At 56.7% G+C, this 57,671-nt stretch carries 48 protein-coding genes and 2 pseudogenes (2 of these 50 running past the window's edge); 39 read left to right on the forward strand and 11 right to left on the reverse strand.

Annotated elements, in window-relative coordinates; genetic code table 11:
- From qseG to glnB, 3 genes are all read left to right on the forward strand, one after another.
- Nucleotides 1-47 carry the end of a two-component system QseEF-associated lipoprotein QseG gene (gene qseG / locus B8P98_RS07010; protein ID WP_025711673.1) on the forward strand. It extends 640 nt beyond the left edge of the window, so the window shows 47 of its 687 coding nt (coding positions 641-687); the start codon falls outside the window, past its left edge; it ends in the stop codon at nt 45-47.
- The gene (glrR, locus tag B8P98_RS07015; protein WP_025711674.1) at nt 34-1,371 is read left to right on the forward strand and encodes a two-component system response regulator GlrR; all 1,338 of its coding nucleotides are present in this window, start codon (nt 34-36) and stop codon (nt 1,369-1,371) included. Before qseG ends, glrR begins: the two co-directional genes overlap by 14 nt.
- A gap of 65 nt (nt 1,372-1,436) precedes the next feature.
- Nucleotides 1,437-1,775, forward strand: a complete 339-nt coding sequence (gene glnB, locus B8P98_RS07020) for a nitrogen regulatory protein P-II (RefSeq protein ID WP_002914032.1) — start codon at nt 1,437-1,439, stop codon at nt 1,773-1,775.
- 74 nt (nt 1,776-1,849) lie between these two features.
- Here the strand turns inward: glnB and hmpA are convergent, their stop codons facing one another.
- Nucleotides 1,850-3,040 carry an NO-inducible flavohemoprotein gene (gene hmpA, locus B8P98_RS07025; RefSeq protein WP_025711676.1) on the reverse strand — a complete coding sequence of 397 codons (1,191 nt, stop codon included), beginning with the start codon at nt 3,038-3,040 and terminating at the stop codon, nt 1,850-1,852.
- Between the two features lie 325 nt (nt 3,041-3,365).
- Between hmpA and glyA the strand changes: the two genes are divergently transcribed.
- Nucleotides 3,366-4,619 (forward strand): serine hydroxymethyltransferase, encoded by a 1,254-nt coding sequence (glyA, locus tag B8P98_RS07040; RefSeq protein WP_002914027.1) that lies wholly within the window; start codon nt 3,366-3,368, stop codon nt 4,617-4,619.
- A 55-nt stretch (nt 4,620-4,674) separates the two neighbouring features.
- On the opposite strand, the gene B8P98_RS07045 is transcribed toward glyA, so the two are convergent.
- Both B8P98_RS07045 and B8P98_RS07050 read right to left on the reverse strand, forming a co-directional pair.
- Entirely contained in the window at nt 4,675-5,097 is a 423-nt protein-coding gene (locus B8P98_RS07045) for a DoxX family protein (protein WP_012540860.1), read from the reverse strand.
- 73 nt (nt 5,098-5,170) lie between these two features.
- Nucleotides 5,171-6,367 carry an ROK family transcriptional regulator gene (locus B8P98_RS07050; protein ID WP_025711677.1) on the reverse strand — a complete coding sequence of 399 codons (1,197 nt, stop codon included), beginning with the start codon at nt 6,365-6,367 and terminating at the stop codon, nt 5,171-5,173.
- Nucleotides 6,368-6,479: 112 nt separating this feature from the next.
- Here B8P98_RS07050 and B8P98_RS07055 point away from each other — a divergent pair, with 112 nt between their 5' ends.
- The 4 genes from B8P98_RS07055 to B8P98_RS07070 all read left to right on the forward strand — a co-directional run bounded on the left by B8P98_RS07055 (nt 6,480) and on the right by B8P98_RS07070 (nt 13,314).
- Nucleotides 6,480-9,755 (forward strand): DUF5107 domain-containing protein, encoded by a 3,276-nt coding sequence (locus B8P98_RS07055; RefSeq protein WP_025711678.1) that lies wholly within the window; start codon nt 6,480-6,482, stop codon nt 9,753-9,755.
- 70 nt (nt 9,756-9,825) lie between these two features.
- The gene (locus B8P98_RS07060) at nt 9,826-11,262 is read left to right on the forward strand and encodes a sugar porter family MFS transporter (protein WP_025711679.1); all 1,437 of its coding nucleotides are present in this window, start codon (nt 9,826-9,828) and stop codon (nt 11,260-11,262) included.
- Entirely contained in the window at nt 11,262-12,095 is an 834-nt protein-coding gene (locus tag B8P98_RS07065) for an aldose 1-epimerase (protein ID WP_080896821.1), read from the forward strand. Before B8P98_RS07060 ends, B8P98_RS07065 begins: the two co-directional genes overlap by 1 nt.
- An 82-nt stretch (nt 12,096-12,177) precedes the next feature.
- Nucleotides 12,178-13,314, forward strand: coding sequence for a 3-phenylpropionate MFS transporter (locus tag B8P98_RS07070; RefSeq protein WP_025711681.1), 1,137 nt, complete (start codon nt 12,178-12,180; stop codon nt 13,312-13,314).
- Here B8P98_RS07070 and csiE read toward each other — a convergent pair.
- The gene (gene csiE / locus B8P98_RS07075) at nt 13,311-14,588 is read right to left on the reverse strand and encodes a stationary phase inducible protein CsiE (protein WP_080896822.1); all 1,278 of its coding nucleotides are present in this window, start codon (nt 14,586-14,588) and stop codon (nt 13,311-13,313) included. The genes B8P98_RS07070 and csiE overlap by 4 nt on opposite strands.
- A gap of 124 nt (nt 14,589-14,712) precedes the next feature.
- On the opposite strand from csiE, the gene B8P98_RS07080 reads away from it, so the two are divergent.
- The 3 genes from B8P98_RS07080 (at nt 14,713) to B8P98_RS07090 (ending at nt 17,258) form a co-directional block, all read left to right on the forward strand.
- Complete coding sequence (locus B8P98_RS07080) at nt 14,713-15,351, forward strand: DUF1007 family protein (RefSeq protein ID WP_025711683.1); 639 nt, start codon at nt 14,713-14,715, stop codon at nt 15,349-15,351.
- Nucleotides 15,342-16,322 (forward strand): nickel/cobalt transporter, encoded by a 981-nt coding sequence (locus B8P98_RS07085; protein WP_025711684.1) that lies wholly within the window; start codon nt 15,342-15,344, stop codon nt 16,320-16,322. The genes B8P98_RS07080 and B8P98_RS07085 overlap by 10 nt, the downstream gene beginning before the upstream one ends.
- Nucleotides 16,323-16,421: 99 nt before the next feature.
- Nucleotides 16,422-17,258, forward strand: a complete 837-nt coding sequence (locus B8P98_RS07090; protein ID WP_025711685.1) for a hypothetical protein — start codon at nt 16,422-16,424, stop codon at nt 17,256-17,258.
- A gap of 46 nt (nt 17,259-17,304) precedes the next feature.
- Here the strand turns inward: B8P98_RS07090 and suhB are convergent, their stop codons facing one another.
- Nucleotides 17,305-18,108 carry an inositol-1-monophosphatase gene (suhB, locus tag B8P98_RS07095; protein ID WP_025711686.1) on the reverse strand — a complete coding sequence of 268 codons (804 nt, stop codon included), beginning with the start codon at nt 18,106-18,108 and terminating at the stop codon, nt 17,305-17,307.
- Nucleotides 18,109-18,228: 120 nt separating this feature from the next.
- On the opposite strand from suhB, the gene trmJ reads away from it, so the two are divergent.
- The 11 genes from trmJ to sseB all read left to right on the forward strand — a co-directional run bounded on the left by trmJ (nt 18,229) and on the right by sseB (nt 27,156).
- Nucleotides 18,229-18,963, forward strand: a complete 735-nt coding sequence (gene trmJ, locus B8P98_RS07100) for a tRNA (cytosine(32)/uridine(32)-2'-O)-methyltransferase TrmJ (protein WP_025711687.1) — start codon at nt 18,229-18,231, stop codon at nt 18,961-18,963.
- A gap of 252 nt (nt 18,964-19,215) precedes the next feature.
- Nucleotides 19,216-19,707 (forward strand): Fe-S cluster assembly transcriptional regulator IscR, encoded by a 492-nt coding sequence (gene iscR / locus B8P98_RS07105; RefSeq protein ID WP_012540866.1) that lies wholly within the window; start codon nt 19,216-19,218, stop codon nt 19,705-19,707.
- A 178-nt stretch (nt 19,708-19,885) separates the two neighbouring features.
- The gene (gene iscS / locus B8P98_RS07110; RefSeq protein WP_002913992.1) at nt 19,886-21,100 is read left to right on the forward strand and encodes a cysteine desulfurase; all 1,215 of its coding nucleotides are present in this window, start codon (nt 19,886-19,888) and stop codon (nt 21,098-21,100) included.
- A 26-nt stretch (nt 21,101-21,126) separates the two neighbouring features.
- A complete protein-coding gene (gene iscU / locus B8P98_RS07115; protein ID WP_002913991.1) occupies nt 21,127-21,513 on the forward strand; it encodes a Fe-S cluster assembly scaffold IscU in 387 nt (128 codons plus the stop codon).
- 17 nt (nt 21,514-21,530) lie between these two features.
- Nucleotides 21,531-21,854, forward strand: coding sequence for an iron-sulfur cluster assembly protein IscA (gene iscA / locus B8P98_RS07120; RefSeq protein ID WP_004104506.1), 324 nt, complete (start codon nt 21,531-21,533; stop codon nt 21,852-21,854).
- 74 nt (nt 21,855-21,928) lie between these two features.
- Nucleotides 21,929-22,444: a co-chaperone HscB gene (hscB, locus tag B8P98_RS07125; protein ID WP_025711688.1), complete on the forward strand. Its 516-nt coding sequence runs from the start codon at nt 21,929-21,931 to the stop codon at nt 22,442-22,444.
- Nucleotides 22,445-22,459: 15 nt separating this feature from the next.
- Entirely contained in the window at nt 22,460-24,310 is a 1,851-nt protein-coding gene (hscA, locus tag B8P98_RS07130; protein ID WP_025711689.1) for a Fe-S protein assembly chaperone HscA, read from the forward strand.
- A gap of 1 nt (nt 24,311) precedes the next feature.
- Entirely contained in the window at nt 24,312-24,647 is a 336-nt protein-coding gene (gene fdx / locus B8P98_RS07135) for an ISC system 2Fe-2S type ferredoxin (RefSeq protein WP_002913956.1), read from the forward strand.
- A gap of 1 nt (nt 24,648) precedes the next feature.
- Complete coding sequence (gene iscX / locus B8P98_RS07140; protein ID WP_002913954.1) at nt 24,649-24,849, forward strand: Fe-S cluster assembly protein IscX; 201 nt, start codon at nt 24,649-24,651, stop codon at nt 24,847-24,849.
- A gap of 107 nt (nt 24,850-24,956) precedes the next feature.
- Nucleotides 24,957-26,243 carry an aminopeptidase PepB gene (pepB, locus tag B8P98_RS07145; protein WP_025711690.1) on the forward strand — a complete coding sequence of 429 codons (1,287 nt, stop codon included), beginning with the start codon at nt 24,957-24,959 and terminating at the stop codon, nt 26,241-26,243.
- A gap of 136 nt (nt 26,244-26,379) precedes the next feature.
- The gene (gene sseB / locus B8P98_RS07150) at nt 26,380-27,156 is read left to right on the forward strand and encodes an enhanced serine sensitivity protein SseB (protein WP_025711691.1); all 777 of its coding nucleotides are present in this window, start codon (nt 26,380-26,382) and stop codon (nt 27,154-27,156) included.
- 70 nt (nt 27,157-27,226) lie between these two features.
- Here sseB and B8P98_RS07155 read toward each other — a convergent pair whose 3' ends face one another.
- From B8P98_RS07155 to sseA, 3 genes are all read right to left on the reverse strand, one after another.
- Nucleotides 27,227-28,069, reverse strand: a complete 843-nt coding sequence (locus tag B8P98_RS07155; RefSeq protein WP_025711692.1) for a hypothetical protein — start codon at nt 28,067-28,069, stop codon at nt 27,227-27,229.
- A gap of 102 nt (nt 28,070-28,171) precedes the next feature.
- Nucleotides 28,172-28,822, reverse strand: a complete 651-nt coding sequence (locus B8P98_RS07160; RefSeq protein WP_008803797.1) for a DUF5066 family protein — start codon at nt 28,820-28,822, stop codon at nt 28,172-28,174.
- A 164-nt stretch (nt 28,823-28,986) separates the two neighbouring features.
- On the reverse strand, nt 28,987-29,844 hold the full coding sequence (sseA, locus tag B8P98_RS07165) for a 3-mercaptopyruvate sulfurtransferase (protein WP_012967442.1): 858 nt from the start codon (nt 29,842-29,844) through the stop codon (nt 28,987-28,989).
- A 205-nt stretch (nt 29,845-30,049) separates the two neighbouring features.
- Here sseA and B8P98_RS07170 point away from each other — a divergent pair, with 205 nt between their 5' ends.
- The 14 genes from B8P98_RS07170 to B8P98_RS07245 all read left to right on the forward strand — a co-directional run bounded on the left by B8P98_RS07170 (nt 30,050) and on the right by B8P98_RS07245 (nt 49,949).
- Entirely contained in the window at nt 30,050-34,999 is a 4,950-nt protein-coding gene (locus B8P98_RS07170; RefSeq protein WP_080896826.1) for an alpha-2-macroglobulin family protein, read from the forward strand.
- The gene (gene pbpC, locus B8P98_RS07175; RefSeq protein ID WP_080896827.1) at nt 35,000-37,324 is read left to right on the forward strand and encodes a peptidoglycan glycosyltransferase PbpC; all 2,325 of its coding nucleotides are present in this window, start codon (nt 35,000-35,002) and stop codon (nt 37,322-37,324) included.
- 160 nt (nt 37,325-37,484) lie between these two features.
- Nucleotides 37,485-37,916 (forward strand): nucleoside-diphosphate kinase, encoded by a 432-nt coding sequence (gene ndk / locus B8P98_RS07180; protein ID WP_004144312.1) that lies wholly within the window; start codon nt 37,485-37,487, stop codon nt 37,914-37,916.
- Nucleotides 37,917-38,268: 352 nt separating this feature from the next.
- Nucleotides 38,269-39,435, forward strand: a complete 1,167-nt coding sequence (locus B8P98_RS07185; RefSeq protein WP_025711695.1) for a bifunctional tRNA (adenosine(37)-C2)-methyltransferase TrmG/ribosomal RNA large subunit methyltransferase RlmN — start codon at nt 38,269-38,271, stop codon at nt 39,433-39,435.
- 276 nt (nt 39,436-39,711) lie between these two features.
- The gene (rodZ, locus tag B8P98_RS07190; protein WP_080896828.1) at nt 39,712-40,707 is read left to right on the forward strand and encodes a cytoskeleton protein RodZ; all 996 of its coding nucleotides are present in this window, start codon (nt 39,712-39,714) and stop codon (nt 40,705-40,707) included.
- Between the two features lie 26 nt (nt 40,708-40,733).
- On the forward strand, nt 40,734-41,855 hold the full coding sequence (ispG, locus tag B8P98_RS07195) for a flavodoxin-dependent (E)-4-hydroxy-3-methylbut-2-enyl-diphosphate synthase (RefSeq protein WP_080896829.1): 1,122 nt from the start codon (nt 40,734-40,736) through the stop codon (nt 41,853-41,855).
- Between the two features lie 91 nt (nt 41,856-41,946).
- Nucleotides 41,947-43,221, forward strand: coding sequence for a histidine--tRNA ligase (gene hisS / locus B8P98_RS07200; RefSeq protein WP_012967446.1), 1,275 nt, complete (start codon nt 41,947-41,949; stop codon nt 43,219-43,221).
- A 34-nt stretch (nt 43,222-43,255) separates the two neighbouring features.
- On the forward strand, nt 43,256-43,876 hold the full coding sequence (locus B8P98_RS07205) for a YfgM family protein (RefSeq protein WP_002913890.1): 621 nt from the start codon (nt 43,256-43,258) through the stop codon (nt 43,874-43,876).
- A gap of 10 nt (nt 43,877-43,886) precedes the next feature.
- Nucleotides 43,887-45,065 carry an outer membrane protein assembly factor BamB gene (gene bamB / locus B8P98_RS07210; protein WP_025711698.1) on the forward strand — a complete coding sequence of 393 codons (1,179 nt, stop codon included), beginning with the start codon at nt 43,887-43,889 and terminating at the stop codon, nt 45,063-45,065.
- A gap of 113 nt (nt 45,066-45,178) precedes the next feature.
- On the forward strand, nt 45,179-46,657 hold the full coding sequence (gene der, locus B8P98_RS07215; protein WP_025711699.1) for a ribosome biogenesis GTPase Der: 1,479 nt from the start codon (nt 45,179-45,181) through the stop codon (nt 46,655-46,657).
- 367 nt (nt 46,658-47,024) lie between these two features.
- The gene (locus B8P98_RS07225; protein WP_080896830.1) at nt 47,025-47,717 is read left to right on the forward strand and encodes a hypothetical protein; all 693 of its coding nucleotides are present in this window, start codon (nt 47,025-47,027) and stop codon (nt 47,715-47,717) included.
- Nucleotides 47,718-47,938: 221 nt separating this feature from the next.
- Nucleotides 47,939-48,418 (forward strand): Hcp family type VI secretion system effector, encoded by a 480-nt coding sequence (locus B8P98_RS07235; RefSeq protein ID WP_020317242.1) that lies wholly within the window; start codon nt 47,939-47,941, stop codon nt 48,416-48,418.
- A 183-nt stretch (nt 48,419-48,601) separates the two neighbouring features.
- Nucleotides 48,602-49,681: a Gfo/Idh/MocA family oxidoreductase gene (locus B8P98_RS07240; RefSeq protein WP_025711701.1), complete on the forward strand. Its 1,080-nt coding sequence runs from the start codon at nt 48,602-48,604 to the stop codon at nt 49,679-49,681.
- A 49-nt stretch (nt 49,682-49,730) separates the two neighbouring features.
- Nucleotides 49,731-49,949: a zinc ribbon domain-containing protein gene (locus tag B8P98_RS07245; protein ID WP_004144303.1), complete on the forward strand. Its 219-nt coding sequence runs from the start codon at nt 49,731-49,733 to the stop codon at nt 49,947-49,949.
- Here B8P98_RS07245 and xseA read toward each other — a convergent pair.
- Entirely contained in the window at nt 49,933-51,324 is a 1,392-nt protein-coding gene (gene xseA / locus B8P98_RS07250; protein ID WP_025711702.1) for an exodeoxyribonuclease VII large subunit, read from the reverse strand. The genes B8P98_RS07245 and xseA overlap by 17 nt on opposite strands.
- A 158-nt stretch (nt 51,325-51,482) precedes the next feature.
- On the opposite strand from xseA, the gene guaB reads away from it, so the two are divergent.
- The 3 genes and pseudogenes from guaB to B8P98_RS07265 form a co-directional block, all read left to right on the forward strand.
- Nucleotides 51,483-52,949, forward strand: coding sequence for an IMP dehydrogenase (gene guaB / locus B8P98_RS07255; RefSeq protein WP_004151980.1), 1,467 nt, complete (start codon nt 51,483-51,485; stop codon nt 52,947-52,949).
- A 67-nt stretch (nt 52,950-53,016) separates the two neighbouring features.
- Nucleotides 53,017-54,594: a glutamine-hydrolyzing GMP synthase gene (guaA, locus tag B8P98_RS07260; protein WP_004201905.1), complete on the forward strand. Its 1,578-nt coding sequence runs from the start codon at nt 53,017-53,019 to the stop codon at nt 54,592-54,594.
- Nucleotides 54,595-54,901: 307 nt separating this feature from the next.
- Nucleotides 54,902-55,240: pseudogene (locus B8P98_RS07265) on the forward strand (Arm DNA-binding domain-containing protein); the annotation flags it as partial.
- A 160-nt stretch (nt 55,241-55,400) separates the two neighbouring features.
- On the opposite strand, the gene B8P98_RS07270 reads toward B8P98_RS07265, so the two are convergent.
- Nucleotides 55,401-56,930, reverse strand: a complete 1,530-nt coding sequence (locus B8P98_RS07270; protein ID WP_025711506.1) for a P-loop ATPase, Sll1717 family — start codon at nt 56,928-56,930, stop codon at nt 55,401-55,403.
- A gap of 82 nt (nt 56,931-57,012) precedes the next feature.
- Nucleotides 57,013-57,671: pseudogene (locus tag B8P98_RS07275) on the reverse strand (IS3 family transposase) (its annotated part continues 450 nt past the right edge of the window); the annotation flags it as partial.

The raw sequence follows: 57,671 nt of genomic DNA on the forward strand, positions 1-57,671 counted from the left end.
ATTTCGGCAGCGAAAAAGTGCCGGAGGTGATCCATGACGATCCGTAAACCGGCGCGTTTACTGCTGGTGGATGACGATCCCGGGCTGCTGAAGCTGCTGGGTATGCGCCTGGTCAGCGAAGGCTATAGCGTGGTCACCGCCGAGAGCGGGCCGGAAGCGTTGCGCGTGCTGGGGCGCGAGAAAGTGGACCTGGTGATTAGCGATCTGCGGATGGATGAAATGGACGGCCTGCAACTGTTCAGTGAGATCCAGAAGGGACAGCCCGGCATGCCGGTGATCATTCTCACCGCCCATGGCTCGATCCCTGACGCGGTGGCAGCCACCCAGCAGGGGGTGTTCAGCTTTTTGACCAAGCCGGTCGATAAAGATGCCTTGTATAAAGCCATTGATGAGGCGCTGGAGCAGCGCTCGCCGGCCACCGACGAAGCCTGGCGCCAGGCGATTGTGACCCGCAGTCCGCTGATGCTGCGCCTGCTTGAGCAGGCCGGAATGGTGGCGCAGTCGGACGTCAGCGTGCTGATTAATGGCCAGAGCGGGACCGGGAAGGAGATCGTCGCCCAGGCGATCCACAACGCCAGCCCGCGTCATGACAAGCCGTTCGTGGCGATCAACTGCGGCGCGCTGCCGGAACAGCTGCTCGAGTCTGAGCTGTTTGGCCATGCGCGGGGCGCCTTTACCGGCGCGGTCAGCAACCGCGAAGGGTTATTTCAGGCCGCCGAGGGCGGGACGCTTTTTCTCGACGAGATCGGCGATATGCCGGTTGCGCTGCAGGTGAAGCTGCTGCGCGTCCTGCAGGAGCGTAAGGTGCGTCCGCTGGGCAGCAATCGCGATATCGAGATCAATGTGCGGATCATCTCCGCCACCCACCGCGACCTGCCGAAGGCGATGGCCCGCGGCGAGTTCCGCGAAGATCTGTTCTATCGCCTCAACGTGGTGAATCTGAAGATCCCGCCGCTTTCCGAGCGTACGGAAGATATTCCGCTACTGGCCAACCATCTGCTACGCCAGTCCGCCGATCGCCATAAGCCGTTTGTCCGGGCGTTTTCCAGTGATGCGATGAAGCGGCTGATGGCCGCTAAATGGCCGGGCAACGTGCGTCAGCTGGTGAACGTAATTGAGCAGTGTGTGGCTCTGACCTCTTCACCAGTAATCGGCGATGCGCTGGTGGAGCAGGCGCTGGAGGGCGAGAATACCGCGCTGCCGACCTTCGTGGAGGCGCGCAATCAGTTTGAGCTGAACTATCTGCGTAAGCTGTTGCAAATTACCAAGGGCAACGTCACCCATGCCGCGCGGATGGCTGGACGCAACCGCACTGAATTCTATAAGCTGCTGTCGCGCCATGAGCTCGACGCCAACGACTTTAAAGAGTAGCTCCGCACTATAGCGCAAGTTATGATACGGTAAGCAACCGGTTACGCGACTAAGACAGGAACACCATGAAAAAGATTGATGCGATTATTAAACCTTTCAAACTGGATGACGTGCGTGAAGCGCTGGCCGAAGTCGGCATCACCGGGATGACGGTAACGGAAGTGAAGGGCTTTGGCCGCCAGAAAGGGCATACCGAACTGTACCGCGGTGCGGAGTATATGGTGGATTTTCTGCCAAAAGTGAAAATTGAAATCGTGGTGACCGACGATATCGTCGATACCTGTGTGGATACCATCATCCGTACGGCGCAGACCGGCAAGATTGGCGACGGCAAGATCTTTGTCTTTGACGTCGCACGGGTCATTCGTATCCGTACTGGTGAAGAAGACGACGCGGCGATTTAACTCTCGCCGCTCGCTGCAGTATTGCCGGGTGGCGCTGCGCTTACCCGGCCTACAAATCCCCGCGTCGTCGGGGCTTACAGGACCTTATGCGGGCCGAAACATTCGTAATGAATGTTGTCTTTATTAACCCCTAATTCTACCAGCTGCTTCGCTGCAAACTGCATAAACGCTACCGGGCCGCAGAGATAGAACTGCATCTGCGGGGCGCGAATATTGTCCGCCACTGCCGCTAAATCCATCAAACCTTCGCTATCAAAACGTCCAGTCTGACGGTCGGCTTCGCTCGGGTTGCGATACCACACGTGCGAGGTAAACGCCGGCAGCGCCGCGCCAAGCGCACTCACTTCATCGGCAAAGGCGTGAACGTCGCCATTTTCCGCCGCATGGAACCAGTTCACCTGACCCTGATGACCGCTCTTCGCCAGCGCATCCAGCATCGCCAGCATCGGCGTTTGCCCGACGCCCCCGGAGAGCAGGGTGACCGGCGTCTGTGGCTCAACGTTAAGGAAGAAGTCACCCGCCGGGGCGGCTAAATAGACCACATCGCCTTCGCTGGCATGGTTATGCAGCCAGCTGGAAACCTGACCGCCGTCCTCACGTTTTACCGCGATGCGGTAGCCTTTGCCGTCCGCTTTGCGGGTCAGGGAGTACTGGCGGATTTCCTGATACTCGAACGCCTCCGGTTTCAGCCAGATGGCCAGGTACTGGCCAGGCTGGTAATCGGCGACCGGCTGGCCATCAACCGGTTCGAGCTCAAAGCTGGTGATAAGCTGGCTGCGCGGGGTTTTCTTCACGATGCGGAACGCGCGGGTCCCTTCCCAGCCGCCGGTTTTACTGGCGTTTTGCTGATAAATTTCTGCTTCGCGGCCGATAAAGACGTTCGCCAGCACGCCGTAAGCTTTTCCCCAGGCATCAAGCACTTCCTGACCCGGGCTGAACATTTCATCGAGGGTCGCCAGCAGATGGCTGCCAACGATGTTGTACTGCTCCGGTTTGATCTGGAAGCTGGTGTGTTTCTGGGCGATTTTTTCCACCGCCGGCAGCAGGGCGGGCAGGTTATCGATATTGCTGGCGTAGGCGGCAATCGCGTTGAACAACGCTTCACGCTGATCGCCGTTGCGCTGGTTGCTCATGTTGAAGATCTCTTTGAGCTCCGGATTATGCGCAAACATGCGATCGTAAAAATGGGCGGTGAGCTTCGGACCGGTCTCTACCAGCAGAGGGATGGTGGCTTTGACCGTGGCGATGGTTTGAGCGTCGAGCATAGCGTGCTTCCTTGTGTGTTATCTTATTGATGCATTTTAAATGCATCTTAAAGAAATAACCCTGCGTTGTAAATGGTTCTTTAACACTTTCCCCCGATGCCGTTACAACATGAAGAATTTGCATCACAATCCTGAAAAGAAATCCGTTGATACTGAGAGAGGCGTTATTGCTCAAAGCCTTGTGTCATGCGGAGCCAAACGTTTGCGTAAAATCCTTTGTCAAGACCTGTTATCACAGAATGATTCGGTTATACTGTGGGCCGTTGTCCAATCGGACCGCCTTTTTAGGCCGAAATTTTATTGTTAGCTGAGTCAGGAGATGCGGATGTTAAAGCGTGAAATGAACATTGCCGATTATGATGCCGAACTGTGGCAGGCTATGGAGCAGGAAAAAGTACGTCAGGAAGAGCACATCGAACTGATCGCCTCCGAAAACTACACCAGTCCGCGTGTGATGCAGGCGCAGGGCTCTCAGCTGACCAACAAATATGCTGAAGGATATCCGGGCAAGCGTTACTACGGCGGCTGCGAATATGTCGACGTGGTTGAGCAACTGGCTATCGACCGTGCGAAAGAGCTGTTCGGCGCAGACTATGCTAACGTCCAGCCGCACTCCGGCTCCCAGGCTAACTTTGCCGTCTACACCGCGCTGCTGCAGCCGGGCGACACCGTGCTCGGTATGAACCTGGCGCAGGGCGGCCACCTGACTCACGGCTCCCCGGTTAACTTCTCCGGCAAACTGTACAACATCATCCCTTACGGTATCGATGAGTCCGGCAAAATTGACTACGACGACATGGCGAAGCAGGCTCAGGAACACAAACCGAAGATGATCATCGGTGGTTTCTCCGCTTACTCCGGTATCGTTGACTGGGCGAAAATGCGTGAAATCGCTGACAGCATCGGCGCTTACCTGTTCGTCGATATGGCGCACGTGGCAGGCCTGATTGCCGCTGGCGTGTACCCGAACCCGGTTCCGCATGCGCACGTCGTGACCACCACCACCCACAAAACCCTGGCGGGTCCGCGCGGCGGGCTGATCCTGGCGAAAGGCGGTAGCGAAGAGCTGTATAAGAAACTGAACTCTGCCGTATTCCCAAGCGCGCAGGGCGGCCCGCTGATGCACGTTATCGCGGCGAAAGCGGTGGCGCTGAAAGAAGCGATGGAGCCAGAGTTTAAAGTTTACCAGCAGCAGGTTGCGAAAAACGCCAAAGCAATGGTGGAAGTGTTCCTGAACCGCGGCTACAAAGTGGTGTCTGGCGGTACTGAGAACCACCTGTTCCTGCTGGATCTGGTTGATAAAAACCTGACCGGTAAAGAAGCTGACGCCGCCCTGGGCCGCGCCAACATCACCGTCAACAAAAACAGCGTGCCGAACGATCCGAAGAGCCCGTTCGTGACCTCCGGTATCCGTATCGGTTCTCCGGCGGTGACTCGCCGCGGCTTTAAAGAAGCGGAAGTCAAAGAGCTGGCTGGCTGGATGTGTGACGTGCTGGACAACATCAATGACGACGCGGTCATTGAGCGCGTGAAAGGCAAAGTGCTGGATATCTGCGCCCGCTTCCCGGTATATGCGTAAGCGTTAGCGTTGACATCAAAAAGGCCGCGTATGCGGCCTTTTTTGTCTCTGTTGATTAGCGGCGGTCGAGGGAGATCGCGCCGGGGCCGGTGATCGCCAGCAGCAGGAAGGCGCCGGCAATACTGACGTTTTTCCAGAAGTTAATCATGTTCGGCAATACCGCGTCGCCGGTCATATCCCAGTAATGATGGCCAATCACCGCCGTGCCCAGGGTGTAGAAGATAAAGATAACCGCCAGCGGGCGGGTGAAAAAGCCAAGCACAATCAGAATCGCGGCTGGCACTTCCATAATAACGGCGATAATCGCCGCCAGCGTCGGCATCGGCGCGCCGGAGGCGGCCATGTACTGCACGGTGCCGCCAAAACCCAGCAGTTTGGGATAGCCAAACAGAATAAACAGAACCACCACGGCGATGCGGGCGATGAGCAGCAACAGAGAGCGGGAAGCGCCAAAATCAAAATAGCGGAGTGTGTTCATAATCAGCTCGTTATGAGAGACGTGTGATTTAAACGTAATACACAAATTTGCGCTCCGCCACGTTCGTTAATGACTAAACCAACGTCTGCAATTGCTCCTCAACGTACAGATAACCTATTCCCATCAGCTGTTGGGCGCGGGTCAGCTGGCCAAAGCCGATTTGGGTGGCGTGCGCTCGCGGCGTATCCCGGTGGTCAAAGGGGTTGAAACCCGTTTGTTTGACGATATTTTCCAGCCACTGCTCACCAAAGGCGCAGCTGCGCCCGTAAAGCCAGATCTGATTAATATTTAATATATTCAGGAAATTATAGAGGCTTAAGCCAATGGCGTTGGCAGCGTTATCAACCCATGCGCGAATTTGCACATCTCCCTCTTTCCAGGCCTCAATGAGCGACGCCGTGGTTAACTGATCGGGGGAGAGCGTTGCTTCAGGCTGCGTTTTGAGCCACATTCGGGCCTGTTTTTTCAGCGCGCTGAGAGAGGCGACGGTTTCGAGGCAGCCGTATCTTCCGCAGTCGCAGGCTCTGCCGTCAGGATTAACAATCGTATGCCCTATCTGCCCGCTGCCGTACAGGCTGCCGCGATAAATATGATCGTTAATCACAAATGACGAGCCGATACCGTAGTCGACGTTGATCACGCAAAAATCCGGCTGTGTACCCTGATGTTGCCACTTCTCCGCCAGCGCCAGCATCACGCAGTCGTTATCCACCCGAACCTGCACGCCAAGCCGCTCCTCAAGCAGATACTTTATTTCGACCGGTGTTTTCCAGCGTGCCTGGGGCATGGTTTGTGAAACGCCGGTTATCGGATCAACCTGTCCATGTACGCCAAGTGCGAGATTGATGCTGTGCTGCGGGTAGCGGCGGTGGATATGCCGCCAGCATTCAACGATGGCCTCAAGCAGGGACGGTGGGGTGGGGGCGTTGACTGGCAAATACTGGTGCTCATCCACTGCCAGCAGGCGGGCGTCAGCAAGCTGATACTCAATGCTGGTCGGGGTGATATTCATGCACAGTGTCCAGGCGCCGTGTTCGGGGATCTGGTAGCTGCCGCTGTTCACGCCCCGTTTGCTCATGTGTTCCGTTGAGTGACTGATTAATCCCTCGCTCAGCAGCTCGGCGAGAATATTGCTCACCGCCGGAATGGAGAGTCCGGTGAGTTGAGAGAGCTGTGATTTACTGAGCTGCTTTTCCCGCCACAGATGGGAAAGAAAAATCGATTTATTGGCCTGCCGGACCCGGGCGTTATTAAAACCAGTACGCTGCATACACTTAACTCCCTTAACTATATTGCGTGAGCTTTGCGCATTTTAACAGCGAACTGGCGCTATAGACTCCTCTCATAGCATATTTTACTTCGTTTTGTTTAGTGGAGGCGTCATGTACGGTTCGGTTAAGGTCTGGCAGGAAACCATTTCATTACCAACGTGGACGACGGGAGCGGAAGATCCGAACCCTATGTTTCTGGAAAAACGTGTTTATCAAGGATCTTCCGGCAGCGTCTATCCCTACGGCGTGATTGATACCCTGACCGGCGAACGTGAAATGCGCGATTATCACGCCGTGTGGATGGAGAATGATTTCCTTCGGGTCATGCTGCTACCGGAGCTGGGCGGCCGAATTCATCGAGCATATGACAAAGTCAAACAACGTGATTTCGTCTATTACAATGAAGTGGTTAAGCCAGCCCTGGTAGGGCTTCTCGGTCCCTGGATCTCCGGCGGAATCGAATTTAACTGGCCGCAACATCACCGGCCGACGACCTTTATGCCGGTCGATTTTTCTGTTCAGCAGGGAAAGAACGGCGCCCAGACCGTATGGATGGGGGAAGCGGAGCCCATGCGCGGTTTGCAGGTTATGGCCGGGTTTACACTCTATCCTGACCGCGCGCTGATTGAAATCACTGGCAAGATCTTTAATGGTAACGCCACGCCGCGCCATTTCCTGTGGTGGGCCAACCCTGCAGTCAAAGGCGGCGATGCCCACCAGAGTGTATTCCCTCCCGATGTCACTGCTGTATTCGACCATGGTAAGCGCGATGTTTCTGCTTTCCCGATTGCCACCGGTACCTACTACAAAGTGGACTATTCTGCGGGAGTTGATATCTCCCGTTATAAAAACGTTCCGGTCCCCACTTCGTATATGGCGGAGAAGTCGGACTACGATTTTGTCGGCGCTTATCACCATGACGAGCGAGGTGGGTTACTGCATGTTGCCGATCACCACGTCTCTCCGGGTAAAAAACAGTGGAGCTGGGGCTATGGGGAGTTTGGCCAGGCCTGGGATCGAAATCTGACCGATGAAAATGGCCCCTACATTGAGTTAATGACCGGAGTCTTCACCGATAACCAGCCTGACTTTACGTGGCTGGCGCCTTATGAAGAGAAGGTGTTTGTGCAAAATTTCCTTCCCTATAGCGAGTTAGGGATGGTGCAAAACGCCAATACGCAGCTGGCACTGAAGCTGGTTCGCGAGTCTGGGCAACTGCAGCTTGGCGTGTATGCCGTTGCTCCGCTACATCATATCGTGGTTGAACTCAGCGCTGACCATCAGTCATTTTACGAAACTCAGCTGACGCTGAAGCCCGGTGAGAGCTGGCAGCAGACGCTGCCGGAAAATGGCGCCGGGTGCTTAACCCTCAAAGTGAAAAATGCCGAGAACCAATTACTGCTGGATTATCAGGAGCATATTACCCGGCAGACGCCGCTGCCCGATCCGGCGTCAGCGCCAGCGATGCCGGAAGAAATCCACAATAGTGACGAACTCTATTTTATCGGTCAGCACCTTGAACAATACAACTACGCAAGCCGCTATGCCGGAGATTACTATCGCCGGGCGATTGAGCTTGACCCGCAGGATTATCGCAATAATGTTGCCCTCGGTACCCTGGCGTTCAACTGTGCCGATTGGGCGCTGGCGGAGCAGTGTGCCCGCGCCGCGCTACAGCGCGCGCATCGTCTGAATAAGAACCCGCGAGATGGCGAAGCCAGTATGCTGCTTGCCAGCGTGCTGGAAAGGATGGGGGATGATGCAGGCGCCTGGGATCACTATTACAAAGCCTCCTGGAGCGGTAACTGCCGTGACGCCGCCTGGTGGTCGCTGGCGCGGCTGGCGATGAAGCGCGGTGATGTTGCCGATGCGCTGGAAAAAGTAAACACCAGTCTGCGGTTCAACGCCAGCAATCCTCTGGCGATGGGGCTGAAAGCGCTGGCATTAGCCAACAGTGGGCAGAAGCAAGCAGCGCTGGAGTTTATTTTCGCCTCTCTTGAACAATACCCATTGGGCTATCCGCTGCACTGCGCACGCTGGATGATTGAGCGGAGCGACGACGCGCGGGAGACCCTGCTGCGCATCACGGGGCGCAGAGGGGTCAACGCCAGCCTGCTGGCGGGCTGGCTGCTCTCTCTCGGACAGAAGCAGGCGGCGAAAGAGGTGCTTGAGGTTGTGGATTGTCAGGAAGCGCTGCCGATGCTGTGGCGTGCGTCCTTGAGCGATGACGCCAATAAACGGCAACAGTTTATTACCGAAGCCGAGCACTGCCATGCGCGGAAAGTACGTTTCCCCAACACGCTCGATGAAGTTCAGATGCTGCAAAACCTGAGCGATAGCGCTTTTGCCCGCTATCTGCTCGGTTGCTTCTGGTACAGCAAACGTCGCTATGAAGAGGCGGTGAGCTGCTGGCGCGAGACGCTGGAAAAATCTCCCGATTATGCGCCTGCTCATCGTCTGCTGGGCGTCTACTCCTGGAATAAACAGCAGGATGCAACGCAGGCGCTGGCTTATCTGCAGCGCGCCGTCGCGCTGGAACCGGAAAATGCGCGCTTCCTGTTTGAACTCGATTTTTTGCAAAAATTACTGGCCAGGCCGGTACATGAGCGACTGACGACGCTGGTGGAACGTAAAGCCGTGGTACTGAAGCGGGACGACCTGACCGCTGAGCTGCTAAGCCTGTGGAACGCGTCTGGTCATTATGCCGATGCCGCCGCGATTCTGGATACGCGCGTATTCCATCCCTGGGAAGGAGGAGAAGGGAAAATCACCGGCCAGTATTTGCTCAATCAGCTTCATCGGGCATTACAGTTCATCGAGCGTGAGGCGTTTAAACAGGCCATCGACTGTCTGAAAGCCGCATTACGCTATCCCGACAATCTGGGGGAGGGGCGACTGCCTGGGCAAACGGACAACGATATCTGGTATTTGCTGGGCTATTGCGCAGAACAGGCTGGGGATGCGCAGCAGGCGGCGGAATATTACCAGCTTGCCCGGCAAGGTGGCTCAACGCTGGACGCCGGGCGTTACTACAACGATCAACCCGCCGATTACCTTTTCTGGCAGGGCATTGCGCTGAGTAAGAGCGGTAAACCAGCGCAGGCCGAGCAGCACTTCCGCCATTTTATCGACTGGGCCGTGCAGCATCGGGATGACGTTCCGCAAGTTGATTTTTTTGCCGTCTCTCTTCCGGACCTGGTGGTTCTCGACGTATCAGCGCAGCAAAGACATCAGCAGCACTGCTTGTTTATTGAGGCGCTGGGACATCTGGGGCTGGGTAATGTATCCGCCTGCCAGCAGAGGATGCAGCAGCTTCTGCAAATCAACCCGGCTCATGATAAAGCGCATCTGATTCGCCATGCTCTGCAAAGCGGCATTTTTTCCTGAACCTGAAAGTGGCGGGCTCGGCCCGCCTGAACCCTACTGTTCCCTGCGTTTCCCTTATAGAGGAATCATTATGAATAACGCGCAGACACATTTGAAAATGGGCTACGTCTGGACGATTTGTCTGGTCGCTGCCTGCGGTGGTTTACTGTTTGGCTATGACTGGGTGGTGATTGGCGGCGCTAAGCCATTTTATGAAGCCTGGTTTTCAATTACCGACCCGGCGCAGTCGGGTTGGGCGATGAGCTCAGCGCTGTTGGGGTGCATTTTCGGCGCATTAATTTCGGGATGGTGCGCCGATAAACTGGGACGCAAACTGCCATTAATTCTTTCCGCTGTGCTGTTCAGCGCGTCGGCGTGGGGGACGGCGGTCGCCAGTCATTTCGACATGTTTGTGGTTTACCGCATTGTGGGTGGCGTGGGGATTGGTCTGGCATCCGCGCTCAGCCCGCTCTACATTGCCGAAGTTAGCCCGGCAGAGAAAAGAGGACGCTTTGTCGCGGTCAACCAGCTCACCATCGTGATTGGCGTGCTGGCCGCTCAGTTAATCAATCTGATGATTGCTGAACCGGTGGAGACGGGGGCGACGCAGCAGATGATTGTGGAGAGCTGGAACGGGCAGATGGGATGGCGCTGGATGTTCGGCGCGGAACTGGTTCCGGCGCTGGCGTTTCTGGTTCTGATGTTTTTTGTTCCCGAGTCGCCGCGCTGGCTCATGAAGGCCGGTAAACCGGAGCGCGCCCGGGCGGCGCTGGAACGCATTGGTTCTGCCGACTATGCCGACCGGATCCTGCGTGAAATCGCGCATACCCTGGAAAAGGATAACAACAAAGTTTCCTACGGCGCGCTGTTGGCTCCCCAGGTGAAACCGATTGTGATCATTGGCATGGTGCTCGCCATATTCCAGCAGTGGTGCGGGATTAACGTCATCTTTAACTACGCGCAGGAGATTTTTGCCTCGGCGGGGTTCGATATTAACAGCACGCTGAAATCGATCGTCGCGACGGGCGTCGTTAATCTGGTCTTTACCATTGCGGCGCTGCCGCTGGTGGATAAAATCGGTCGCCGTAAATTAATGCTGCTTGGCGCTTCGGGATTGACGCTGATCTATGTGCTGATCGCCGGCGCTTACGCCATGGGCATAATGGGGTGGCCGGTACTGTTGCTGGTGCTGGCGGCGATTGCTATTTATGCGTTGACCCTGGCGCCGGTGACCTGGGTGCTGCTGGCGGAGATTTTTCCCAACCGCGTACGTGGACTCGCGATGTCTTTAGGTACTCTGGCGCTTTGGATTGCCTGCTTCCTGTTAACCTATACTTTCCCGCTGCTGAATGCCGGCCTGGGCGCGGCAGGCAGCTTCCTGCTGTATGGCGTCATTTGTGCGGCCGGCTACCTCTATATCCTGCGCAACGTGCCGGAAACGAAAGGTATCACCCTTGAAGCGCTGGAAGAGCAGCTGGCGCAGCGTCATTCGGGCGTTAATGCGGCGAAGCAGGAGCAGATGCGCTAATGGCGGAAGAGTGGATTCTGGAAAACGCGCATCTGCGGATGCGCATCTCCTCCCTGGGTGGCAAAGTACAAAGTTTGTTCTCCCGGCAACATCAGGCTCCGGTGCTGTACGAAAACCCGGCGGGCGGCATGTTTCCTATGCTGCCATTGGCCAATCGCGTCGCCGGCAACCGTTTTACTTTTCATGGGCAGGAGATTGCCCTGCCTCGCCACCATGCCGACGAGCACTTCTTTCTTCACGGTGACGGCTGGTTACAGCGCTGGGAAATTATTGAGCACGGTGCCGGGTATTGTGTATTGCAGCTGCGTCGGCAGCATGCCTGCGGTTTCGATTATCTGGCGCAGCTCCGCTACCAGTTGCTGCGTAACCAGCTGATAGCGGAGCTAACGCTCACCCACTGTGGGGAGGCCCCAGCGCTTTACGGCTGCGGCTTTCATCCCTTTTTCCCTTTTGATGAGCGCAGTAAGGCCCAGTTCGAAGCCAGCGGCTACTGGCCGGAAGGGGAACATCATCTCCCTCTCGGCTGGCAAGGCGAACTGCCCGACTACGCTGATTTCAGCGTGGCGCAGTTCGGGGAGGATCGTTGGCTGAACGTGGGTTATTCCGGCTGGGGCGGGCGGGCGAGGGTAAGCAATGACGTGATGAATATCACAATTCTATCGCAAACTCCGTGGTTGATGCTTTTCAGAATGCAAGGTGAATCATTCCTTTGCCTCGAGCCGCAAAGCCATCCGGTAAACGCCCACAACATGGACGGGCAGCCGGGGCTGCGAGTTTTAGGCGCGGGAGAGAAACTGAATTTTTCGCTGAAAATCATCATCGAGGGGGCATAAATAACGAGCTATCAGCAGACAAGAGTATCTTGCGCCCGCCGGGGTTTATCGCCAGACTATCGCCACCATTCGGGAGGAAATCATGGTCTTGCACTCCACGCGCTGGCTGGCGCTCAGTTATTTCACCTACTTTTTTAGCTACGGTATTTTTCTGCCCTTCTGGAGCGTCTGGCTGGCAGGCAATGGACTGACTCCGGAAACCATTGGCATCTTGCTTGGCGCCGGGCTGGTGGCCCGTTTTCTCGGTAGCCTGCTGATTGCCCCGCGGGTCAGCGATCCCTCCCGGCTGATCGCCGCCTTGCGCGTGCTGGCGCTGTTAACCTTGCTCTTTGCGCTGGCCTTCTGGGCCGGCAGTCACGTGGCATGGCTGCTGGCCATTATCGTTGGCTTCAACCTGTTCTTTTCACCACTGGTGCCGCTGACGGATGCCCTGGCCAATACCTGGCAAAAGCAGATCACCATGGACTATGGCCGGGTGCGGCTATGGGGCTCCATTGCTTTCGTCATCGGTTCCGCGCTGACCGGCAAGCTGGTGAGCCTGTTTGATTACCGGGCGATCCTGTTGATGTTAAGCCTTGGCGTTGCCTCGATGCTGCTCGGCATGCTGCTCAAACCGTCGGTGATGCCGCAGGGAGAGTCGCGCCAGCAGCAGGGGGCCGGTCTGACGGCATGGCTGACGCTGGTGCGCCAGAGCTGGCGCTTCCTGGCCTGCGTTTGTCTGCTGCAGGGGGCGCACGCCGCCTACTATGGCTTTAGCGCCATCTACTGGCAGCAGGCTGGCTATTCGGCTTCGGCGGTCGGTTATCTGTGGTCGTTAGGCGTGGTGGCGGAAGTGGTGATCTTCGCATTAAGCAAAAAAGTGTTCCGCCGCTTCAGCGCGCGCGATCTGCTGCTGCTCTCCGCTGTGTGCGGGCTGATCCGCTGGACGCTGATGGGCTGGACCACGGCGCTGCCAGGGCTCATCCTCGCGCAGATCCTCCACTGTGGCACCTTCACGGTGTGTCACCTGGCGGCGATGCGCTATATCGCCGCCCGTCAGGGCAGCGAGGTGATCCGCCTGCAGGCCGTCTACTCGGCGGTGGCGATGGGGGGAAGTATTGCCATCATGACCGTCTTCGCTGGCTTCCTCTACCAGCACCTGCACCAGGGCGTATTCTGGGTGATGGCGATGCTAACGATCCCGGCGCTGGTTATTCGACCGAAAGCGGTAGCGGCCTAGTCTTCGAGCATCGCGCAGATATGCTGCTGCTGGCGTTCAGTAAAGCCGTTCTCCGCATGGATTAGCGGCGGCGAAAACAGCGGCAGCGCCGTCGCATAGGGGGTGACAATCAGTGTGACCCCTTTCGGTGTACCTTCCTTTTGAAAGCGCTCTACGCTCTGGTATTTGATATTTAGCGGCAGCAGCGTGAGTTCGCGCAGCTGCTGTTCCAGCGTCGCTTCAATATCCGGATTATCATCGGTCAGCAGCAGGACCTGCTTCTCGTGCAGGTCGCTTTTTTGCATCAGCCAGGCGCCAAAGATCACCGCGATTAAGCTGGTCTCCTCCTCATTAAAACGAATGTGCCAGGCCTCCTCGAATTCACCCAATGCCGCCTGGGTGGTGCGCAGTAAGCGGGGATAGAGCCGGCTCACTTCCTCTGTGAGCGCACTGTCGATGCCGATGGCAAACACGCTGCGGATCAATGCCTGCGACAAATGAATATAGAGTTGATCGCTGAGCCCCTGCTCATCACTGAACGACCTGCCGGCGAGGATCTGGAAGCGGTGGATCAGGCCGGAGATAGCCAGCCGCAGGCGGCGATCCTGCGGATGACCGTCGCGAAGCGGATCGGGAGTTTTGAGCAACATAAACAGCAATGAGAGGAAAAAGGGTTCCCCGACATGCGGCGGAGCCCCGACCCGGCGCTGCCAGTGGCGGACAATCTCCTGCGCCAGGGTAAACTCGGCGGCGGTCTGGGCCCAGTGCTGCTGTTCATCGTTAAAGTCAGGCGAATAGCCCCGGTGATGTTCAAGCAGGCAATACTGCAGGTACAGGCGCAGAAACTGCACGTCCCGGCAGTCGAACTGGCGATTGAGCGCCCGCGCGCAGCGATTGACCAGCGCCTGCAGATTGGTATCGTCGTATAAAGTGCGGGCGATACCTTCCTGTTTAAGCTGCGTTTTCAGCGCCGGGGTAAAATGATGGTTAACGAACTGCGGGCACAGACGCAGCCCCCGCCGCAGCGCATGCAGCAGACATAAACGTTGGTCGAGCGCGGCGCCTTCAATCCGATAGCTGCCGTCCACCTGTGACTGGAGGGTCAAGCGGTGGTAACGCTGAATTTCGCGTCCGGTCTCCTCAATATCCTGCCGGGCCGTGGTCTCATCAACGAGGTTGATTCTGCCAAGCCGTTCAGTCGTTACCGACTGCCCGGGCAGATAAAACATCAGGAGCACCTGGCTACGGCGCTGTGGACTGGAAAGCGCAGATGGTGGTTCAATGACGGTCATCATCTGGTAAGTTCCAGTTAGGGTTTCCGCTAAGGATAGACAATGACGGCGGTGGGGACAGGGAAGAGCGTCTGCTTTAGCTCAGGATTGCTGGCGAAGGTCACAGAATTTTTCACGTGAGGAACAGATGAACAGAGTGAAACAATGCACCGGCGCGGCGTTTTTCATGGTTTTATCGTGGTCAGCCGCCGCGCATCCGCATAGCTTCATCAGTTTGCACAGCGAGCCGGTGATCGAAGACGGTCTGTTGAGCGCCTTTAAAATGCGCTGGACCATGGACGAAATAACCTCATCGGATCTGCTCTATGATGCCGGAAGCGCCAAACCGGGCAGCGAAGTGTGGAAAAAGCTGGCGGCGGAGGTGATGGCCAACGTGCTCGGCCAGCACTATTTCAGCGAGCTGTGGCACAACGGCCAGCGGGTGAAATTTGCCAATCGTCCCGCTGGCTATGGCCTCGAGCGTGAAGGACTGCAGGCGGTTCTGACCTTTACCCTGCCGCTGGCGACGCCGCAACCCGTTGCCGGGCAGACGTTTACCTTCTCCACCTTCGACCCGACCTACTACGTCGACATGTTTTATGACATGGATAGCGATTTTTCCCTGCCCGCAGCCCTGCAGGATGCCTGTAAGGCAACGGTGATGACGCCAAAACCGAACGACAAAATGCTCTCGTACGCTCAGTCGCTGGATAAAGCGGATGCGCCGCCGGAGGATATGGCACTGGGCAGCTATTTTGCCCAGAAGGTGACCCTGACATGTCAGTGATTTTTACCCCGCGCGCGCGATCCTCGCGCTGGAAAGCGCTGTGGCCGCTGGCGCTGTTGCTGGCTGTGAGCATCATCGGCGGTATTTGGCTGTGGCAGGCGTGGCCGCAGGTGCTGATGCAGAGCGCTGTCTGGCAGCGTTCGCTGAATCTGGAACTCAGCCGTCTGCTGCAGGCGGTGGCGGAGAACCCGGCAGCGGCGGGGCTGTCGCTGCTCGGGTTCAGTTTCGTTTATGGTGTGCTGCATGCCTTAGGGCCCGGCCATGGTAAAATTGTCATTACTACCTGGCTCGCCACCCATCCCTCGAAGCTGAAATCGAGCATTAACCTGACGCTGGCCGCCTCTTTATTACAGGGGCTGGTGGCCATCGTGCTGGTGGTCGTGGTGCTGGCGCTGCTGCAGCTGCCGGCACGCCAGCTGCATCTCAGCAGTTTCTGGCTGGAGAAGGGCAGCTATCTGCTGGTGGGCGCGTTAGGTTTGCTGCTGTGCTGGCGGGCGCTAAAAAAGTTGTGTCTGCTGCTGAGTCGGCCAACGTTTACCGCTTTTACCCCGCATCATGTTCATCACGAGCACTGTGGCTGCGGGCACCAGCATCTCCCGGCGCCGGATCAGCTTCAGAGCGGCGACGACTGGCGGGCACGCGCCGCGATTGTCCTGTCGATGGGCATGCGCCCCTGCTCGGGGGCAATTATGGTCCTGCTGTTCAGCAAGGTGATCGGGGTGTTCAGTTGGGGGATGGCGGCGGCGCTGGCGATGGCGGCGGGAACCTCGTTGACCATTACCGCGCTGGCGTTGCTGGTGCACAGTTTTCGCCAGCTGGCGGTGAAGCTGGGCCAGCATCAGACGCCACCGCTGTGGCGCCAGGTGGGCTGGCTGACGCTGGCGCTGGCCGGAGGCGTCTTTTTGCTGGTGGCGGCAGGGGTGATGTGGGTCAGTGCTGTCCCGGCCGGCGGTGGGATCCGCCCGTTTTAGCCCGGCGCCGGGCGCAAATCCGAAAGTAGTCACCCGCGCTTGCCGCTGATGACGCGATGCTCTAGTTTTCCGCTTTTCGGCGGATGACAAGGAGTCGCAATGGCCGCAAATATCCTTTCTCCCGCGCAGAGCGGGCGGTTCTATTATGGCTGCGCCGCTGTCGCCGGGCTGCTGGTGGGGCTGGCGATCGTCTACTGGTTTCCGGCGCTGGCCAGCTGGTGGCCGGCGGATCTGGTGCGTGTCTACCACGCCATGCCATATGTTATGGGATTCGGGGTGGCGAGTGTCGGGGATATCCCGCTGGCGGCCTACGCCACTTTAACGCTGTCGGGCTTCGTCATGGCCTTTTGCCATCCTGGTCACAGTAAACTGCCCATCGTTGCCTGGGCCGTGCATAACCAGCCCTCACCGCGGGAAATGGTTGACTGGATCCTGCGCAGCTGGGTGCTACAGTTCGGTTTTCTGGTGATCATTTTCTGGCGTTTCGCGTTTATGGGGAAGCTAAGCAGCGACAGGCTAATGCAGATTGCGGGCATCTGTAACGACGTTTGCTATCTGGCCACGCTGGTACTGGCAGGGATCCTGCTGCGCGACAGCTGGCGCGGCGTTAAAGGCGTTGTCGCGCCGGCAGGTAACATTCGCTTACCGCTGATCTTTGCCCTGAGCTTTTATCTGCCGTTTCAGTTGATATGGATTTTACTCAGTGCGCAGCAGTATGAACTGCCCCTGTGGGGATGGCTGCTGCTGGCCCCGGCAATGGTAGGCGTGTTGCTGGCCCGGCTGGCGACGGTAGGGATAGCGCTGTGTCTCCAGCGCTGGCTGGGGCAACAGGGCTGTCTGCGCTGGCGCGGACCGCTGGCCCTGTTTAGCGGCCTGACGGTGCTGTGCATCGGCGGCAATGCGGTGATTCGCCAGATCCTCAACATGATAAAATGACATAAAAAAAGGAAGCCGCGGCTTCCTTTTTGTCATCAGTAAGAGATTAACGCTTCAGCGCATCGCTCAGTTGCTCACGCATATTCGCCAGCATCGCTTTTACTACACGCGGGTTACCGGCAACGATGTTGCCCGTCATCATATAGTTATGACCACCGGTGAAGTCGCAGACAATCGCGCCAGCTTCACGAGCGATCAGCTCGCCTGCAGCGAAATCCCATGGCTTCAGGGCGATTTCAAAGTAGCCGTCAACGCGGCCGGCGGCTACATAGGCCAGATCCAGCGCAGCAGAGCCGGTGCGACGGAAGTCGGCGCATTCGGTAAACATATTACCCAGAATATTCATGTAGGTGGTGGCGTGCTGCTTCGCTTTGAACGGGAAGCCGGTGGCGATGATAGTGCCATCGAGGTCACGCGCGTTGCTGCCGCGCAGACGATAGCCGTTCAGCTGCGCGCCCTGGCCGCGGGTGGCGGTAAACAGTTCGTTACGCATTGGATCGTAGACCACCGCGACTTCAGTACGGCCTTTAATGCGTACGGCGATGGAAACAGAGAAGTGCGGCAGACGTTTTACGAAGTTGGTGGTGCCATCCAGTGGATCGATAACCCATTGAACATCCTGATCTTCACCCTCGTGTTCACCGCTTTCTTCGGTGATGATGGTGTGCTGTGGGTAAGACTTGCGAATGGTTTCGATAATAATCGCTTCTGCGGCTTTATCGACGTTGGTCACAAAGTCATTGCTGCCTTTCTGGCTGGTTTCTACGGAATCTGGCGTTTCGTAGTGCTTGGCAATTAAATTACCCGCCTTGCGCGCTGCGCGCACGGCAATGTTCAGCATCGGATGCATCGGTCTCTCTCACTGGATGTTAAAGAACGGGAAAAAACGGCGCATATAGTAACAGCGAATTCTGCTTATGTCTCCGTTTTATGTTAGCATGCACGAATAATCTTTAGCCGAAGAACCATAATGCTGCAAAATATTCGAATCGTACTGGTAGAAACCTCTCACACCGGCAACATGGGCTCTGTAGCCCGCGCGATGAAAACCATGGGCTTAACTAACCTGTGGCTGGTCAATCCCCTGGTCAAACCCGATTCGCAGGCTATCGCGCTGGCCGCGGGCGCCAGCGATGTGATCGGCAACGCGCAGATCGTCGATACCCTCGATGAAGCCCTGGCGGGCTGCAGCCTGGTGGTCGGTACCAGCGCACGTTCCCGCACGCTGCCGTGGCCAATGCTCGATCCGCGCGAATGCGGCATCAAGAGCGTCGCCGAAGGTCAGCATGCGCCGGTGGCGCTGGTCTTTGGTCGCGAGCGCGTTGGCCTGACCAACGATGAACTGCAAAAGTGCCATTACCATGTGGCGATTGCCGCCAACCCGGAGTACAGCTCGCTGAACCTGGCGATGGCGGTGCAGGTTATCGCCTATGAAGTGCGGATGGCCTGGCTGGCGACGCAGGAGCAGGCGCAGCCGGCAGTTGACCATGAAGAGGCGCCATACCCGCTGGTGGACGATCTGGAACGTTTCTACGGCCATCTTGAGCAGACGCTGCTGGCGACGGGCTTCATCCGCCCGAACCATCCGGGGCAGGTGATGAACAAGCTGCGTCGTCTGTTCACCCGCGCGCGTCCGGAAAGCCAGGAGCTGAACATCCTGCGCGGCATGCTGGCGTCTATTGAACAGCAGAATAAAGGTAAGTAAGCGCGTTAACGCCGGATGGCGCTTCGCTTATCCGGCCTACGAATCTACATCTCTGTTCTAGCCCGGGCGAGGCCTTTGGCCGACCCCGGCAGCGGCTCGAAATTAATAACGGCACGGAAAGCCAAATACCTGACTAAAACAGTCAAGTAAATAGTTGACCAAATTACTCGGGAATGTCAGACTTGGCCCTGCTATGCAATACCCATATTAATAAAAAGCCCGGCCAGGGGCGAGTTTGAGGTTAAGTAAGACATGAGACTGACATCTAAAGGGCGTTATGCCGTGACCGCAATGCTTGACGTTGCGCTCAACTCTGAAACCGGCCCGGTGCCGTTGGCAGATATTTCAGAGCGTCAGGGAATTTCGCTTTCCTATCTGGAACAGCTGTTCTCTCGCCTGCGTAAAAATGGCCTGGTTTCCAGCGTTCGTGGTCCGGGCGGTGGTTATCTGTTAGGTAAAGATGCCAGCAGCATCGCCGTCGGCGAAGTGATTAGCGCCGTAGACGAATCCGTCGATGCAACCCGTTGCCAGGGCAAAGGCGGCTGTCAGGGCGGCGATAAGTGCCTGACTCACGCGCTGTGGCGCGATTTGAGCGAACGCCTGACCGGCTTCCTGAACAATATCACATTGGGTGAACTGGTGAATAACCAGGAGATCCTTGATGTGTCCGGTCGTCAGCATCAGCACGAAACCCAGCGCAATGCGCGCACCCAGGACGCGATCGACGTTAAACTGCGCGCCTGAGTGACCCGTCCCGTTTCGGGCTGCGGCTGACAGGGCAAAGCGGCACGAAACGGCGGGACAACGATTATAACGAGCTTTCAGAATCAGGCCGGGATGCTCCGACATTCCGTGTACTCGGTCGTACATCAAGCCGGTTGCCTGATTCCTTGCATTGAGTGATGTACGGAGTTTAAGAGCAATGAAATTACCGATTTATCTCGATTACTCCGCAACCACGCCGGTGGACCCGCGTGTTGCCGAGAAAATGATGCAGTTCCTGACCATGGACGGGACCTTTGGTAACCCGGCCTCCCGTTCCCACCGTTTTGGCTGGCAGGCTGAAGAGGCGGTTGATATCGCCCGCAATCAGATTGCCGAGCTGGTCGGTGCCGACCCGCGCGAAATCGTCTTTACCTCTGGTGCGACTGAATCCGATAACCTGGCGATCAAGGGTGCAGCCAACTTTTATCAGAAAAAAGGCAAGCACATCATCACCAGCAAAACCGAGCATAAAGCGGTTCTGGATACCTGCCGTCAGCTGGAGCGCGAAGGCTTCGAAGTGACCTACCTGGCGCCGCAGAGCAACGGGATTATCGATCTGAAAGAGCTGGAAGCGGCGATGCGTGACGACACCATCCTGGTTTCCATCATGCATGTGAATAACGAAATCGGCGTGGTGCAGGATATCGCTACCATCGGCGAGATGTGTCGCGCCCGCGGTATCATTTACCACGTAGACGCCACCCAGAGCGTGGGCAAGCTGCCTATCGATCTGAGCCAGCTGAAAGTGGACCTGATGTCCTTCTCCGGTCATAAAATCTACGGTCCGAAAGGTATCGGCGCGCTGTACGTTCGCCGTAAGCCGCGTATTCGTATCGAGGCGCAGATCCACGGTGGCGGCCATGAGCGCGGTATGCGTTCCGGTACTCTGCCAGTTCACCAGATCGTCGGCATGGGTGAAGCTTACCGTATCGCCAAAGAAGAGATGGAAAGCGAAATGGCGCGCCTGCGCACCCTGCGCAACCGTCTGTGGAACGGCGTGAAGGATATGGAAGAAGTTTACCTGAATGGCGACCTCGAGCAGGGCGCGCCGAACATTCTTAACGTCAGCTTCAACTATGTTGAAGGTGAGTCGCTGATTATGGCGCTGAAAGATCTGGCGGTTTCCTCCGGTTCAGCCTGTACTTCCGCGAGCCTTGAGCCATCCTACGTGCTGCGCGCGTTAGGCATGACCGATGAACTGGCGCACAGTTCTATTCGTTTCTCTTTAGGTCGTTTCACTACCGAAGAAGAGATTGACTATGCCATCGATCTGATTCGCAAATCCATTGGTCGTCTGCGTGAACTCTCTCCGCTGTGGGAAATGTTCAAACAGGGCGTGGATCTGAACAGCATTGAATGGTCACATCACTAATTCGGCACCAATAAGGAGAATTCATCATGGCTTACAGCGAAAAAGTTATCGATCATTACGAGAATCCGCGCAACGTCGGCTCTTTTGACAACAGCGACGAGAACGTCGGCAGCGGCATGGTCGGCGCGCCGGCCTGCGGCGACGTGATGAAGTTGCAGATTAAAGTCAACAATGAAGGTATCATTGAAGACGCGCGCTTCAAGACCTATGGCTGCGGTTCCGCTATCGCTTCCAGCTCCCTGGTCACCGAGTGGGTGAAAGGTAAATCGCTGGACGAAGCGCAGGCGATCAAGAACACCGATATCGCCGATGAACTGGAACTGCCGCCGGTGAAAATTCACTGCTCTATCCTGGCGGAAGACGCGATTAAAGCCGCGATTGCGGATTACAAAAGCAAACGTGAAGCAAAATAATTAGTTGAGGTTTTGTTATGTCGATTACTCTTAGCGACAGTGCAGCAGCGCGAGTCAATACCTTCCTGGCGAACCGCGGTAAAGGGTTTGGCCTGCGCCTGGGCGTGAGAACCTCCGGCTGCTCGGGTATGGCCTATGTACTGGAGTTTGTTGACGAGCCGGCGGCTGAAGACACCGTGTTTGAAGACAAAGGCGTGAAGGTCGTGATCGACGGCAAAAGTCTGCAATTCCTCGACGGCACGCAGCTGGACTTCGTCAAAGAAGGCCTCAACGAAGGGTTTAAATTCACTAACCCTAACGTCAAAGACGAGTGCGGCTGCGGCGAAAGCTTTAACGTATAATCGGTACTCCCCAACCCCACCGCGGTCACGCCGCGCGTGGGGTTTTAGTTTAGATGCATGACCCTGAGGTTACTATGGACTATTTCACCCTCTTCGGGTTACCAGCCAGCTATACCCTCTCGCTCGAACAACTGGCTGTCCGGTATCAGGATCTGCAGCGCCAGTACCATCCGGATAAATTTGCCAGCGCACCTGCAGCGGAACAGCTTGCGGCGGTTCAGCACTCCGCCACCATTAACCAGGCCTGGCAGACGTTGCGCCATCCGCTGACTCGCGCGGAATACCTTCTCTCGCTGCATGGCTTTGATCTCGCCAGCGAACAGCATACCGTTCGCGACACCGCGTTTCTGATGGAACAGCTGGAGCTGCGCGAAGAGCTGGATGAGATCGGCCAGGCGAAAGACGATGCGCGGCTGGAGAGCTTTATCAAACGAGTGAAAGCGCTGTTTGATACCCGCCAGCAGCTGATGGTTGACCAATTGCATAATGAGAGCTGGGAGGCGGCGGCGGACACGGTACGTAAGCTCCGTTTCCTCGATAAACTGCGCAGCAGTGCTGAAGAACTCGAAGAAAAACTGCTCGATTTTTAATTTTCGGAAGCAATTATGGCCTTATTACAAATTAGTGAGCCCGGCCTGAGCGCCGCGCCGCATCAGCGTCGTCTGGCGGCCGGTATCGATCTGGGCACCACCAATTCTCTGGTGGCTACCGTGCGTAGCGGCCAGGCCGAAACTCTGCCCGATCATCAAGGCCGCTACCTGCTGCCGTCGGTGGTGAACTACCACGCTTCGGGGCTGACCGTCGGCTATGATGCCCGGCTGAACGCCGCCCAGGATCCCGCCAATACCATCAGCTCGGTGAAGCGGATGATGGGGCGCTCCCTCGCCGATATTCAAAACCGCTACCCGCATCTGCCGTATCAGCTGCAGGCCAGTGAAAACGGTCTGCCGATGATCCAGACCGCTGGCGGTCTGCTGAATCCGATCCGTGTCTCCGCCGATATCCTGAAAGCGCTGGCCGCCCGCGCCACTGAAGCGCTGGCTGGCGAACTCGACGGCGTGGTCATTACCGTTCCGGCCTACTTCGACGACGCTCAGCGTCAGGGGACTAAAGACGCGGCGCGTTTGGCGGGTCTGCACGTGCTCCGCTTGTTGAACGAACCCACTGCGGCGGCGATTGCCTACGGCCTCGATTCCGGTCAGGAAGGGGTGATTGCGGTCTACGATCTCGGCGGCGGCACCTTTGATATTTCCATTCTGCGCTTAAGCCGCGGGGTGTTTGAAGTGCTGGCCACCGGCGGTGACTCGGCTCTCGGTGGCGATGATTTCGACCATCTGCTGGCGGATTACCTGCGCGAGCAGGCGGGCTTCAGCGACCGTAGCGACAATCGTCTGCAGCGCGAGCTGCTGGATGCCGCCATCGCGGCGAAAATCGCCCTCAGCGATGCCGAGGAGGCGCACGTTGAGGTCGGCGGCTGGCAGGGCGAAATCACCCGTAGCCAGTTTAACGATCTGATTGCCCCGCTGGTAAAACGTACCCTGATGGCCTGCCGACGCGCGCTGAAAGACGCCGGCGTTGACGCGCAAGAGGTGCTGGAAGTGGTGATGGTCGGCGGTTCCACTCGCGTGCCGCTGGTGCGCGAACGCGTTGGCGAATTCTTTGGCCGTACTCCGCTGACCTCTATCGACCCGGACAAAGTTGTCGCCATCGGCGCGGCGATCCAGGCCGATATTCTGGTCGGCAACAAGCCGGACAGCGAACTGCTGCTGCTGGATGTTATCCCGCTGTCGCTTGGGCTGGAAACCATGGGCGGCCTGGTAGAGAAAGTCATCCCGCGTAATACCACCATTCCGGTGGCCCGCGCGCAGGAATTCACCACTTTCAAAGATGGCCAGACGGCGATGTCCATTCACGTGATGCAGGGCGAGCGTGAGCTGGTGCAGGATTGCCGCTCGCTGGCGCGTTTTGCGCTGCGCGGTATCCCGGCGCTGCCGGCGGGTGGGGCGCATATTCGCGTTACCTTCCAGGTGGATGCTGACGGTCTGCTGAGCGTTACGGCGATGGAAAAATCGACCGGCGTGGAAGCCTCCATCCAGGTGAAACCGTCTTACGGCCTGACGGACGGCGAAATCGCCACCATGATTAAAGATTCAATGAGCTACGCCGAACAGGATATCCAGGCGCGCATGCTGGCTGAACAGAAAGTCGAAGCCGCTCGCGTACTGGAGAGCCTGGCCAGCGCGCTGGCCGCCGACGCCGCGCTGTTAAGCGCCGCGGAACGTCAGGCTATCGATGCCGCTGCGGAGCAGGTCCGCGCCGCCGCGGCAGGCGATGATGCCGACGCGATTAAAGAAGCGATTAAAAATATCGACACACAAACCCAGGAATTCGCCGCCCGCCGTATGGATCAGTCGGTCCGTATCGCGCTGAAAGGCCAATCCGTGGACGAGGTTTAAAATGCCAAAAATTGTATTTCTGCCCCACCAGGACCTGTGTCCGGATGGCATCGTTGTGGAAGCTGAGACCGGTGAAACCATTCTCGATGCCGCGCTGCGTAGCGGCATCGAGATTGAACATGCCTGCGAAAAATCCTGTGCCTGCACCACCTGCCACTGCATCGTGCGTGAAGGTTTTGACTCGCTGGCCGAGAGTAGCGAAGATGAAGACGATATGCTGGATAAAGCCTGGGGACTGGAACCTGACAGCCGCCTGAGCTGCCAGGCGCGCGTCACCGACGAAGATCTGGTCGTTGAGATCCCGCGTTACACCATCAACCACGCACGCGAGCACTAATATGGCACTGAAATGGACTGACAGTCGCGAAATCGGCGAAGCGTTGTACGATGCTTACCCGGATCTCGACCCGAAAACCGTTCGCTTTACCGATATGCATCAGTGGATTTGCGATCTGGAAGAGTTTGATGATGACCCAAACGCATCCAATGAAAAAATTCTCGAGGCGATTCTGCTAGTCTGGTTAGACGAAGCCGAATAATTTTCGCGTCATGATTCATGCGGCGATATGAAGTTGGCTAAATCATCGAGCGAGAGAACGTTACGGGCTGCCATACGGTGGCCCGTTTGCTAAGAAGGATAATGATAATGACCGAAGCCATGAAGATTACGCTTTCTACTCAGCCAGCCGATGCGCGCTGGGGAGAAAAAGCGACCTGGAGTATCAATAACGACGGTATCGCCTTACATCTCAACGGTAAAGACGACCTGGGGTTAATCCAGCGCGCGGCGCGGAAAATTGACGGTATGGGTATCAAGCACGTTGCCCTGAGCGGCGAAGGCTGGAACACCGATCGCGCCTGGGCCTTCTGGGCGGGCTATAAAGGGCCGAAGGGCACTCGCAAAGTGGAATGGCCGACTCTGGACGACGCGCAGCGTAGTGAACTGGATAACCGTCTGACCATAATCGACTGGGTGCGCGATACCATCAATGCGCCGGCGGAAGAGCTGGGGCCGGAGCAGCTGGCGCAGCGCGCCGTCGACCTGCTGTGCAGCGTGGCGGGTGAGCAGATGAGCTATCGCATCACTAAAGGTGAAGATCTGCGCGAGCAGGGTTATCTCGGCCTGCACACCGTGGGCCGCGGCTCCGAGCGTCCGCCGGTCCTGCTGGCGCTGGACTATAACCCGACTGGCGATAAAGAAGCGCCGGTGTACGCCTGCCTGGTGGGCAAAGGCATCACTTTTGATTCCGGCGGCTACAGCATCAAACAGAGCGCCTTTATGGATTCAATGAAATCCGATATGGGGGGTGCGGCGACCGTCACCGGCGCGCTGGCTTTTGCCATCACCCGCGGTCTGAACAAGCGCGTGAAGCTCTACCTGTGCTGCGCCGACAACCTGATCAGCGGCAATGCATTCAAACTTGGCGATATCATTCATTATCGTAACGGCAAAACCGTTGAAGTGATGAACACCGACGCCGAAGGCCGCCTGGTGCTGGCGGATGGCCTGATTGACGCTTCGGCGCAGAAGCCAGAGCTGATCATCGACGCCGCCACCCTGACAGGCGCGGCGAAAACCGCGCTGGGTAATGACTACCACGCGCTGTTCAGCTTTGACGATGCGTTGGCCAATCGCCTGCTGGCGAGCGCGCAGGCGGAAAACGAAGCCTTCTGGCGTCTGCCGCTGGCCGAGTTCCACCGCAACCAGCTGCCGTCTAACTTTGCTGAACTGAACAATACCGGCAGCGCGGCCTATCCGGCTGGCGCCAGCACCGCGGCGGGCTTCCTGTCCCACTTCGTGGAAAACTACCACCAGGGTTGGCTGCATATTGACTGCTCCGCGACGTACCGTAAAGCCGCGGTAGAGCAGTGGTCGGCGGGCGCGACGGGTCTTGGCGTACGTACTATCGCCAATCTGCTGACGGCTGAGTAATGGCCTTGCCGGGTAGCGCTACGTTTACCCGGCCTGTATTTTTTGCCGGGTGGCGCGATACCTGCCCGGTCTGGAAAATCCCCAGGCCCGTGCAAGCGTGGTGCCGGCGGGCAATTCATTGTGAAGTAGCCAAACTATGTCTGATACCAAAAACGAATTAGAAACCCTGCTGGAAAAAGCGGCGACCGAGCCCGCTCATCGTCCGGCATTTTTCAGCGCGCTGCTGGAGGCGACCGTCTGGGTGCCGGGCAGTGCAGCCGATGGTGAGCAGATTGTCGAAGATAGCGCGCTGGATCTGCAGCACTGGGAAAAAGAGGACGGCAGCTCGGTGATCCCGTTCTTCACCTCGCTGGAGGCGCTGCAGCAGGCGGTGGAAGACGAGCAGGCTTTCGTGATGATGCCGGCCCGCACGCTGATGGCGATGACGTTGGGCGAATCGCTGTTCCTCAACCCGAAGCTGCCGAGCGGCAAAGAGTTCACCCCGCGTGAAATCAGTCATCTGCTCGGTGAAGAGGGCAGCCCGCTCAGTACCCAGACGGTACTGGAAGGCGGCGAAGCGCTGTTGTTATCTGAAGTCGCCGAACCGCCGGCGCAGATGGTGGATTCGCTGACTACGCTGTTCAAGACGCTGAAGACCGTCAAGCGGGCGTTTCTGTGCTCAATTAAAGAGCACGCCGACGCGCCGGCTAACCTGCTAATCGGCATTGAGGCGGAAGGGGATATCGAAGCCATTATTCAGACCACCGGTAGCGTGGCGACCGATACCCTGCCCGGCGATGAACCGATTGATATTTGCCAGGTGGTGGAAGGCGAGAAGGGCATCAGCCACTTTATGATTGCCCATATCACGCCGTTCTATGAAAAGCGCTGGGGCAGCTTTCTGCGCGATTTTAAACAAAACCGCATTATCTGAAAGCGGGGGCGTCTGCCCCCACTGTGTTTCCGCGGCCTGCGCCAGGATCTGAAAAACGGCTCTGTAGAAATTAATGCAGAGCGGCAAAAATCCGCGGGTAGGCTGACACCATGTGATAAAGAAGAAATCCCGTTACGCACAGCGTGACGATCCCATTGTAGAGTGCTATATCCCCGCGCCAGGCCCGGCATCTCTCTTCGCCCAGCAGAGAACGTATCGCTGCCACCAGCCCGCCGACCAGCATAAACGCCAGTAACACCCCCACCATCTGCGCAATGACAATATACCAGCCCAGCGGCGTATTCACGCCCCGGGCGCTCATCAGCGCGATTTGCGCCGGCAAAATCGTCTGGAACCCGAGGGTGAGGAGCATCAGAAGGCGCAGATCCGCCAGCTGAGCGTCGAACGTGCGGGCCAGACGCCGGGCGTCACGCAGCAGCAGCACACCCGACGCCACCGCCGCGGCAACGCTGACGTGCTGGAGAATAAAAATATATAACGCCAGCGTCCCGGATCCGACCTTGGCCAAAAAGAACAGATTGCAAAAGACGATAATCAGCAGGCCAAATTTTATGCCCCAGGCGCGGAGAACCTCGCCGGGCCAGCGCCGGCTTGACGCAGGGTTATGCATCATCCACGCGGCAAGGGTCGACTTACCGTAACCGGGCGCGAGCAGCACCATCAGAAAACCCAGCAGCGCCTGGTGACCATAGGTTATTAACGGGACCTCTTCCAGCGTGACCCCGAGAAAGCGGGTATAAACAGAAACCGGCACAGGCACCAGGCTTAACCATGTCCGGTTCCATTGCGGCCAACAATAAAGAATGACGCCGCCCGCCAGCAGGCCAGCTATGCCTCCCAGCCAGGGACGGCGCGGTGAATCAGCAGAATGTGGGTTAGAGACTAATGCCATTTTCACTCCTTGTGGTGACATCAGGTTACGGATAAAACGCTCCCTCCTGGAGCAGGCCCCGGCGGCGCGCGTTAATCGCGTCATCCGGGGTGAGATGGTGAATTAGTCAGGACAGCCTTCGAGCCTGGCGTAAAGATCCTCATGAATATATTCCAGCTCCAGCAAGGCGCCATCGCGTGCCTCATTGAGGGTCTGCTGATGCTGCCATTCGTCGTGACTCTCCTCGCTGCCGGCAAAGATCCCCTGCAGATATTCAATCAGTGACGATTCTGCCAGCCAGAGATCATTCTCTTTACCCTCGAAGCGGACAACAGGATATTCACCTTGTTCATCACGTTCAGTGACATAGATAAATACCTGCTGATCGCCGGCGTGGCTGATGCGAATCAGGGCAGGAAGACGCGGATCGTCGTTCCAGACGGGCATCAGCTCTTCAAAGTCCAGTCCGGCCATATCAAGACCATTCATGTAATAAGCATCTTCATCAAGCGAGTCGGAAAGCAGGACGCCATGTTCATCAATGGAGTCCACAACCCATTCCAGTACCAGCTGTCCGTGGGGGCTTTTCAGTTGGCAATCGTAGGCCAACAGCGCTTTCAGACTCTCCGGAAGCGCCACGGTTTCGCTATTTTGCGGGTCACGATATTTCCGTACCCGCAGGCGATCCACTTCGTCTACGGGCATCGGTTTCGGGGTGGGATTGCGGTTGTACTTATGTACGACATCCATGAGATCCGGTAATGAAAATGCCATTATTCAATTTCCTTATATAGTGAGTGGCAGTAAAGCGAATACGGCAGGTACAAACCCTGCGGCAGCACAGAGTAACCGGTTTAGCGAGAAGCAGAAGGAGGGGAGAGGGAAAATCAGAAATTATTTAGTGACCGCGGGACGGGAGGCCCGCGGTCACGCCGTGTTTACGGAGCGGCAGAGGCCGGTTCAATCGGCAGATCGCTCCGCGCGCCCCATTCGCTCCAGGAGCCGTCGTACAGGCAGACGCCGTTCACGCCAAGCGTGGTGAGCGCCAGCACGACCACCGCCGCCGTCACCCCCGATCCGCAGCTGGCGATGATTGGCCGTTCAAAATCGACACCCTGACGTAAAAAGATGTCGTTCAGCTCGTCGACGGTTTTCAGTTCGCCGTTAATCACCAGCTCCGTCCACGGCACGTTAAGCGCGCCGGGGATATGCCCGCGACGCAGGCCCGGGCGCGGTTCGTCGGCCTGGCCGTTAAACCGGGCCGCCGGACGCGCATCGACAATCTGCGCCGACCCTTCATGGCTGACCAGCAGGACGTCGGTCAGGCGCTTAATTTGCTGGGGATCGAAACGCACGTCGAATTCCCCTTCGGCCACCTCGGGCACGCCTTGCTCCAGCGGCAGTTCGTCACGTCGCCAGCCCTCCAGCCCACCGGCCAGAATGGACACCTTCTCCACGCCAAAGGTGCGCAGCATCCACCAGGCGCGAGGCGCGGAAAACAGATTGCCTTCGTCATAAACCACCAGGTGCTTATCGCTGCAGACGCCCAGCTCGCGCATGGCGACGGCAAATGCCTCGGCGCGCGGCATCATATGCGGCAGCGGGCTGGTGTGGTCGGAAAGCGCCTCGATATCGAAAAACAGCGCGTTCGGCACGTGGCCAGCGCGGTATTCCGCGGCCATATCGCGCAGGGCCTCCTGCCCGGCGGGCGCCATGCGGGCGTCGATAATCTGAATTTCCGGGTCATCAATATGTTCTGCCAGCCAGTCGGCAGCGACAAAAAACGAGGTGGACATAGGTGCCTCCGTTTTATTATTCATGACTGAATTGTCGGCGTTTTATCTGGCGCTGACAAGTTAAGGACGCCAGAGTGGGGACGGCGTCACGGCACTTTTCTGATTAATCGGCAGAAACCCGCGTCATCACTGTTGAGAAATGTCAGCATAACGCATAATAAATGTGACAAATTGCATCAGGCTCACCGGCCGAGGGGTTAGAAGGATGAAACCATTTCGTTTAGCGGCGCTGTCACTGGCGCTCCTTACCGCATTTTCATTAACCGGGTGTGATGACAGCGGTACGCCGCAGGCCTCGGCCCCGGCGCCGGCCGCGGATAGTAGCCCTGGCACAACGGCAAAACCGGACCGCGCCCAGCTGGCGGCGCTGGCGGAAAAAAGCCAGGGCAAAGCGCTAACGCTGCTCGACGCCTCGGAAGTGCAACTGGATGGCGCCGCGACCCTGGTGCTGACGTTTTCCGTACCGCTGCAGCCGGACCAGGATTTCTCCCGCAGCGTGCATCTGGTGGATAAGAAAAACGGGAAGGTGGACGGCGCCTGGGAGCTGGCGCCGAATCTGAAAGAGCTGCGTCTGCGTCATCTCGAGCCGAAGCGCGATCTGATTGTCTCGGTCGACCCGACGCTGATGGCCCTGAACAAGGCGACGCTCGACAAACCGTTTGAGAAGACACTGACCACCCGCGATATCGCGCCGAGCGTTGGTTTCGCCAGCCGCGGTTCGCTGCTGCCGGGCAACGTGATCGCCGGGCTGCCGGTGATGGCGCTGAACGTCGATAATGTCGACGTTAATTTCTTCCGCATTAAGCCGGAATCACTCTCCGCGTTTGTCAGCCAGTGGGAATACCGTAACTCGTTAAGCAACTGGGAGTCTGACGAGCTGCTGAAGATGGCGGATCTGGTCTATACCGGCCGCTTCGATCTCAACCCGGCGCGCAATACCCGCGAAAAGCTGCTGCTGCCGCTAAGCGACATCAAGCCGCTCCAGCAGCCTGGCGTCTACGTGGCGGTGATGAACCCGGCGGGCCACTATAGCTACAGCAACGCGGCAACGCTGTTCACCCTCAGCGATATTGGCGTCTCGGCGCATCGCTACCACAACCGGCTCGATGTCTTCACCCAGAGTCTCGAAAATGGCGCCGCGCAGTCGGGAATTGAAGTGCAACTGCTAAACGCCAAAGGGCAGACGCTGGCACAGGCGAAAAGCGACAGCCAGGGTCATGTCACCCTGCAAACCGATAAAGAGGCCGCGCTGCTGCTGGCGCGCAAGGAGGGGCAAACCACGCTCCTCGACCTCAAGCTGCCGGCGCTGGATCTGGCGGAATTCTCGATTGCCGGTGCGCCGGGCTTCAGTAAACAATTCTTTATGTTTGGCCCGCGCGATCTCTATCGTCCGGGTGAAACCGTGATCCTCAATGCCCTGTTGCGCGATAGCGACGGTAAGCCGCTGGCGGAACAGCCGGTGAAGCTGGAGGTGGTGCAGCCGGATGGCCAGGTGATCCGCTCGGTGATGAGCAAACCGGTTAACGGTCTGTATCAGTTTACTTATCCGCTCGACAGCGGCGCGGCCACCGGTATGTGGCACATTCGCGCCAGCACCGGCGATAATCAACCCCGCGAGTGGGATTTCCACGTCGAAGACTTTATGCCCGAACGTATGGCGCTGAACCTGACGCCGCAGGCGGCGCCAGTCGCGCCGAATGCCGATGTCACCTTTGGCGTCAGCGGCGCCTATCTCTACGGCGCGCCGGCCAGCGGCAACCAGCTGCAGGGCAAGCTCTTCCTGCGTCCGCTGCGCGACGCCGTCGCCGCGCTGCCGGGCTTCCAGTTCGGCGATATCGCGGAAGAAAACCTCTCCCGTAGTCTGGATGAAGTCCAGCTGACGCTGGATGAAAAAGGCCATGGCGAAGTGACCACCTCGAGCCAGTGGCAGGATAGCCACTCGCCGCTGCAGGTGGTGTTGCAGGCCAGCCTGTTGGAATCCGGCGGCCGGCCGGTGACCCGTACGGTTAAGCAGCCGATCTGGCCTGCCGAGGCGCTGCCGGGGATCCGCCCGCAATTTACGCTAAAAGACGTTTACGATTACCGCACCGACACCACCGTGAAGCAGCCGGTGGTGGATGAAAACAGTAATGCCGCGTTTGATATCGTCTATGCCGACGCCAAAGGCGAGAAAAAAGCGGTCTCCGGTCTGCAGGTGCGGCTGATCCGCGAACGACGTGACTACTACTGGAACTGGTCCGATAGCGAGGGCTGGCAGTCGCAGTTCGATCAAAAAGATCTGCAGGAGGGCGAGGAGTCGCTGGATCTGCAGGCCGGGCAAACCGGTAAAGTGAGCTTCCCGGTAGAGTGGGGCTCCTATCGTCTGGAGGTGAAAGGGCCGGACGATGTCGTCAGCAGCGTGCGCTTCTGGGCCGGCTATAGCTGGCAGGATAACAGCGAAGGTACCGGCGCGGCGCGTCCGGACCGGGTCACCATGAAACTGGATAAACCGAGCTATAAACCGGGCGATACCATCAAACTGCATATCGCCGCCCCGGCGGCGGGTAAAGGCTACGCGATGGTGGAATCCAGTGAAGGGCCGCTGTGGTGGCAGGAAATTGACGTCCCTGCGGAGGGGATGGAGCTGTCGATCCCGGTGGATAAAGCCTGGAATCGCCACGACCTCTACCTCAGCACGCTGGTGGTTCGCCCCGGCGATAAATCGCGCTCGGCGACGCCGAAACGCGCGGTAGGCCTGCTGCATCTGCCGCTGGGCGATGAAAACCGTCGCCTGACGCTGGCGCTGGAGGCCCCGGACAAAATGCGCCCCAACCAGCCGCTGACGGTAAAAGTGAAAGCCAGCGTCAAAGAGGGCGAGGTGCCGAAACAGGTCAACGTCCTGCTCTCCGCGGTGGATAGCGGGGTGCTGAATATTACCGATTACGCCACGCCGGATCCGTGGAACGCTTTTTTTGGCCAGAAGCGTTACGGCGCAGATATCTATGACATCTACGGCCAGGTGATCGAAGGACAGGGGCGTTTAGCCAGCCTGCGCTTCGGCGGCGATGGCGACGAGTTAAAACGCGGCGGCAAACCGCCGGTTAACCACGTGACGATCGTCGCCCAGCAGGCGCAGCCGGTGGTGTTGAATGACCTGGGCGAAGGCACGGTGACGTTGCCCATCGGCGATTTTAACGGCGAACTGCGGGTGATGGCCCAGGCGTGGACGGCAGATGACTTCGGCAGCAGCGAAGATAAAGTGGTGGTGGCCGCCCCGGTTATCGCCGAGCTGAACACCCCGCGCTTCCTTGCCAGCGGCGACACCACGCGTCTGGCGCTGGATCTCAGTAACCTGACTGATAAACCGCAAACCCTGCAGGTTCACCTTGCCGCCAGCGGGCTGGTCACCTTAACCGAGGGCCAGCTGCCGCCGGTGCAGCTGGCGCCGGGCGCGCGCAGCACGCTGTTCGTGCCGGTGAGCGCGCTGGCGGGTTTTGGCGATGGTCAGCTCAATGCCACCATCAGCGGCCTGAGCCTGCCGGGTGAAACCTTCGCCCCGCTGCAAAAACAGTGGAAAATCGGCGTCCGTCCGGCGTTCCCGGCACAGACCATCAATAGCGGCGCGGTGTTACAACCCGGCGAAAGCTGGCAGGCGCCGGCGGCGCAGAGTGAGGGCTTCGCCCCGCAAACGCTGCAGGGCCAACTGCTGCTCAGTGGTAAACCGCCGTTGAACCTCGCCCGCTATATCCGCGAGCTGAAAGCCTATCCTTACGGCTGTCTTGAGCAGACCGCCAGCGGCCTGTTCCCTTCTCTGTACACCAGCGCGGCGCAGCTAAAAGCGCTGGGCATCAGCGGCGATAGTGATGAAAAACGCCGCGCGGCGGTCGATGTGGGTATCTCGCGCCTGCTGCAGATGCAGCTGGAAAACGGTGGCTTTGCGCTGTGGGATAAAGAGGGGCCGGAAGAGTACTGGCTGACCGCCTACGCCATGGACTTCCTCGTCCGCGCCGGCGAACAGGGCTACAGCGTGCCGGTCAACGCCCTTAATAAGGGGAACGAGCGCCTGCTGCGCTATCTGCAGGAACCGGGGCTGATGACCGTGCGCTACAGCGATGACGCCCGGGCCAGCCGCTTTGCCGCTCAGGCCTATGCCGCGCTGGTGCTGGCGCGTCAGCAAAAAGCGCCGCTCGGCGCACTGCGTGAAATCTGGAGCCGTCACGACCAGGCGCGCTCCGGCTTGCCGCTATTACAGCTCGGTATTGCGCTGAAAACCATGGGCGATGCGCCGCGCGGCGACGAAGCCCTGAAGCTGGCGGTTACCACGCCGCGTCACAATGAAAACCGCTGGCTGGGCGATTACGGCAGCCAACTTCGCGATGACGCCCTGAAGCTGGCGCTGCTGGAAGAGAACAAGCTGCTGCCGGAGGTGCAAAATCAGCTGTTGGGCAGCTTGTCGGAAGAAGCCTTCGGTCAGCGCTGGCTGTCGACCCAGGAAACCAACGCCCTGTTCCTTGCCGGGCGTACCCTCGCCGACCTGCCGGGCAACTGGCAGGCGCAAACTTCGCTGCAGGCGGAGCCGCTGGCCAGCGACAAAGCGCAAACCCGCAACCTCGACGGCGATCGGCTGGCGTCGCTGCAGGTGAGCAATACCGGCACTCAGCCGCTGTGGCTGCGCCTCGATAGCAGCGGCTATCCGCAAAGTGCGCCGCAGCCGGGAGGGAATGTCTTGGGGATTGAACGCACTATTTTCGATACCCAGGGACAGCAGAAATCGCTGTCATCACTGCGCAGCGGTGAACTGGTGCTGGTCAAGCTGGAGGTGACCGCCAAACGCAACGTGCCTGACGCGCTGGTGGTTGATCTGTTGCCTGCCGGTCTGGAGCTGGAAAACCAGAACCTGGCCAACAGCAGCGCCAGCCTGCAGGAGAATGGCGACGCGGTACAAAATCTGCTTAACCAGATGCAACAGGCGGATATTCAGCATATCGAGTTCCGCGATGACCGCTTTGTCGCCGCAGTCGCCGTCAATGAAGGCCAGCCGGTGACGCTGGTCTATCTGGCGCGGGCGGTGACGCCGGGCACTTATCAGGTCCCGCAGCCGCAGGTGGAATCGATGTATGTGCCGCAGTGGCGGGCGACCGGGGCGGCCAGCGGCCCGCTTACCGTGACGCCGTAAATGCGCGTATTGCCTCGGGTAAAACGCCGCTGGCGCTTGCTGGCGGCGTTTATTTTTCTGCTGTGGCTGGCGGTGCTGGCCGCCGATCGTCTGTGGCCGCTGCCGCTGCATGACGTCACGCCCGCCCGCGTGGTGGTGGCGGAAGACGGCACGCCGCTCTGGCGCTTTGCCGATGCGCAGGGCGTCTGGCGCTACCCGGTCACTCTTGCCGACGTGTCGCCGCGCTATCTGCAGGCGCTCATCCAGTATGAAGACCGCTGGTTCTGGAAACATCCAGGGGTCAATCCCTTCGCGGTGCTGCGCGCCGCCTGGCAGGATCTGACTTCCGGGCGGGTCATTTCCGGCGGCAGCACGCTTACCATGCAGGTGGCACGTCTGATCGACCCCCATCCGCGCACCTTCGGCGGCAAGCTGCGCCAGCTGTGGCGGGCGCTGCAGCTGGAGTGGCATCTGTCAAAAAGCGACATTCTAACCCTCTATTTGAACCGCGCGCCGTTTGGCGGCACCCTGCAGGGGATCGGCGCGGCCAGCTGGGCCTATCTCGGTAAGCCGCCTGCCCGGCTTAGCTACGGCGAGGCAGCGCTACTGGCGGTGCTGCCGCAGGCGCCGAGCCGTTTACGCCCGGACCGCTGGCCGCAGCGTGCTCAGGCTGCTCGCGACAAAGTACTGGAACGGATGCTCAGCCAGGGCGTCTGGCCGCAACGGGCGGTACAGGAAGCGATGGAAGAACCTGTATGGCTATTCCCGCGGCAGATGCCGCAGCTGGCGCCGCTTTTTTCACGCCGGGCGCTGGCGACCAGCCGTGATGAAAAGGTGGTGACGACTCTGGATGCCGGGCTCCAGCGGCAGCTTGAAGATCTGGCGCTGAACTGGAAATCGCGCCTGCCGCCGCGCAGTTCGCTGGCGATAGTGGTGGTCGATCACACGGATATGAAAGTCCGCGGCTGGGTGGGCTCGGCAGATATCACCGACGACAGCCGCTTCGGCCATATTGATATGATCTCGGCGGTGCGTTCGCCAGGGTCGGTGCTGAAACCCTTTGTCTACGCGATGGCAATGGATGAGGGGCTGATTCATCCGGCGTCGCTATTGCAGGATGTGCCGCGGCGCTTTAGCGATTATCGCCCCGGCAATTTCGACAGCGGGTTTCACGGCCCGGTGAGCGCCAGCGAGGCGCTGGTGCGTTCATTGAATCTGCCGGCGGTGCAGGTGCTTGAAGCCTACGGGCCCAAACGTTTCGCGGCGAATTTACGCAATGCCGGACTGCCCTTGATGCTGCCCGCTGGCGCTGAGCCGAACCTGTCGCTGATCCTCGGCGGCGCCGGCGCGCGGCTGGAAGATATCGTGGCGGCGTACGGCGCTTTCGCCCGTCATGGCAAAGCGGCGCGGCTGCGCCTGAAACCGGGCGATCCCCTGATCGAGCGCGCGTTGATGTCACCCGGGGCGGCGTGGATCGTTCGGCGCATCCTGGCCGGCGAAGCGCAGCCGGTTCCCGATGCCTCGCTGCCGCCGGTGGTCCCGCTGGCGTGGAAGACCGGCACCAGCTACGGCTATCGCGACGCGTGGGCGGTGGGCCTTAATGCGCGTTATCTGATAGGCATCTGGACCGGGCGTCCGGACGGTACGCCGGTGGTGGGGCAGTTTGGTTTCGCCAGCGCCGTGCCGCTACTCAACCAGGTCAATAATCTGCTGCTGGCCCGCCCGGCGATGAGCCGCGGCGGGCTGCCGATCGATCCGCGCCCGCAAACGGTCAGCCAGGGGACCATTTGCTGGCCAGGCGGGCAGGATCTACCGGCCGGTGACAGCAACTGCCGTCGTCGCCTGGCCAGCTGGTTGCTGGATGCCAGCCAGCCGCCGACTCTGGTGCTGCCGGGACAGGAAGGTGTGCGCGGGATCCGCTTCCCGGTGTGGCGCAATGAACAAGGTGAACGGGTGGCGGCGGATTGTCCCGGGGCGCGCGAAAGTGTGGTTGAGGTCTGGCCGCTGCCGCTGGAACCCTGGCTGCCACCAGGTGAGCGTCGCTCCGCGCGTCTGGGGCCGGTAGCGAAAACATGCCCGCCGCTGCAAAATCAGGATGCCGCGCCGCTGGTACTCTCCGGGATCCGTGAGGGCGCGGTGATAAAACGTCTGCCGGGTGAGGTGCGGGTGAGGTTGCCGCTACAAACCAGCGGCGGGGAAGGGCGGCGCTGGTGGTTTCTCAACGGCGAACCCTTAGACACTACCGGTGCGGGAACCACACTCACCCTGGATAAGCCCGGCGAGTGGCAGCTGGTGGTCATGGATGAGGCGGGGCAAACGGCGGCCGCCAGTTTCACCCTGCAATAACCAGGGTAAATTTGTTGTTGGCGGTTTGTGTTTCCAATACTCATCTTATTTTAACAAAATGTTACCTTCATCCGTAGGCAGGGGCGGGGATGCTCATTATAATGCGCGCCAGGCCATACGATCGTATGTGCAACAACAGAACATTAAATTAGAGGTAATCATGGCTATTGAACGTACTTTTTCCATCATCAAACCAAACGCGGTGGCAAAAAACGTTATTGGCAGCATCTTTTCCCGCTTTGAAGCTGCAGGGTTCAAAATCGTCGGCACCAAAATGCTGCACCTGACCGTTGAACAGGCTCGCGGTTTCTATGCTGAGCACGAAGGTCGCCCGTTCTTCGACGGTCTGGTTGAGTTCATGACCTCCGGCCCGATCGTGGTTTCCGTTCTGGAAGGCGAAAACGCGGTTCAGCGTCACCGTGACCTGCTGGGCGCCACCAACCCGGCAAACGCCCTGGCGGGTACCCTGCGCGCTGACTACGCTGACAGCTTCACCGAGAACGGCACCCACGGTTCCGATTCTGTAGAATCCGCTGCCCGCGAAATCGCGTTCTTCTTTGCTGAAGGCGAGGTTTGCCCGCGCACTCGCTAATCTCCTGCGTCTTTCACGCCACCGCTTTGTTGGCTTCATTCGCGCACCCCGGTCACATAGTTATCTATGCTCCCGGGGATGTGCGAATTCGCCGCCTCGCGGTGACCTGAAATACTTTGGAGATATAAACCTCGTCTTTTCGATCGTCGCGGCGTTTGCCTGACAATCGAAAAGCCTTAGAGGATTGAGCAGTCAGTAACAGATTTTTTTATCATTGACTGTGTGCAGGCATGGCTTCCATGCGCCAGAATTTGTAGAATATAGCGCCCCTGGACGAGCAGTCGCTCTCCGGGGCGTTTCTTTTTCAACCCACCTGGGGCCATAACGTGTAATAACGAGGCCGGAAAACATTATGTCTGAACAAATTGTCACGCCTGATATCGCCGCTCTGACGGTGCCGAACAAAGATGCCAAAATCAACCTGCTGGATTTAAACCGTCAGCAGATGCGCGAGTTTTTCAAAAACATGGGCGAGAAGCCTTTCCGCGCCGATCAGGTGATGAAATGGATGTATCACTACTGCTGCGACGACTTTGATGAAATGACCGACATCAACAAAGTCCTGCGCAGTAAACTGAAAGAAGTGGCGGAGATCCGCGCCCCGGAAGTGGTTGAAGAGCAACGCTCAACCGACGGGACCATTAAATGGGCGATCGCCGTTGGCGATCAGCGCGTCGAGACCGTCTATATCCCGGAAGAAGACCGTGCCACCCTGTGCGTCTCTTCACAGGTTGGCTGTGCGCTGGAGTGCAAATTCTGCTCCACCGCCCAACAGGGCTTTAACCGCAACCTGCGGGTGTCTGAAATTATCGGCCAGGTCTGGCGCGCGGCGAAAATCGTCGGCGCGGTGAAGACCACCGGCGTGCGTCCGATCACCAACGTGGTGATGATGGGCATGGGCGAGCCGCTGTTGAACCTCAACAACGTCGTGCCGGCGATGGAAATCATGCTCGACGATTTCGGCTTTGGCCTTTCCAAGCGTCGTGTGACCTTGTCTACCTCCGGCGTGGTGCCGGCGCTGGATAAGCTCGGCGATATGATCGACGTCGCGCTGGCGATCTCTCTGCACGCGCCGAACGACACCATTCGTGACGAAATCGTCCCGATCAATAAAAAGTACAACATCGAGACCTTCCTCAACTCAGTGCGCGGCTATATTTCGAAGTCCAATGCCAACCAGGGCCGGGTGACCATCGAGTACGTCATGCTGGATCACGTCAACGACGGTACCGAGCACGCCCACGAACTGGCGGCACTGCTGAAGGACACCCCGTGCAAGATCAACCTGATCCCATGGAATCCTTTCCCGGGCGCGCCGTATGGTCGCAGCTCCAACAGCCGCATCGACCGTTTCTCCAAAGTCCTGATGGAGTACGGCTTTACCACCATCGTGCGTAAAACCCGCGGCGACGATATCGATGCCGCTTGCGGCCAGCTGGCGGGCGACGTTATTGACCGGACCAAGCGTACGCTGCGTAAGCGGATGCAGGGCGAAGCGATTGACGTAAAAGCGGTCTGACAAATGATGACCCGTGCAACAAAGGCGGCACGGGTCATATTTATGGCCAATAGCCAGGCGAAATACGCTGATTTGGTTAATAATTACGGTGCGTTTTTGTCGACTTTGAGGCAGTATGTAGCGGCACAACAACCGCTTAGCATTCAATTTTGATTCGTCTCTGTGATCGCGCGGCTGACAGTCCTATACTGTGAGGCTGACGTAGCACAGATGTCTCGCGGCGCCGGCTTTTTCCCGCGCTGAACTTTAAATTTCACGTACCAGTAGTTGTAGCGAATGAATACTGAAGCCACTCAAGATCATCAAGAAGCAAACACCACGGGCGCGCGTCTGCGTCATGCCCGCGAACAGCTCGGACTTAGCCAGCAAGCGGTGGCAGAACGCTTATGCCTGAAGGTGTCCACGGTTCGTGATATTGAAGACGACAAGGCCCCCGCCGACCTCGCTTCAACCTTCCTGCGCGGGTACATCCGCTCCTACGCTCGCCTCGTACATATCCCTGAAGAAGAGCTGCTGCCGATGATGGCCAAGCAGGCGCCTATTCGCGCAGCAAAGGTCGCGCCAATGCAGAGCTTCTCTTTAGGCAAGCGCCGCAAAAAGCGCGACGGCTGGCTGATGAGCTTTACCTGGCTGGTGCTGTTTGTGGTTATCGGTCTGAGCGGCGCCTGGTGGTGGCAAGACCATAAGGCGCAGCAGGAAGAGATCTCTACCATGGCCGATCAGTCTTCCGCTGAGCTGAACGGCGGTGACGCCAACAGCCAGAACGTGCCGCTGGATACCAGCGCTCCGGCAGCCTCGACCACCGATAGCGCCGCGAACAGTGCGCCGACCGATACCGCCAGTGCGCCGACCACCAGCGCACCGGCCCAGACACCAGTGGACAATAACGCTGTCGTGGCGCCTTCGCAGGCCAATGTCGATACCGCGGGGACAACGCCAGCAGCTCCGGCTACCACTCCGGCTTCGCCGTTGCCGACCGACCAGGCAAACGTGACGACGCCGGCGGCTGCGGCGCAGGATCTGGTGATGAACTTTTCCGCCGACTGCTGGCTGGAAGTGAGCGATGCCACCGGTAAAAAACTGTTCAGCGGTCTTCAGCGTAAAGGCGGCAACCTGAACCTGAGCGGTCAGGCGCCGTATAAGCTGAAAATTGGCGCCCCGGCTGCAGTACAGATCCAGTATCTGGGCAAGCCAGTCGATTTGAGTCGTTTTATCAGAACTAACCAGGTTGCGCGTCTGACCCTCAATGCCGAACAATCACCGGCGCAGTAACAGACGGGTAACGCGGGAGATTTTTCATGCATAACCAGGCTCCGATTCAACGTAGAAAATCTAAACGTATTTACGTTGGTAATGTGCCAATTGGCGATGGGGCCCCCATCGCCGTCCAGTCAATGACCAATACGCGTACCACCGATGTGGCAGCGACGGTAAGCCAAATCAAAGCGTTAGAGCGCGTGGGCGCGGACATTGTCCGCGTCTCTGTTCCGACGATGGATGCCGCAGAGGCGTTCAAATTGATTAAACAGCAGGTTAACGTGCCGCTGGTCGCCGATATCCACTTTGACTATCGTATCGCGCTGAAAGTCGCGGAATACGGTGTCGACTGCCTGCGTATCAACCCGGGCAACATCGGCAACGAAGAGCGCATCCGCATGGTGGTGGACTGCGCACGCGATAAAAACATTCCGATCCGCATCGGCGTCAACGCCGGCTCGCTGGAAAAAGATCTGCAGGAAAAATACGGCGAGCCGACGCCGCAGGCGCTGCTCGAATCCGCCATGCGTCACGTCGATCATCTCGATCGTCTGAACTTCGATCAGTTTAAAGTCAGCGTAAAAGCCTCTGACGTTTTCCTGGCGGTGGAATCCTATCGTCTGCTGGCGAAACAGATCGATCAGCCGTTGCATCTCGGGATCACCGAAGCGGGTGGCGCCCGCAGCGGTGCGGTGAAGTCCGCGATCGGCCTGGGCCTGCTGTTATCCGAGGGGATCGGCGATACGCTGCGCGTCTCGCTGGCGGCGGATCCGGTGGAAGAGATCAAGGTCGGCTTCGATATCCTCAAGTCCCTGCGCATCCGTTCCCGCGGCATTAACTTTATCGCCTGCCCAACCTGTTCACGCCAGGAGTTTGACGTTATCGGCACGGTGAACGCCCTGGAGCAGCGCCTGGAAGATATCATCACCCCGATGGATGTTTCGATCATCGGCTGTGTGGTAAACGGCCCGGGCGAAGCGCTGGTTTCAACCCTCGGCGTCACCGGCGGCAACAAGAAAAGCGGCCTGTATGAAGACGGCGTGCGTAAAGATCGCCTGGACAACGACGACATGATCGACCAGCTGGAAGCGCGGATCCGTGCCAAAGCCTCGATGCTCGATGAAGCCCGTCGGATTGACGTTCAACAGGTTGAAGCAAAATAACGTGTTGGGAAGCGATACGCTTCCCGTGTATGATTGAACCTGCGGGCGCAAGGCGCCGGGGTTCATTTTTGTATATATAAAGAGAATAAACGTGGCAAAGAACATTCAAGCCATCCGTGGCATGAACGATTATCTGCCGGGCGAAACCGCTCTCTGGCAGCGCATTGAAGGCTCACTGAAGCAGGTGCTCGGTAGCTACGGTTACAGCGAAATCCGTTTGCCGATTGTAGAGCAGACCCCGTTATTCAAACGCGCGATCGGCGAAGTGACCGACGTGGTTGAAAAAGAGATGTATACCTTCGAGGACCGCAACGGCGACAGCCTGACGCTGCGTCCGGAAGGGACGGCGGGCTGCGTACGTGCCGGCATCGAACATGGTCTGCTGTACAATCAAGAACAGCGTCTGTGGTACGTCGGGCCGATGTTCCGTCACGAGCGTCCGCAGAAAGGCCGTTACCGCCAGTTCCATCAGATCGGCGCCGAAGTGTTTGGCCTGCAGGGTCCGGATATTGACGCGGAGCTGATTATGCTGACCGCGCGCTGGTGGCGCGAACTGGGTATTTCCGATCACGTCAGCCTGGAGCTGAACTCCATCGGTTCGCTGGAAGCGCGCGCTAACTACCGCGACGCGCTGGTGGCATATCTGGAACAGTTCACCGATAAGCTGGATGAAGACAGCAAACGCCGGATGTACACCAATCCGCTGCGCGTACTGGACTCCAAGAATCCGGACGTACAGGCGCTGCTGAACGACGCGCCGGCGCTCGGCGACTACCTGGACGAAGAGTCGAAAACCCACTTTGCCGGCCTGTGCGCGCTGCTCGACGATGCCGGGATCCGCTACACCGTCAACCAGCGTCTGGTTCGCGGCCTCGACTACTATAACCGCACCGTGTTCGAGTGGGTGACCACCAGCCTTGGTTCCCAGGGCACCGTCTGCGCCGGCGGCCGTTACGACGGTCTGGTTGAGCAGCTTGGCGGTCGCGCAACGCCGGGCGTTGGCTTTGCTATGGGGTTAGAGCGCCTTGTTTTACTGGTCCAGGCAGTGAATCCGGAATTTAAAGCCGATCCTGTTGTCGATATATACCTGGTAGCCTCCGGGACCGATACTCAGTCTGCTGCAATGCGTCTGGCTGAGCAGGTTCGCGATGCGCTGCCCGGCGTGAAGCTGATGACCAACCACGGTGGCGGCAACTTTAAGAAGCAGTTTGCCCGCGCCGATAAATGGGGCGCCCGTATCGCCCTGGTGGTCGGTGAGTCAGAGATCGCTGACGGAAACGTGGTAGTGAAGGATTTACGCTCAGGTGAGCAAACTACCGTAACGCAGGAGAGCGTTGCCGCGCATTTGCGCACACTTCTGGGTTAATCTCCCGGGAATTATTAGTCAGGAGAAGGACTGCGTGGAAACTTTTAACAACGAGAACGATCAGGTCGATGCGCTGAAGCGCTTCTTTGCCGAAAATGGCAAAGCGCTGGCGGTCGGGGTGATTTTAGGGATTGGCGCGCTGGTTGGCTGGCGCTACTGGACCTCCCATCAGCAGGATACCGCCAGAGACGCGTCGCTGGCTTATGAAAAGGCGACTTCCGCGCTGAAATCGAATACGCCAGAAGTGCTGTCAGGGGCAGAGAAATTCGCGGCTGACAATAAAAATACCTACGGCGCCTTCGCCTCTCTCGAGCTGGCACAGCATTTTGTTGAGCAGAACGATCTGCCGAACGCTGAAAAGCAGCTGCAGCAGGGGCTGGCGGCCGCGTCTGATGATAACCTGAAATCGGTTATCAGCATGCGTCTTGCCCGCGTTCAGCTGCAGATGAAGCAGGCTGATGCGGCGCTGAAAACCCTCGACAGCATCAAAGGTGAAGGCTGGACCGCCATTGTGGCCGATTTGCGCGGCGAAATTCTGTTGAGCAAAGGCGATAAGCAAGGGGCCCGTGCGGCGTGGGAAGCTGGCGTGAAAAGCGATGCTTCTCCTGCGCTCAGCGAAATGATGCGTATGAAAATGAATAATTTGTCCATCTGAGAGGGACTCGATGCAATTGCGTAAATTACTTTTGCCAGGGCTGCTTTCCGTTACCTTGCTGAGCGGGTGTTCGCTGTTTAATAGCGAAGAAGATGTGGTGAAAATGTCACCGCTGCCGACGGTAGAAAATCAGTTTACGCCGTCCACGTCCTGGAGCACCTCTGTTGGCGATGGTATCGGCGAGTTTTACTCTAACCTGCATCCGGCTTTTGCTGACGGCGTGGTCTATGCTGCTGATCGTAAAGGCACCGTCAAAGCGTTGAACGCGGACGACGGTAAAGAAGTGTGGTCTGTGAACCTGGCCGAGAAAGATGGCTGGTTCTCGCGCACTCCTGCGCTGCTTTCCGGCGGGGTGACCGTCTCTGGCGGCCATGTTTATATTGGCAGTGAGAAAGCGCAGCTGTTTGCGTTGAATACCAGTGATGGTACTGTTGCCTGGCAAACCCGCGTCGCCGGCGAGGCGCTGTCGCGCCCGGTCGTCAGCGATGGCATGGTGCTGGTGCATACCAGCAATGGCCAGCTGCAGGCGCTGAATGAAACTGACGGTGCGGTAAAATGGACTGTTAACCTCGATATGCCAGCGCTCTCCCTGCGCGGCGAGTCTGCGCCGGCGACCGCTTATGGCGCGGCAATTGTCGGCGGCGACAACGGCCGCGTCAGTGCAGTATTGATGCAGCAGGGGCAGATGATTTGGCAGCAGCGTATTTCTACGGCCACCGGCCCGACGGAAATCGACCGCCTGAACGACGTCGACACGACGCCGATCATCGTCAACGGCGTGGTTTATGCGCTGGCTTATAACGGTAACCTGACCGCGCTGGATCTGCGTAGTGGCCAGATTATGTGGAAACGCGAGCTGGGTTCGGTGAATGATTTCATCGTCGATGGTAACCGTATCTACCTGGTTGACCAGAACGATCGTCTGCTGGCGCTGACCACCGATGGCGGTGTGACTCTGTGGACGCAAAGCGATCTCCTGCACCGCTTGCTGACCGCGCCGGTGTTGTATAATGGCAATCTGGTGGTCGGTGATAGCGAAGGCTACATGCACTGGGTGAATCCGGAAGATGGCCATTTTGTGGCACAGCAGAAAGTCGATAGTTCCGGCTTCCTGACCGATCCGGTGGTTGCCGATGGTCGACTGCTGATCCAGGCGAAAGACGGTACGCTGTACGCGATTACGCGTTAATTACCGCTGTCGTGAGTGATTAAGAAACGGCCCCTGGCAGACAGGGGCCGTTTTGACTTTTTTAAAAACGTCGTTAAGACGATGTTGCTTAGTGATTGTATGAGGCATTTAACATGATACCTGTGGTCGCGCTTGTCGGGCGCCCTAACGTTGGAAAATCCACGCTCTTTAACCGCCTGACGCGCACTCGTGATGCGCTGGTTGCGGATTTCCCGGGGCTGACTCGTGACCGTAAGTACGGTCGGGCCGAAGTCGAAGGCCGCGAATTCATCTGTATTGATACCGGTGGTATTGATGGTACGGAAGAGGGCGTGGAAACCCGGATGGCGGAGCAGTCGCTGCTGGCTATCGAAGAGGCCGATGTGGTGCTGTTTATGGTCGATGCGCGCGCTGGCCTGATGCCGGCGGATATCGCGATCGCAAAACACCTGCGCTCTCGCGAAAAGCCCACCTTCCTTGTCGCCAACAAAACTGACGGCATCGACGTCGACCAGGCGATGGCGGATTTCTGGTCGCTGGGTCTGGGCGATATCTATCCTATCGCCGCTTCGCACGGCCGCGGCGTGACCAGCCTGCTGGAGCAGGCCCTTCTGCCATGGGTGGACGAAATCAACCCGCAGGAAGAGGTGGACGAAGACGCCGAATACTGGGCGAAATTCGAAGCTGAGCAGAATGGCGAAGCGGAAGAAGAGCCGGAAGACGACTTCAATCCGCAGGATCTGCCTATCAAGCTGGCGATTGTCGGACGCCCCAATGTCGGTAAATCTACCCTCACCAACCGTATTCTCGGTGAGGATCGCGTGGTGGTCTACGATATGCCGGGCACGACCCGTGACAGCATTTATATCCCGATGCAGCGTGACGAGCGTGAATATGTGCTCATCGATACCGCCGGGGTACGCAAGCGCGGCAAAATTACTGACGTGGTGGAGAAATTCTCGGTCATCAAGACACTGCAGGCGATTGAAGACGCCAACGTCGTGCTGCTGGTAATCGATGCCCGTGAAGGGATTTCCGACCAGGATCTCTCCCTGCTGGGCTTTATTCTGAACAGCGGCCGTTCGCTGGTGATCGTCGTCAACAAGTGGGACGGCCTCAGTCAGGAAGTGAAAGAGCAGGTGAAGGAGACCCTCGACTATCGTCTGGGCTTTATCGACTTTGCCCGGGTGCACTTCATCTCCGCCCTGCACGGCAGCGGCGTCGGCAACCTGTTTGAATCGGTACGCGAAGCCTATGACAGCGCCACGCGCCGCGTAAGCACCGCGATGCTGACGCGGATCATGAACATGGCGGCGGAAGATCATCAGCCACCGCTGGTTCGCGGCCGTCGCGTGAAGCTGAAATATGCCCACGCCGGGGGCTACAACCCGCCTATCGTGGTGATCCACGGTAACCAGGTGAAGGATCTGCCGGATTCCTACAAGCGCTACCTGATGAACTACTTCCGTAAATCCCTGGACGTGATGGGTACGCCAATCCGGATCCAGTTCAAGGAAGGGGAAAACCCGTTCGCCAACAAGCGCAACACCCTGACGCCGAACCAGATGCGTAAACGTAAGCGCTTGATCAAGCACATCAAGAAAAGCAAATAAGCTATCAGCAAGATTTACTCACCAACATGAATCCTTCAAAGCCCGCATCTGCCGGGCTTTTTTTATTAAGGGCGATCGTAACGACGCATCAACGCGCATGTTTGGCATGTATATCTGCACGTACCTATGAAATTTCTCATTTGTTAGCTTCGCTTGCTCAAGCAATTGTTTGAGTACGCTTTGATAATATATACGTAGAAAGTTATCGCAATGATAAGAGAGAAAACGCATCTGGATATGTTGGGGGAATTCCACGGTGCCGATTTCCTGTAATGCGGGAGAAACTGGAGAGTCTACTTTATGGCTGAGTATTATGGTAAGTTAGGTTTTTTCACAGGATGGTGAAATTAATCAGCAAGGAGTGATAATGTATTACAACAATGTCGTCATCAGCTATTTACAGGCCAATAAAATTCTCGCAATAAAACTTGAACGCGCTGTTTCAGGCATAGAACAACGGGTTTCCAGTCAGGTTAAAACAATAGGCGCTGGCGTAACTCGGGCCCTGTATTATACATCCTGTTTTACTGATGAGTATCAGGATGTATGTAAAAAGCAGAAGAATGAGGATGTTAGATTTGCTAAAGGTATCTACCATCTTTTACAGCGTAATGATATTGTATATGAAATGCTTCAAATATATTTTGAAGAAATATTTAGGCACAAAACAACAGAGCAGTTAGAGCATATTAAAAGAATTCTGATGGCTGTTAACATTCATATCGCTGCAGACTCTCTAACCAAATCTGGATTTGTTTTAGCTACGGCTACCTGTGTTTCGGTAGGCATGAAACTAAGCCTAGATATGGGAGCGCTTGCTGGGCGTTCTGCGGGGGTCGCCGTTACAGTGGCTGGCGTGTATGGTGTTGTGCAGAAGGCTGCAGATAGCGCTGAGCGTCTCCGAATCTGTTATCCTGCATTCTTTTCTATACTATACGAACAAGAACTTGAAATGATGTATTTTCTGGTGGCGCCGTTATTTGAACATGCCGACGCTTTTAAAGCTCAATGGGCCTCAGATGCAGAGATCGCTAATATCATCGAAAGAATGATTAGGTAGTGATGATGTCATTTATTAAAAGAGCGCTTTTGTGGTTGTTCCAGCAATTAATTTCGCTGTATGCCCCACCGCTTTGCATTGTCATATTTGCAGTGGTTTTTTTTCAAATTTTCCCTGAGGGGCCGGTTTGGCCTGTTGGTATATTCGCTGTACTTATGATTATTATCTTTGGGCGCTATGTGAAATGGTAATTCTAACGTTATTTATGATAAGGAAATTGTATGTCTACTCCCGCACATTTATGGCTTGAAGATGAAAACGGTTCTCCGATCATTGGAAGCTGCATGATGCCAACGCGTCTTGGATCTATTGAGTTAAAATCATTCTCTCATGGTATTACTATTCCAGTTGATCCAAGCTGGGGAAAACTGACAGGTACGCGTATACATCGTCCTGTGTCGATAGTGAAGGAATTCGATCAGACAACACCGCTTTTGTATCGTGCCGTGTGTGAGGGGCGCCCGATGAAGAAGGCGATTATAAAGATGTACCGCATTCTGGAGGCGGGCATTGAGGCTGAGTATTTCAACATCATCCTGGAGAACGTCAAAGTCACTACGGTTGCGCCGTATTTATCACCTACTGGTATGAGCAGTACCCACCTGGAAACGCTCGAGATGCGTTATGAGGCGATCACCTGGAAATACATGGACGGAAATATTTACTACCGCGACTCATGGAATGACCGTTGTTGTGCATGACTCCATTATTTTCACGCAAAAATGCCAGGTATCTCGTAGTAGGTACAATTTTATACATTATTTCAAAATTGAAATTCATATTGGCGGGTTTTTTGTGGCCGCCATGCCGGTAAATGTCAAAACCTTCAGCCATAATCCCGCGATACTTCGCCGGGAACAGAGCGGCTCAAAGGTGGACTTACTATGCAAATTGGTTTTATCGGCCTCGGCGCGGTGGTGGAAACCGCCTATTTACCGGCGCTGCGCCGCCTGGGATACGCCGTCGACAACTGCTGGGGTTATGACCTCGACAGCAGCAGAGCGCTGCCGGGGATCCAGCGCTGCAGTTCACTGTCAGCGCTGCTGGCCAAACCCCTGGAGACGCTTTTCATCACTACCTCATCACTCCAGCACCTGCCCGTGCTGGAAAGAGCATTAGCCAGCGGCATCTCCCGTATCGTGGTGGAAAAGCCGATCGTGGCCAACCTTGAGCAGGCCGCCCGACTGCGGGCGCTGCTGGCGTCGGCTGGGGAGGCCGACCGGGTGCTGGCCCTCGACCACTGGATGGCGCGTGGCTTAGCGCTGAACGCTCCTGGCCCGCGGTGGCGGGCGGAAGGGGAGGCCAGCCGTCTGCCACCGCCGAACCTCTCTGCGCAGGATATCGTCTGGCTCGAAGGTTATTTACAGGAGCCAAGCGGCTTTAACGCTGCCGGAGAACCGGTCGCGCTTAATTTTGCCACCGGGGAGCTGGATACCCGGCAGCTGCGTCACCCTGATGGGGTGATCCTCGATATCGGCACCCATGTCCTGGCGATGCTCCGCGAAACCCTGCATGCCAGCGGAGGCGATACGACGCTGAGCCTTTCCCTTCGGGTGGCGAAAGACCGCCTCGGCCATGACATTGCCCCTGGAGATACGGTCACCGCAGAGGGGCAGGCGCATCTGCAGGGAACCCTGGGCACTATCCCGCTCAATATCTGGCTCAACAAATACGCGGGCCCCGCGGGCGGGCAAAAGGGAATGCGGATAGGGCTGCGAGACGAGCGAATCCTCACTCTCGACCGCTCCCCTGAGGGCGAAGTGGTGACGCTTCACGACGGCGAGCGGATCCAGCGCTGGATACGGCCAGGGGCGATCTATGCACATTGTCTCGATGAGCAGATCCTCGGCGCGGAGAATCTGTTTATCCGGGCGGCGGACAGCGTGGCCGGGCTGACGCAGCGCAGGCTTGAGGAAGTGGAAATCCTGCTCCGGCTACAGCAGCAATTACGCGGCCCGCATTAAACCCGGAACATGATAAAATAGGTGCAGATAAACGTTGAAAGGAATGGTTATGGAACTTGATTGCCCTCTGTGCCACGCACCGTTAGATGTCAAAGGCAGCAGCGCGCATTGCGCCCAGTGCGAAAGGGTATTTACCCTTGAGGCCCGCTGCCCGGAATGCCACCAGCCGCTGGAGGTACTCAAGGCGTGCGGCGCGGTGGATTACTTTTGCCAGCACGGGCACGGCCTGATCTCGAAAAAACGGGTGGAATTTATTCCGCTGGTTTAGTGGATGAAGACTTTCTGGCCCGCGTTTTTTTCACCGGCGCGATCTGCTTCACTTCACTTTCGACCCAGCCGTCTTTCAGGCGGGTGGTGAGCAGATCGCCGGTTTTGACCTGTTTTGTCTGCTTCAGCACCGTACCGTCCCTCACTGAGGTGACGCTGTAGCCGCGCGCCAGGGTGGCTAAGGGACTCACTGCTTCCAGATGGGTCACCGCGTTGCCAAATCGTTCGCGCCGCTCGCTGAGGCGGCTACGCATATTTTCCGCCAGCCGGTATTCCAGCTGCTGGATCCGCGATTGCGCCCGATGGATCCGCGGCTGCGGGTTGTAGTGATTCAGACGCTGAACGGTGCGCTTTTGCTGCTGCTCGGCGCGCTTAAGCTGCGACTCCACGGCGATGCGCATCCGCTGACGCAGGCGTTCCAGGGCGGTCTGCTGGCGGGCTAACCGTAGCTGCGGGTGCTGCTGCTGCAGGCGATGGAACAGCTGGGTAAAGCGGCGCTGGCGACTGGCGAGAAAATAGTCCATCGCCATCTCCAGCCGCTGCTGCCCGGCCTGCAGCTGGCGCAGCAGCTCCTGCTGGTTGCGACTGACGATCTCCGCGGCGGCAGAGGGGGTCGGTGCCCGCAGATCGGCAACAAAATCAGCGATGGTGACGTCGGTTTCATGGCCGACGGCGCTGACGATGGGGATCTGGCTGGCGAAAATAGCCCGCGCCACCCGCTCATCGTTAAAACTCCACAGATCCTCCAGCGAGCCGCCGCCGCGCCCGACAATCAGCACGTCACATTCCTGGCGCGCGTTGGCCAGCGCGATGGCGCGCACAATCTGCCCGGGGGCGTCGTCACCCTGGACCGCGGTTGGGTAGATGATAACCGGCAGCCCGGGATCGCGGCGCCTGAGGACATGGAGAATATCATGCAGCGCGGCACCGGTTTTCGAGGTGATGACGCCGACGCAGTGGGCGGGGGAGGGGAGAGCCTGCTTATGTTTTTGCTCGAAAAGTCCTTCCGCCGTTAACTGTGCTTTCAGCTGCTCATACTTCTGCTGCAGCAACCCTTCGCCGGCGGGCTGCATGCTTTCGACGATAATCTGGTAGTCGCCGCGCGGCTCATACAGGGTGATGTTGGCGCGAACCAGCACCTGCTGCCCGTGCTGTGGGCGAAACGTCACCCGGCGGTTGCTGTTGCGGAACATCGCGCAGCGCACCTGGGCGTTATCGTCTTTTAAGGTGAAGTACCAGTGGCCGGAGGAGGGCTGGCTGAAGTTAGAGATCTCGCCGCTGATCCAAACCTGGCCCATTTCGCGCTCAAGCAGCAAACGCACCGTCTGATTGAGGCGGCTTACGGTAAAAATTGCGGGGGATTGAGAGGGTAACATGTGAGCAAGATCAAACTTTAAATCAGCAGGTTATTCAGTCGATAGTAACGCGCTCAGAGGGGATGGCAAGTATTATTTGCAAAAAAGGGTAGATGCAATCGGTTACGCTCTGTATAATGCCACGGCAATATTTATCCACCCTGGTCGAGATATTGCCCATGCTACGTATCGCTAAAGAAGCCCTGACGTTTGACGACGTCCTCCTCGTTCCCGCTCATTCTACCGTTCTGCCGAATACTGCCGATCTCAGCACTCAGCTGACGAAAACCATTCGTCTGAATATTCCTATGCTCTCTGCAGCCATGGATACCGTAACGGAAGCGCGTCTGGCTATTGCCCTGGCACAGGAAGGCGGCATCGGCTTTATTCACAAAAACATGTCCATCGAGCGCCAGGCGGAAGAAGTTCGTCGCGTGAAGAAACATGAGTCCGGCGTGGTCACCGACCCGCAGACCGTTCTGCCAACCACCACCCTGCGTGAAGTGAAAGAGCTGACCGAGCGTAACGGCTTCGCCGGCTACCCGGTGGTTACCGAAGAGAACGAGCTGGTCGGTATCATCACTGGCCGCGACGTGCGTTTCGTCACCGATTTGAACCAGCCGGTCAGCGTCTATATGACCCCGAAAGAGCGCCTGGTTACCGTACGTGAAGGCGAAAGCCGCGAAGTGGTCTTCGCTAAGATGCATGAAAAACGCGTTGAGAAGGCGCTGGTCGTGGATGAGAGCTTCCACCTGCGCGGCATGATCACCGTTAAAGATTTCCAGAAAGCAGAACGTAAACCGAATGCCTGTAAAGATGAGCAGGGCCGTCTGCGCGTAGGCGCGGCGGTCGGCGCCGGTGCCGGCAACGAAGAGCGCGTAGACGCGCTGGTGGCCGCGGGCGTTGACGTTCTGCTGATCGACTCCTCGCACGGTCATTCTGAAGGCGTCCTGCAGCGCATTCGTGAAACCCGCGCGAAATACCCGGACCTGCAAATCATCGGCGGCAACGTGGCCACCGGTGCAGGCGCGCGCGCGCTGGCGGAAGCCGGTTGCAGCGCGGTGAAAGTGGGTATCGGCCCGGGCTCCATCTGTACGACCCGTATCGTCACCGGTGTGGGCGTGCCGCAGATCACCGCTGTTTCCGACGCGGTGGAAGCACTGGAAGGGACCGGTATTCCGGTTATCGCTGACGGCGGTATCCGTTTCTCCGGCGATATCGCCAAAGCCATCGCTGCCGGCGCGGCCGCGGTGATGGTCGGCTCTATGCTGGCAGGTACCGAAGAATCCCCGGGTGAAATCGAACTCTACCAGGGCCGTTCTTACAAATCCTACCGCGGAATGGGCTCCCTTGGCGCCATGTCCAAAGGCTCCTCTGACCGCTACTTCCAGAGCGATAACGCTGCTGACAAACTGGTGCCGGAAGGTATCGAAGGCCGCGTGGCCTATAAAGGCCGCCTGAAAGAGATCATTCACCAGCAGATGGGCGGCCTGCGCTCCTGTATGGGCCTGACCGGCTGTGGTACCATTGACCTGCTGCGTACCAAAGCTGAATTCGTACGCATCAGCGGTGCGGGCATTCAGGAAAGCCACGTTCACGACGTGACCATCACCAAAGAGTCCCCGAACTACCGTCTGGGCTCCTGATTTCTTCGCCCGACCTCGCGTCGGGCGATTTATTTACTCTGTTTCACTTGCCTCGGAATTAGCGTCAATGACGGAAAACATTCATAAACATCGCATCCTCATCCTCGACTTCGGGTCTCAGTATACTCAGCTGGTGGCGCGTCGCGTGCGTGAGCTGGGCGTCTACTGTGAGCTGTGGGCATGGGATGTCACGGAAGCACAGATCCGCGAATTTAATCCAAGCGGCATCATTCTTTCCGGCGGCCCGGAAAGCACCACCGAAGAGAACAGCCCGCGCGCGCCGCAGTATGTGTTCGAAGCCGGTGTGCCGGTATTTGGCGTCTGCTACGGTATGCAGACCATGGCGATGCAGCTGGGCGGCCATGTAGAAGGCTCAAACGAGCGTGAGTTTGGCTACGCGCAGGTTGAAGTGGTTAACGACAGCGCGCTGGTGCGCGGTATCGAAGACTCCCTGACCGCAGACGGCAAACCGCTGCTGGACGTATGGATGAGCCACGGCGACAAAGTCACCGCCATCCCGTCTGACTTCGTCACCGTCGCCAGCACCGACAACTGCCCGTTCGCCATTATGGCCAACGAAGAAAAACGTTTCTACGGCGTGCAGTTCCACCCGGAAGTGACCCATACCCGTCAGGGGATGCGCATGCTGGAGCGCTTCGTGCGCGACATCTGCCAGTGTGAGGCCCTGTGGACCCCGGCTAAAATCATCGACGACGCCGTTGAGCGTATCCGCCAGCAGGTTGGCGACGACAAAGTGATCCTCGGCCTCTCCGGCGGTGTGGACTCCTCCGTTACCGCGATGCTGCTGCACCGCGCTATCGGCAAAAACCTGACCTGCGTGTTCGTGGACAACGGTCTGCTGCGCCTGAACGAAGCGCAGCAGGTGATGGAGATGTTCGGCGACCACTTTGGCCTGAACATTGTTCACGTTGAAGGCGAGCAGCGCTTCCTCGATGCGCTGGCGGGTGAAAGCGATCCGGAAGCGAAGCGTAAAATTATCGGTCGCGTTTTCGTGGAAGTGTTCGACGAAGAAGCGCTGAAGCTGGACGACGTCAAATGGCTGGCGCAGGGTACCATCTACCCTGACGTTATCGAATCTGCTGCTTCCGCCACCGGTAAAGCGCACGTCATCAAATCTCACCACAACGTGGGCGGCCTGCCGAAAGAGATGAAGATGGGCCTGGTTGAGCCGCTGCGTGAGCTGTTCAAAGACGAAGTGCGCAAGATCGGCCTGGAGCTGGGCCTGCCGTACGACATGCTCTACCGTCACCCGTTCCCGGGCCCGGGCCTTGGCGTGCGTGTGCTGGGCGAAGTGAAGAAAGAGTACTGCGACCTGCTGCGTCGTGCGGACGCTATTTTCATCGAAGAGCTGCACAAAGCTGACCTGTACAACAAAGTTAGCCAGGCGTTTACCGTGTTCCTGCCGGTTCGTTCCGTCGGCGTGATGGGTGATGGCCGTAAATACGACTGGGTGGTTTCCCTGCGTGCGGTGGAAACCATCGACTTTATGACCGCGCACTGGGCGCACCTGCCGTATGATTTCCTCGGCCGCGTCTCTAACCGCATCATCAATGAAGTGAACGGTATCTCCCGCGTGGTGTATGACATCAGCGGCAAGCCGCCAGCAACCATTGAGTGGGAATGATTTTGCGTCTGGCAACAGCCTGCACGTAAAAGCAGTAAAGTACCTCTAAGCCCGCGTAACTGCGGGTTTTTTTGTTTTTATGTCTGGCACTTTCTGGCAGCTGTAAGCAATGGGAAGCACGGTTTTTTCAATGGAATTTTTGATGGTACTCTCTGGTTTTGAATTCAGGTTTGAAAAAGTACTATGTGATAAATTTCGGTTGAGTTATGGTATTTGTTTTTTATAAATCATTTAAAAACAGATAGTTAAATAACTTTTCTGAATTTTTTACAACATGGTATTTTTTGATAAAGGAAAACAATAAACCATGTTGACTGACACCAGGCTGCGTTACCTTAAGCCGAAGGAGAAACTCTATAAAGTTAATGACCGTGATGGTCTGTATGTTGCGGTCACTCCGGCTGGAACGATCTCATTTCGTTATAACTATTCAATAAACGGAAGACAGGAGACCGTTACTTTTGGCCGCTATGGTGTGGGAGGGATCACGCTTGCAGAAGCGCGTGAACGGCTCAATGAAGCTAAAAAAATGGTTGCCGGTGGAAGATCGCCAGCGAGGGAAAAAGCCAGAGATAAAGCGCGTATCAAAGATGCGGAGACTTTTGGTGCATGGGCTGAGAAATGGTTATGCGGTTATCAAATGGCTAGAATTTGGACATTATCGCAGTTAGCCATTTATTTTTAAGGGCGGCTGAATAATGTGATGACGCTATAGTAATGTTAACGTGACACAGAATTCTGAACGCCCTCGAAAATGCCAAGCGTTGGGAATCGCAATCGCTCTTAAATTCTTTGGTATACAAAAATCATCGGTTCTGTAAGTAAACTTTCAAACCGCTATGAACAATTATATAAGCATTTTTATCAATACTATATTCAACAACCTCTTTCTTGGAAATTTTATGTTTAAATTTCACAAAGTTATTACCCCGATCGATTGTCCCAATTAAGGATCTATTAAACAAGTCTTCTAAAAGAAGCTCAGAATCAATCTCATTGCAGTTGTCTTCTATGATTTCTTTAGCTTGCTCGTACTGGCAGTTATACTTCTTGTCTATTAATTTTAATGAGTCAAAAATATTTTGTATTTGTATTGTGCTATAAAATGAAGATAGTTCATTATTTAATTCTTTAACTAACTCCGAAGCATATTGACCCAACAAACCATTTACACTATATTTATTTAATGGTATCTCATATCTTCCGGTTTCTAGCGGTTTAAAAAATAATATTAAGTCTCTAGGACGGAAATATGTATGATCACAAATGTACTTAAAACTAGACTTTGGTGCGAATTCTTCACTTACTAAACTTTCCCATGCTGATGATTTACTCATAGGAATACATGATTTTACAAATGCATTCTTTGCACGTTTCTCTATTAGTTTTTTTAAACCCAATTCATTCTCTTTGTCTTTATTTAGGAATTCTTCTTGATACCAATCTAGACTAGTTGCATAGCTAGAGAACAATTTTGCAATATCTGCCCCCAAGGGGGATAGCATTCTTTCGACATCATCACGAATCAAAATAATTGCCTTGGCTGGAATGTTATTTTTGGAGAAAATATTATTATTGACATATTTGGATATTCTAAGTAGATTTATAATTGTATCTACAGAGTCTTTATTTTCTGCATTAAACCCAATATCTAAGTCATCAAAGAATACGACATAAGAATTTTCATTCTCCACATTCAAAGGTGATTGTAAAACGGAAACTATAACTCTTTCTAAATGAGGCAGTAATTTATAATATGCAGCTCTGGATTCCTTTATTTCTACATCCTGACCATATTTCCCTTTAAAAAATCTCTTAAATTGCTCAATGCTGACTTCAAATTTATGTTTTTTGACAAGCTCTAATATTTCGCCTTTATCAATATCAATATATCCAGAGTTTTTCTTCAAAAATTCTTTTAATAATCCAAATTGTTTTGCATCCTGGGATGCTTCATTTTCAAAGAATAATTTCAATATATGTGTATAGATTAACCATTTGAACAAATATTCTTTGCTATGTGACTCATTACCTTCGACAGCACCTATTTGAACAAGAGTTTCCATATTGACAACATCTTGTCGAATAAAAGAGCAGAACAGATTTGCATCTCCTTTTGATAGGGTGTATGCATACTCAGCAAATGCACTTTTCCCACACCCTTTTCGACCGACAACGATAAATTTTTCGTTCGACAGTTCACCGAACAAATCGTGATGATCTTCATAAACATCAAATAATGATACTTTAGAAGTCGGCAGCGATTCTGCTTCTGCTTCTGGAGCACCTAGAAAAAGTGCCGCATTTTGCTTTTTTGCAAATTTACTGAATACCACTGGTACTCCTTAATATTTTTGTATAACGCATTACTAATGGACTGCTGTCGCGAATTGCTTAAGCGTATTCCAAACCTATTCTCTATTCAATAAGATTTATATACCCAATAAGCCTCAATGTAAATAGACTCGTTTTAGTCCCGTGCATTTTTTGAGTTTCAGCCAAATTATAGTGCTGTCGGTATTCCTCCAGTGTCATACTGTTCAGCGATTCATGCGGACGTTCACAGTTGTATTCTGATAACCATTTTCCCGTCATTTCACGTACTTCATTCAGCGTTCTGAACAGATAAAAATCGAGTATTTCTTTACGATATGACCTGTTAAAACGCTCAATGAAAGAGTTTTGTTTCGGCTTACCCGGCTGGATAAGCTCTAGTTTACTGTATGCTTCTCTGTCCATTCAGCCAGCGCCAGAGAGATAAATTCCGGACCATTTTCCATGCGCAGCATGACCGGATAACCGCGGTTTTCCGCGATCATGTCGAGCACACAGACTACTCGCGGAGATGGCAGATTCAGATCTATTTCAATCGACAACGCCTCACGGTTAAAGTCATCAACGACATTGAACGTGCGAAAACGACGGCCACAGGTCAGCACATCATGCATAAAATCGGCAGACCAGCTCTGGTTCAGCGTTTTCGGCGTAGCCAGTGGTGAGGGATTGCGTACCTGCAGCTGTTGTTTGCCCTTACGTCAAAAATCAGCTTCAGCAGACAGTAAATACAGTAAAGCCTT

Source organism: Klebsiella quasivariicola (assembly GCF_002269255.1).
GTDB lineage: Bacteria > Pseudomonadota > Gammaproteobacteria > Enterobacterales > Enterobacteriaceae > Klebsiella > Klebsiella quasivariicola.

Bases quoted from the DNA above. Each gene is read 5' to 3' on its own strand.
- glrR (WP_025711674.1), top strand. From the start codon at position 34: ATGACGATCCGTAAACCGGCGCGTTTACTGCTGGTGGATGACGATCCC.
- glnB (WP_002914032.1), top strand. From the start codon at position 1,437: ATGAAAAAGATTGATGCGATTATTAAACCTTTCAAACTGGATGACGTG.
- hmpA (WP_025711676.1), bottom strand. From the start codon at position 3,040: ATGCTCGACGCTCAAACCATCGCCACGGTCAAAGCCACCATCCCTCTG.
- glyA (WP_002914027.1), top strand. From the start codon at position 3,366: ATGTTAAAGCGTGAAATGAACATTGCCGATTATGATGCCGAACTGTGG.
- B8P98_RS07045 (WP_012540860.1), bottom strand. From the start codon at position 5,097: ATGAACACACTCCGCTATTTTGATTTTGGCGCTTCCCGCTCTCTGTTG.
- B8P98_RS07050 (WP_025711677.1), bottom strand. From the start codon at position 6,367: ATGCAGCGTACTGGTTTTAATAACGCCCGGGTCCGGCAGGCCAATAAA.
- B8P98_RS07055 (WP_025711678.1), top strand. From the start codon at position 6,480: ATGTACGGTTCGGTTAAGGTCTGGCAGGAAACCATTTCATTACCAACG.
- B8P98_RS07060 (WP_025711679.1), top strand. From the start codon at position 9,826: ATGAATAACGCGCAGACACATTTGAAAATGGGCTACGTCTGGACGATT.
- B8P98_RS07065 (WP_080896821.1), top strand. From the start codon at position 11,262: ATGGCGGAAGAGTGGATTCTGGAAAACGCGCATCTGCGGATGCGCATC.
- B8P98_RS07070 (WP_025711681.1), top strand. From the start codon at position 12,178: ATGGTCTTGCACTCCACGCGCTGGCTGGCGCTCAGTTATTTCACCTAC.
- csiE (WP_080896822.1), bottom strand. From the start codon at position 14,588: ATGATGACCGTCATTGAACCACCATCTGCGCTTTCCAGTCCACAGCGC.
- B8P98_RS07080 (WP_025711683.1), top strand. From the start codon at position 14,713: ATGAACAGAGTGAAACAATGCACCGGCGCGGCGTTTTTCATGGTTTTA.
- B8P98_RS07085 (WP_025711684.1), top strand. From the start codon at position 15,342: ATGTCAGTGATTTTTACCCCGCGCGCGCGATCCTCGCGCTGGAAAGCG.
- B8P98_RS07090 (WP_025711685.1), top strand. From the start codon at position 16,422: ATGGCCGCAAATATCCTTTCTCCCGCGCAGAGCGGGCGGTTCTATTAT.
- suhB (WP_025711686.1), bottom strand. From the start codon at position 18,108: ATGCATCCGATGCTGAACATTGCCGTGCGCGCAGCGCGCAAGGCGGGT.
- trmJ (WP_025711687.1), top strand. From the start codon at position 18,229: ATGCTGCAAAATATTCGAATCGTACTGGTAGAAACCTCTCACACCGGC.
- iscR (WP_012540866.1), top strand. From the start codon at position 19,216: ATGAGACTGACATCTAAAGGGCGTTATGCCGTGACCGCAATGCTTGAC.
- iscS (WP_002913992.1), top strand. From the start codon at position 19,886: ATGAAATTACCGATTTATCTCGATTACTCCGCAACCACGCCGGTGGAC.
- iscU (WP_002913991.1), top strand. From the start codon at position 21,127: ATGGCTTACAGCGAAAAAGTTATCGATCATTACGAGAATCCGCGCAAC.
- iscA (WP_004104506.1), top strand. From the start codon at position 21,531: ATGTCGATTACTCTTAGCGACAGTGCAGCAGCGCGAGTCAATACCTTC.
- hscB (WP_025711688.1), top strand. From the start codon at position 21,929: ATGGACTATTTCACCCTCTTCGGGTTACCAGCCAGCTATACCCTCTCG.
- hscA (WP_025711689.1), top strand. From the start codon at position 22,460: ATGGCCTTATTACAAATTAGTGAGCCCGGCCTGAGCGCCGCGCCGCAT.
- fdx (WP_002913956.1), top strand. From the start codon at position 24,312: ATGCCAAAAATTGTATTTCTGCCCCACCAGGACCTGTGTCCGGATGGC.
- iscX (WP_002913954.1), top strand. From the start codon at position 24,649: ATGGCACTGAAATGGACTGACAGTCGCGAAATCGGCGAAGCGTTGTAC.
- pepB (WP_025711690.1), top strand. From the start codon at position 24,957: ATGACCGAAGCCATGAAGATTACGCTTTCTACTCAGCCAGCCGATGCG.
- sseB (WP_025711691.1), top strand. From the start codon at position 26,380: ATGTCTGATACCAAAAACGAATTAGAAACCCTGCTGGAAAAAGCGGCG.
- B8P98_RS07155 (WP_025711692.1), bottom strand. From the start codon at position 28,069: ATGGCATTAGTCTCTAACCCACATTCTGCTGATTCACCGCGCCGTCCC.
- B8P98_RS07160 (WP_008803797.1), bottom strand. From the start codon at position 28,822: ATGGCATTTTCATTACCGGATCTCATGGATGTCGTACATAAGTACAAC.
- sseA (WP_012967442.1), bottom strand. From the start codon at position 29,844: ATGTCCACCTCGTTTTTTGTCGCTGCCGACTGGCTGGCAGAACATATT.
- B8P98_RS07170 (WP_080896826.1), top strand. From the start codon at position 30,050: ATGAAACCATTTCGTTTAGCGGCGCTGTCACTGGCGCTCCTTACCGCA.
- pbpC (WP_080896827.1), top strand. From the start codon at position 35,000: ATGCGCGTATTGCCTCGGGTAAAACGCCGCTGGCGCTTGCTGGCGGCG.
- ndk (WP_004144312.1), top strand. From the start codon at position 37,485: ATGGCTATTGAACGTACTTTTTCCATCATCAAACCAAACGCGGTGGCA.
- B8P98_RS07185 (WP_025711695.1), top strand. From the start codon at position 38,269: ATGTCTGAACAAATTGTCACGCCTGATATCGCCGCTCTGACGGTGCCG.
- rodZ (WP_080896828.1), top strand. From the start codon at position 39,712: ATGAATACTGAAGCCACTCAAGATCATCAAGAAGCAAACACCACGGGC.
- ispG (WP_080896829.1), top strand. From the start codon at position 40,734: ATGCATAACCAGGCTCCGATTCAACGTAGAAAATCTAAACGTATTTAC.
- bamB (WP_025711698.1), top strand. From the start codon at position 43,887: ATGCAATTGCGTAAATTACTTTTGCCAGGGCTGCTTTCCGTTACCTTG.
- der (WP_025711699.1), top strand. From the start codon at position 45,179: ATGATACCTGTGGTCGCGCTTGTCGGGCGCCCTAACGTTGGAAAATCC.
- B8P98_RS07225 (WP_080896830.1), top strand. From the start codon at position 47,025: ATGTATTACAACAATGTCGTCATCAGCTATTTACAGGCCAATAAAATT.
- B8P98_RS07235 (WP_020317242.1), top strand. From the start codon at position 47,939: ATGTCTACTCCCGCACATTTATGGCTTGAAGATGAAAACGGTTCTCCG.
- B8P98_RS07240 (WP_025711701.1), top strand. From the start codon at position 48,602: ATGCAAATTGGTTTTATCGGCCTCGGCGCGGTGGTGGAAACCGCCTAT.
- B8P98_RS07245 (WP_004144303.1), top strand. From the start codon at position 49,731: ATGGAACTTGATTGCCCTCTGTGCCACGCACCGTTAGATGTCAAAGGC.
- xseA (WP_025711702.1), bottom strand. From the start codon at position 51,324: ATGTTACCCTCTCAATCCCCCGCAATTTTTACCGTAAGCCGCCTCAAT.
- guaB (WP_004151980.1), top strand. From the start codon at position 51,483: ATGCTACGTATCGCTAAAGAAGCCCTGACGTTTGACGACGTCCTCCTC.
- guaA (WP_004201905.1), top strand. From the start codon at position 53,017: ATGACGGAAAACATTCATAAACATCGCATCCTCATCCTCGACTTCGGG.